Here is a 57,256-nt window from a genome sequence, read left to right as displayed (position 1 = left end):
CGCTTCACCAGCGGTGGGATCAGGATGTTGCCGACGCCCATGCCGAACAGGGCGACGCACGAGAGGATCAGGAACGGCCAGACGTCGTGGACCAGCGACCGCGTCGCGATGCCGACGCCGGTCAGCACGACCGCCGCGAGGGTCACCTGCTCGATGCCGAAACGTCGACCGAGGGCGGGTGCGAAGACACCCGCCGCACCGAACATGAGCGTCGGAAGCATGCCGATCACGCCGATCGTGGACGTGCCGAAGCTGACCTCGTCGGAGATGCGCGTGAGCAGCGGCGCGATGGAGGTGACCGCGGTGCGCAGGCTCAGCGAGAAGATGATGATCGCGGCCAGCACGATGATCCGCCCGCGCCACCTGCCTGCGCGCGTCGGTCGCGGAGGGGTGATGTCGCGAACTGTCGTCGCCTCGGCCGTCATGGAACAAAATCGTAGGATGAATGGTCGTATCGGCGCAAAGTGATTTAGACTGCGGCCGTGCAAACGGTCAAACGGCAGACGCTCATCGGTCAGGTCACGCAGCAGCTGCGCGACGAGATCTCCGCGGGCCGCTGGGCGATCGGGGAGCGGATTCCGACCGAACCCGCGCTGTGCGAGATGACAGGCACCGCCCGCAACACCGTTCGCGAGGCCGTGCAGTCGCTGGTGCACGCAGGGCTGCTGGAGCGCAGGCAGGGCTCGGGCACCTACGTGATCGCCACCGATGAGCAGGAGGTGGCGCTCGGTGACTTCTTCGCCGCGGCCCGGCGGCAAGACCTCTTGGAACTGCGCGAGGCGCTGGAGGTGACTGCGGCCGGACTGGCCGCCCGCCGTCGGGACGACGATGACATCGCCGCGCTGCGTCGACTGCTGGCGCAGCGCAACGGGTTCTGGGACGGCGCCGACGCTGCCGAGTCCGTACACTCGGCAGCGGTCGAGGCCGATGCGCACCTGCACCGCGCCATCGTCGCCGCCAGCCACAACGAGGTGTATCTCGAGTTCTACGACTCGTTGGTGCCGGCGCTGCGAGAGTCGATCGCCGAACACGGTGTCGGCGCGCACCGGTCGTACGAGGCGCTCCACGTCGAGGTCGTCGAGGCGGTGATCGGCGGGGATGTGGACGGCGCCCGGGCGGCCGCTCGGCAGTTGCTCACCCGCGTCGGCGAATCCGGATGATCGGCGCCGGTAGTGAACTGTTTCGGTGCGGTTCGCGCAGCGGTGTCAATCATTTTGACCGTGGTAAATCCGGGCGGTAAAGTATTTCGTCGGCGCCTTGCCAAGCTGGGTGCTGCTCACCTTCCGGCGTCCGAGCGGGCGCCGAGAGGGCGGAGTCGTGGATCGGCGTAGGGCGTGCGACACGCCCGACAACGGGTGCACGATTCGAACCTGACCTGCATAAACGTGCAGGTGGGGCGAGTTGCGGAAGTATCTGTCCACGCGTGAGCGTGGCGGACCGCTTGCCCGGAGCACCAACCGCAACGAATACAAACAAGGCCCGGCGGGAGCCGGTCCTCAAGGAGAAAGAACTCAGTGCCAACCATTAACCAGCTGGTCCGCAAGGGCCGCAAGGACAAGACGTCCGCCAAGAAGACGGCTGCTCTGAAGGGCAGCCCGCAGCGCCGGGGCGTTTGCACCCGCGTGTACACCACCACCCCGAAGAAGCCGAACTCCGCTCTGCGAAAGGTCGCCCGTGTGCGCCTGACCAGTGGCGTCGAGGTCACCGCCTACATCCCCGGTGAGGGCCACAACCTGCAGGAGCACTCGATGGTGCTCGTCCGCGGCGGTCGTGTGAAGGACCTCCCGGGTGTTCGTTACCGCATCATCCGCGGCTCGCTCGACACCCAGGGTGTCAAGGACCGCAAGCAGGCTCGCAGCCGTTACGGCGCCAAGAAGGGGAACTGATCTAAATGCCACGTAAAGGACCCGCTCCCAAGCGCCCCCTGATCAGCGACCCCGTCTACGGTTCGCCGCTCGTCACCCAGCTCGTCAACAAGATCCTGCTGGACGGCAAGAAGTCGACCGCCGAGCGCATCGTGTACGAAGCCCTCGAGCAGGCCCGTGAGAAGACCGGCACCGATCCGGTCGTCACCCTCAAGCGTGCGCTCGACAACGTCAAGCCCACCCTCGAGGTCAAGAGCCGTCGCGTCGGTGGCGCCACCTACCAGGTTCCGGTCGAGGTGAAGCCGGGCCGCGCCAACACCCTCGCGTTGCGCTGGCTGGTCACCTTCAGCCGTCAGCGTCGCGAGAAGACCATGGTGGAGCGTCTGGCCAACGAGCTGCTCGACGCCTCGAACGGTCTCGGTGCATCGGTGAAGCGTCGCGAGGACACTCACAAGATGGCCGAAGCCAACCGCGCCTTCGCTCACTACCGCTGGTGAGGCTGCCGCATCGGACCGGGGGATGCGCACGCGAGCCCGGTCCGATGCGCTCGCACACTGACAGACTCAGTTCCAAAAACTTCCCGAAGGGAACCTAATGGCACAGGAAGTGCTCAACGACCTCACCAAGGTCCGCAACATCGGCATCATGGCGCACATCGATGCCGGCAAGACCACGACCACCGAGCGCATCCTCTACTACACCGGTGTGAACTACAAGATCGGTGAGACCCACGACGGCGCGTCGACCACCGACTGGATGGAGCAGGAGAAGGAGCGTGGTATCACCATCACCTCCGCCGCCGTGACCTGTTTCTGGAACAACAACCAGATCAACGTCATCGACACCCCCGGTCACGTCGACTTCACCGTCGAGGTCGAGCGCGCACTCCGCGTGCTCGACGGCGCCGTCGCCGTCTTCGACGGCAAGGAAGGCGTCGAGCCGCAGTCCGAGCAGGTCTGGCGCCAGGCCACCAAGTACGACGTCCCCCGCATCTGCTTCGTCAACAAGATGGACAAGATGGGTGCGGACTTCTACTTCACCGTGCAGACGATCATCGATCGCCTGGGCGCGAAGCCGCTGGTCATGCAGCTCCCGATCGGTGCCGAGGATGCCTTCGACGGCGTCGTCGACCTGCTCGAGATGAAGGCCATCACCTGGCGCGGAACCGTCGAGATCGGCGCCGAGCCGACCATCGAGGAGATCCCCGCGGATCTGGCCGACAAGGCCGCCGAGTACCGCGAGAAGCTGCTCGAGACGGTCGCCGAGTCGGACGAAGCCCTCATGGAGAAGTACTTCGCCGGCGAGGAGCTCACGATCGACGAGATCAAGGGCGCCATCCGCAAGATGACGATCAACTCCGAGATCTACCCCGTGCTGTGCGGCTCGGCGTTCAAGAACAAGGGCGTGCAGCCCATGCTCGACGCCGTCATCGACTACCTCCCGAACCCGCTGGACATCGGCGAGATCGAGGGCCACGTCGTGGGCAACGAGGAAGAGATCATCTCCCGCAAGCCCAGCAAGGACGAGCCGTTCTCGGCACTGGCGTTCAAGATCGCCGCGCACCCGTTCTTCGGCAAGCTCACCTTCGTCCGCGTGTACTCGGGCCGTGTGGAGCCGGGCACCCAGGTCATGAACGCGACCAAGGGCAAGAAGGAGCGCATCGGCAAGCTCTTCCAGATGCACGCCAACAAGGAGAACCCGGTCGACGACGCGGTGGCCGGCCACATCTACGCGATGATCGGCCTCAAGGACACCACGACCGGTGACACCCTGTGCGATCCGGCGAACCCCATCGTCCTCGAGTCGATGACCTTCCCGGACCCGGTCATCAACGTCTCGATCGAGCCGAAGACCAAGTCCGACCAGGAGAAGCTGGGCACCGCGATCCAGAAGCTCGCCGAAGAGGATCCGACCTTCTCGGTGAACCTGGACGAGGAGACCGGCCAGACCGTCATCGGCGGCATGGGCGAGCTCCACCTCGACATCCTGGTCGACCGCATGAAGCGCGAGTTCAAGGTCGAGGCCAACGTCGGCAAGCCGCAGGTCGCCTACCGTGAGACGATCCGCAAGACCGTCGAGAAGCACGAGTTCACCCACAAGAAGCAGACGGGTGGCTCGGGTCAGTTCGCGAAGGTCATCATCAAGCTCGAGCCGCTGGTCGACGCCGAGGACGGCGCGACCTACGAGTTCGCGAACGCCGTCACCGGCGGTCGTGTCCCGCGCGAGTACATCCCCTCGGTGGATGCCGGTGCGCAGGACGCGATGCAGTACGGCGTTCTGGCCGGCTACCCGCTGGTCAACCTGAAGGTCACCCTCCTCGACGGTCAGTACCATGACGTCGACTCGTCGGAGATGGCCTTCAAGATCGCCGGTTCGCAGGCCCTCAAGGAGGCTGCGAAGATGGCTCAGCCCGTCATCCTGGAGCCGATCATGGCCGTCGAGGTCACGACTCCGGAGGACTACATGGGCGACGTCATCGGCGACCTGAACTCCCGCCGTGGCCAGATCCAGGCCATGGAGGAGCGCAGCGGTGCACGAGTCGTCAAGGCTCAGGTGCCGCTGTCGGAGATGTTCGGCTACATCGGAGACCTGCGGTCGAAGACTCAGGGCCGGGCTAACTACTCCATGGTTTTCGACTCGTACGCTGAAGTTCCGGCGAACGTGTCGAAGGAGATCATCGCGAAGGCAACGGGCGAGTGATCTCGCCCTCCGCCTTGGCGGAGCTCGCGCCGGGGTCGGCTATCGAATCCGCGCGCACAAACGAATAAGGTGGACGGCCAGGTCCCGGCACGACGCCGGGCCGGCCGGACACCGGTTCAGCAAGACCGCTCCTGCCGACGGCAGGAAGTAAGAAACCCACTGCTGGGAACCACCCGGCAGCAACAGTCCAGGAGGACACAAGTGGCGAAGGCGAAGTTCGAGCGGACCAAGCCGCACGTGAACATCGGCACCATCGGTCACGTCGACCACGGCAAGACCACCACCACGGCGGCCATCACCAAGGTGCTCGCCGACCAGTACCCGGACCTGAACGAGAGCTTCGCTTTCGATCAGATCGACAAGGCGCCTGAGGAGAAGGCTCGTGGTATCACGATCAACATCTCCCACGTCGAGTACCAGACGGAGAAGCGTCACTACGCTCACGTCGACGCTCCGGGTCACGCCGACTACATCAAGAACATGATCACCGGCGCCGCGCAGATGGACGGCGCGATCCTGGTCGTGGCTGCCACCGACGGCCCGATGCCGCAGACCCGCGAGCACGTGCTGCTGGCTCGCCAGGTCGGCGTCCCCTACATCCTCGTCGCACTGAACAAGGCCGACATGGTCGACGACGAGGAGATCATGGAGCTCGTCGAGATGGAGGTCCGCGAACTGCTGGCCGCCCAGGAGTTCGACGAGGACGCTCCGGTGGTCCCGATCTCGGCGCTGAAGGCGCTCGAGGGCGAGGAGAAGTGGGTCAAGTCCATCCAGGACCTGATGGCCGCTGTCGACGAGTCGATCCCGGACCCGGTCCGTGAGACCGACAAGCCGTTCCTGATGCCCGTCGAGGACGTCTTCACCATCACCGGTCGCGGCACCGTCGTCACCGGTCGCGTGGAGCGCGGCGAGGTCAACGTGAACGAGGAAGTCGAGATCGTCGGCATCCGCGAGAAGAGCACCAAGACCACCGTCACCGGTATCGAGATGTTCCACAAGCTGCTCGATTCGGCTCAGGCCGGCGACAACGCGGGTCTGCTGCTCCGCGGCCTCAAGCGTGAGGACGTCGAGCGCGGTCAGGTCATCGTCAAGCCGGGCACCACGACTCCGCACACCGAGTTCGAGGGCCAGGCGTACATCCTGTCGAAGGACGAGGGCGGCCGTCACACCCCGTTCTTCAACAACTACCGTCCGCAGTTCTACTTCCGCACCACGGACGTGACCGGCGTCGTGACCCTCCCCGAGGGCACCGAGATGGTCATGCCGGGCGACAACACCGAGATGACTGTCAAGCTCATCCAGCCGGTCGCCATGGACGAGGGCCTGCGCTTCGCTATCCGCGAGGGTGGCCGCACCGTCGGTGCCGGCCGCGTCACCAAGATCATCAAGTGATCTAGTCTGACGACTCAGGACGCCCGTCCCGCTGATGCGGGGCGGGCGTTCTGCTGTTCCGGGGGCTCCAGGCGTCCGTCGAGTTCGTCGGCGAACCCGAACCGGCGTCGGCGCCGCCTCAGGCTCGGTGGAGCTCGGCGTGCAGGTGGTGCGAGACGGGGACGTCGGCGTAGGCCATCCACAGGTCGTACGTGAGGGTGTCGCCGGCGAGTTCGAAACGGCGTTTCACCGCGTGCACCTGTTTCGCGTCGGGGGAGACGCCCAGGGTGTGCTGGGCGAACTCGAGAACGGCGTGGTGAGCGGGGGCGCGCTGGAGTTCCACGAAGCCGGTCGGCTGCGCCACCAACAGTTCCACGTGCTGCTTGCCCGCCAGACGCAGGAAGCCGGTCTCGGTGTGCATCGGGCGGCCGCCGCCCGGTGCGCGCGTGCGCGATCGATAGAACAGGAAGGGCCGTCCGCTCGGCGACAGCTCGATCTCCTCGTCGTAGGTGAAGCTGTCGATCGTCGCATAGTGTCCGGCGCCGGTACCTCGCCAGAGACCGGCGAAGGCAGCGAGCGGGCCGAGGGGGTTGCGCTGTGAATCGGACATGCTGCCAGGTTAGACCCCGACCGGGGTCAGTCCGGGTGCAGTTCGCGCAGCCAGGACGACGACGGTGCGTCGGACGGCGACCGCCAGTCGCCGCGCGGCGAGAGCGATCCACCCGACCCGATCTTCGGGCCGTTCGGCATCGCGGTGCGCTTGAACTGGCTCGACATGAACCGCTTCAAGAAGACCGTCAGCCACTTGTCGATGGTGGCCTCGTCGTACTCGTTGCGTTCGTCGTCGCGCATCAGATCCGACCACGCGCCGCGGCTCCGGTCGCCCCACGCCTGCCGGGCGAGGTAGGCGATCTTGCTGGGCCGGTAGCCGAACCGCGTGAGGTAGTAGAGGAAGAAGTCGTGCAGCTCGTACGGGCCGACGTGGTCCTCGGTGCTCTGGATGTTGCCCTCGGCGTCGGCGGGCACGAGCTCCGGTGAGATCACGTCGGAGAGGATCTCCTGCAGGGTGCTGACGGTCTCGGGTCCGTAGCGGGCGGTGCTGATCTTCCAGCGGATGAGATGCTGGATCAGCGTCTTGGGGACGCTGCCGTTGACGTTGTAATGCGACATCTGGTCGCCGACCCCGTAGGTGCACCAGCCTAGCGCCAGCTCCGACAGGTCGCCGGTGCCCAGCACGATCCCGCCGAGGTGGTTGGCCAGCCGGAAGAGGTGGGAGGTGCGCTCTCCTGCTTGGACGTTCTCGAAGGTGACGTCGTAGACCGGTTCCCCGTCGGCGAACGGATGCTTCAGGTCGGCGAGCATCTGCATGCATGACGGCCGGATGTCGAGTTCGTTGCCGGTGACGCCGAGCGAGTCCATGAGGACGTGGCTGCGCGCCAGGGTGGCGCCGCCGGTGGCGAAGCCGGGCATCGTGTACGCGTGGATGTTGGTGCGCGGCAATCCCATCGCGTCGAAGGCCTGGATGGCGACGAGCAACGCGAGGGTGGAGTCGAGACCGCCGGAGACGCCGATGACCACCTTGTCGATTCCGGTGGAGCGCAGCCGCGCGACGAGCCCCTGCACCTGGATGTTCAGCACGTCGTGGCACCGCTCGTCTCGGTCGGCGGCGTCGGCGGGAACGAACGGGAAACGCGCGACCGTCCTGCGCAGAGCCCCGGTGGTCTCGGGGACGTCGAGGTCGAACGAGATGCGGCGCATCGCCCGCGAGCGTTCGGCGAAATCGCCCACCTGGTCGCGCAGGGAGATCATCCGGGACCGCTCCTGCCGCAGCCGGTCGAGGTCCACATCGCTGACTATCAGCTGCGGTTCCATCGAGAAGCCCGCGGTGCGCGCCAGCAGGGTGCCGTTCTCGGCGATCAGTGCGTCGCCGTCCCAGGCCAGGTCCGTGGTCGACTCGCCGAAGCCGGCCGAGACGTAGACCTGCGCGGCGATGCAGCGCGCCGAGTGGCCGGTCACCAGCGACCGCCGGTACGCCTGCTTGCCCACCGTGACCGGGCTGCCCGAGAGGTTGACCAGTACGGTGGCCCCGGCGAACGAGGCCCAGGTGCTCGGTGGGATCGGCACCCATCCGTCCTCGCACACCTCCACGTGGATTCGCAGGCCGGGCAGGTCGTCTGCTTCGAAGATCAGGTCGGCGCCGAACGGCACGCGCTGTCCGCCGATGACGGCGGTGTCGCGGACCGCGTCGCGTGCGGCGGCGAAGTAGCGCTGCTCGTAGAACTCGCGGTAGTTGGGCAGGTACGACTTCGGTGCGACGCCGAGCACGCGGCCGCCGTGGATCACGATCGCGCAGTTGTACAGGGCGTCGTCCACCCGCAGCGGAGCGCCGACGATCACCACGGGCGTCGTCTCAGCGGTCGCGGCCACCACGGCGGCCAGCGCGGCCTCCACCTCGTCGAGCAATGCATCCTGCTGGACGAGGTCGTCGACGCTGTAGCCGCTGAGGCCCAGCTCGGGGAAGGCGACGACGGCCACCGACTCCCGATGGGCCTGCTGGATCAGTTCGACGGTGCGCGAGGCGTTCTGACGCGGGTCGGCCAGGGCGACCTGCGGGACGGCAGCGGCGAGACGGGCGAAACCGTGTGAGTAGACCGACACTCCTTCAGGCTAATGCGTCGCTGCGTGCCACGATGGAGGGGAGTCGGCGCGGTCCGCCTCGTCTGTGTCCGTAACGTCTTCAAGGTCAGGTGTTCTGCGCATGTCCAGGTTCCTCGCACGTTCTTCTGTCTTCGCGGTCCTCGCGGCCACCGCCGCTCTCCTGGTGGGGCTGGTGGCGGGCCCGGCGTCGGCGCATTCGGCGCTGGTCGGCTCCGACCCCGAGCAGGGGGCCAAGGTCGCGACGGCTCCCGAACGGGTGACGCTGACCTTCAACGAGAACCTGAAGTCCTCCTACGCGGTGCTCAAGGTGGTCGGCCCCGACGGACACTTCTGGCAGCAGGGCGAGCCCACGGTCGACGGTCGCGACATATCCGTTGCCCTGCACGGACTGGGGCCGGCCGGTGAGTACAAGGTCAACTACCGCGTGACGTCGGCCGACGGCCACCCGGTGGAGGGCCAGGTGACCTTCGAATTGACGGCTGCGGGCAACGGCACCCCCGGCGCCGTCGCCGACGACTGGCAGCCGGAGACCGATAACGGTGTGAAGGTGTGGCCGTTCATCGTCGGCGGTGTGGTCGTGGTGATCGTCGTGGCCGGTGTGCTGGCGCTGCTGCTGGCCCGTCGCCGACGCTGACCCGCATGCCCGGAGCCGAGACGGTGCGACTGCGCGCCGGATTCGCCATCGCCGCGGCGGCTCTGGCGGTGGTGGGCGTGGCGATCTGCCAGGCGCTGGCCGCACCCGAGCCGGCGGCGTGGGCCGGCGCGGTGACGATCGGTTCGCTCTCGCTGCTGCTCGGCCTCGGTGCACTGCCGTTGATCGGCGCGGAGCCCTCGGTCCGGGTGATCGTCGGCGCCGGGGCGATGTGGGGAGTCGCCAGCGTCATCGGCGGATGGCTGCAGCTGGCCGACCGCATCGGGGTCTCGCCGTTCGAGGTGGGTGTCGGTGATCTGACGACCGGCGTGCAGACCGGCTTGCCGGTGCTGGTCGGCGCCGTGGGATCGCTGGCCGTCCTGGGCTGGGGTTATGCCGCACTCCGGGCGGAGCCGCCGGTGCTCTTGGTCTCCGTGATCGCGGGCCTCGGCGTGCTGGCGGTCTCGGTCACCGGCCACGGCGGTGAGTCGGTCTGGACCCCGGTGTTCCTCGCCGTGCATTCGATCTGTGCGGCCTGGTGGGCCGGCACGCTCGCCGCGCTGGTCGTCACGGTGCGCGGGAAAGGCGGCTGGGCCCGGACGCTTCCGGAGTTCTCCCGATGGGCGATGCCCGCGGTAGGCGCGTTGACCGTCACCGGGGTGGTCGCCGCGGCGGTGCAACTCGGTGTGGGTCCGCAGCTGTGGGAGACCGGCTACGGCCGGATCCTCGTGGCGAAGGCGGTTCTGCTGGCGGTGGCGCTGGCGCTGGCGTGGTGGCACCGGCGGTCGTGGCTGCCGCGCGCACGACGGCACGGAGTGAGCGAGCGGGAGTCCATCGTCCGGGCCGGCACCGAAGTGCTGGTGCTGGCACTGATTCTGGGTCTGGCTGCCGGGTTGGCGACCACCGGGACCGGTTAGCGGCCGGCGTCGCCGCTTCCCGCCGCCGGCCGATCCCAGGCGGCGAGCAGGATGTCGAGCATCTCGATGCTGTGGCCGAGGCCGCTGATGTGGCTCTGGCCGGCCAGCGGATGGAGTTCGGCGTGCGGGAGCAGCTTCACCATGTGCTCGCCGTGGGCGAACGGGATGATGTTGTCGGCGTCGCCGTGCCACCAGTGCACATAGGCGTCCACGTCGGAGATCCGGAATCCCCAGTCGCGGACGAATAATTGCAGGTCGGCGAACGGAGCCTCCATGCGGCGGCTGCCGCCGTGCAGCAGGTCGTCGAGGAACATCGCCCGGAACTCCGGGCGTGAGAGCAGTTCCCGGTCGGCCTCGGGGGAGAGGCGGCCGTAGAGGCTGATCGCCGGGTCGGCGATGGGCCGCGCGAAGCCCAGGACCGTGCTCAGCACCGACCCGATCGGTCGGCCGGCCACATTGAGCAACGGAACGGCGAACTGTGCGAGGTCCACGGCGCCGCCGCGGATCCCGTCGGGTCCGTTGACCGGAGCCACACCGCCGACGATTCCGGTGGACACCACGCGGTCGGGCAGGAAGCGCGACACGGCGAGTGAGTACGGGCCGCCGCCGGAGAGTCCGATCACCGAGAAGCGGTCGACGCCGAGGGTGTTCAGGACGGTCTGGAAGTCGAGCGTGAAGTCGGCGATCGACTCGTACCGGTGAGGCGTCGACGACCCGACGCCCGGCCGGTCGAGCCCGATCAGGCGGAAGCCGCGCGTCTCGGCGTATTCGCGCGCCTCGGTCGGGATCTGCCGTCGGGCTCCGGGGGTGCCGTGCAGCCACACGACGGCCGGGCCGCCGGGGGAGCCGAACTCGGAGAAGCCGATGCGTCGGCGTCGCTTGTCGCCGACGGCGATGGAGCCCTCGAGCTTCGGTCGGTCAATCGGAATCACGTCGCGGAGTATGTCAGATGCGCGCTGCCCGCACGAGATGGATTCTCATATTTGTCTAAGAGGAACCTGTGAGCAGGGACGACCCTCTCGGGCGGGTGTATTTTGGAGGGATGCCAGCACTGAGCAGTCGTCTCGCCGCCATGCGCCGCGGCATCGGTCACGCCATGCGTCCCCATCCGGTCACCGGGGTCCCGTCGGGCCGGCGGCTCGAGCTTCCGGGGCGCGGGGAGACCTTCGTCACCGACTCCGGGCGGCGCGACGGTCCGGCCGTCTTTCTGCTTCACTCGGTCAGCACCACCGGACTGCTCTGCTGGTATCCGGTGATCCCGCTCCTGGAACGCGACTTCCGCGTCATCACCATGGACCACCGTCTGCACGGTCGCGGGATCGAGTCCGACACGTTCTCACTCGACGACTGCGCGGACGACGTGGTCGCCGTCGCCGACAGCCTCGGGATCGACTCGTTCATCGCCGCGGGATTCTCCATGGGCGGAGGCATCGCACAGCTCGCCTGGCGCCGCAGCCCCGACCGGGTGGCCGGGCTCGTCCTCTGTTCGACCGGCCCGTACTTCTCCAGCATCGATCCCGCTCGGCTGGCGCTCGAGCAGCGTCTCGGCAAGGCGCTGAGCGTCGTCGAAAAGGTTCTCCCCACTCCGTCGGAACGGATCCTCGACGACCCGACCGCTCATCCGGTCAAATGGGGTCTGGCACAGGTCACCTCCACGAGACTCGGTCTGCAGGGCGTGTTCGCCGAGGCGATGGCCCGATTCGATTCGCGCGATTGGCTCGGTGAGATCGATGTGCCGACCTCGGTGGTGGTCTCGACGTTCGACAAGGTGGTGCAACCCGAACGGCAGCAACTGCTCGTCGACGGCATCCCGGGCGCTCAGCGTTTCGATGTCGCCGGTGGCCATGCGTGCTGTGTGCTGGGCGCGGAGAAGTTCATTCCGGAGTTCACGGCGGCCGTCCGTTCGGTCGAGCGCCAGTCGTTGACCGTCTGACACGAGAGGTCGTGCCGGAGCGTCGGTCGGCGGTTCGGTAGACTGCCACAAGTCGTGCACCGCACGCGACGCCCCTATAGCTCAGTTGGTAGAGCTACGGACTTTTAATCCGCAGGTCGTAGGTTCGAGCCCTACTGGGGGCACTGGTGGAAGCCAGGCCGGAGAACATCTCCGGCCTGGCTTCTTCGCTTCCGGTCTCCGACGGCTGTCGGCGCGGCGCTCGCCGATCACCCTCGATGTGCGTGTGAATAGCCGAAAAACGTCGCTGACCACACGATTTGCGTTCTGTCGACGAAGTGCCATAAAGTTTGTCTCGCTCCCAACGAGGAACACCGGCCCCCTTCGTCTAGCGGCCTAGGACGCCGCCCTTTCAAGGCGGTAGCGCGGGTTCGAATCCCGTAGGGGGTACGCGGTGAGAGTCTGATAAGGTTCTCAAGGCAACAAATTGAATATGGCCCTGTGGCGCAGTTGGTTAGCGCGCCGCCCTGTCACGGCGGAGGTCGCGGGTTCGAGTCCCGTCAGGGTCGCTTTTTGGTTTCGGTTTTTCACCGGCACCGTCCGGCCAGGTAGCTCAGTTGGTACGAGCGTCCGCCTGAAAAGCGGAAGGTCGTCGGTTCGATCCCGACTCTGGCCACATTCGATCAGAGGCCCACCGGCAACGGTGGGCCTCTGATCCTTTTCGTCTGAACATCTCTCGTCGTCTGAACATCTCCGGCAGGCCCGCGGATGGTGCGAACCGGATCGAGTTCACTGTGTGTCCATGTCATTCGGCTGCCGCGTAACCTTAGGGTCCAGCTAGGAAGTTTCTGCCGCCCTGTGGAAGGGTTTCGGTGATAGCAGCGCGCACAAGGAGGGGCGATGGCCAACGGCGGGACGCCGCAGGAGAACGATCCGGCGTTGAACATTGTCGACAACGTCGTCGACCGCGAGTACACCGTCGAGCGGTTGGTGGAGAACCCGGTAGAGAAGGTCATCGATAAGCCGGTCACGCTCGAGCGGATCGTGGAACGGCTGGTGGTCAACACCGTCGACACCATCATCGACAAGCCGGCGACGGTCTCGCGGCTGATCGAGAAACCCGTTGTGACGGTGGTCGACGAGATCGTCGACAAGCCCGTGAGCGTCAGCCGCGCCGTGGAACGCCCGGTGGTGACGATCGAGGACGAGGTCGTCGACAAGCCCGTCAACATCCATCGCCGGGTCGAGAAGCCGGTGGTGACGGTGGTCGACAACATCATCGAGATGCCGGTCGAACTCCAGCGACTCGTGCAGCAGCCGGTGGTGACGGTGGTCGATGAGATCGCTGAGAAGCCGGTGGAGCTGTCGCGGTTGGTGGAGAAGCCGGTGGTGACGGTGGTCGATGAGATCGCTGAGAAGCCGGTGGAGTTGCCGCGGTTGGTGGAGAAGCCGGTGGTGACGGTGGTCGATGAGATCGCTGAGAAGCCGGTGGAGTTGCCGCGGTTGGTGGAGAAGCCGGTGGTGACGGTGGTCGATGAGATCGCTGAGAAGCCGGTGGAGTTGCCGCGGTTGGTGGAGAAGCCGGTGGTGACGGTGGTCGATGAGATCGCTGAGAAGCCGGTGGAGTTGCCGCGGTTGGTGGAGAAGCCGGTGGTGACGGTGGTCGATGAGATCGCTGAGAAGCCGGTGGAGTTGCCGCGGTTGGTGGAGAAGCCGGTGGTGACGGTGGTCGATGAGATCGCTGAGAAGCCGGTGGAGCTGTCGCGGTTGGTGGAGAAGCCCGTCGTCACCTTCGTCGACGAGATCGTCGACACCCCCGTCGACGTGCCGCGCGTCATCGAGAAGCCGATCGTGACGGTGAAGGACGAGATCGTCGACAACGAGATCGACATCCCGCGGTTGGTGGAGAAGCCGATCGTCACGATCCTCGACGAGATCGTCGACAAACCGATCGAGATCCAGCGGCTCGTGGAGAAGCTGCTCGTGACTGTGGTGGACGAGATCGTGGAGCGGCCCACCGAGGTCTCGCGCATGGTGGAGAAGCTGCTGGTCGAGATCACCGACGACGTCGTCGAGAAGCCCATCAGCGTCGAGCGGATGGTGGAGAAGCCGATCGTCACCATCGTCGACAAGGTGGTGGAGGTCCCGGTCGAGTCGGTCGTCGAGAAGGTGATCGAGAAGCCCGTCGAGAAGATCGTCGAGGTGATCCGCGAAGTTCCCGTCGAGAAGATCGTCGAGAAGGAGATCGAGGTCCCGGTCGAGAAGATCGTCTACAAGCCCGTCGAGAAGGTCGTCGAGAAGCACGTCGACGCGACCGAGGAATCGGCGGCGGAGACGACGGTCGAGAAGGAGATCGAGGTCCCGGTCGAGAAGATCGTCTACAAGACGGTCGAGAAGGTCGTCGAGAAGGAGATCGAACTCGTCGTAGAGAAGGCGGAGATCAAGACCGTCGAGGTGCCGCGCGAGGTGATCGTGGAGCAGATCGTCGACAAGCCGATCGAGAAGCCGGTCGACCATGTGGTCGAGCGGATCGTCGAGAAGCCGAACGTGGTCGAGAAGGTGATCGAGAAGCCCGTCGACCGTGAGGTGGAACGGATCGTCGAGATCCCCAACGTCACCGAGAAACTGGTCGAGAAGCCGGTGGACCATGTGGTCGAGCGGGTGGTCGAGAAGCCGAACGTGGTCGAGAAGATCGTCGAGAACCCCGTCGAACACGCCGTGGAGCGCGTGGTCGAGAAGCCCGAACTGGTCGAGAAGATCATCGAGAAGCCCGTCGAGCACGTGGTGGAACGGGTTGTGGAAGTGCCCAACGTCGTCGAGAACGTGGTGGAGAAGCCCGTCGACCGTGTCGTCGACAAGGTGGTCGAGATCCCCAACGTCATCGAGCAGGTGGTGGAGCGGCCCGTCGACCGCGTGGTGGAGCGGGTGGTGGAGCGGCCGAATGTGGTCGAGAAGATCGTCGAGCAGCCGGTGGACCATGTGGTCGAGCGGGTGGTGGAGCGACCGAATGTGGTCGAGAAGATCGTCGAGCAGCCGGTGGACCATGTGGTCGAGCGGGTGGTGGAGCGACCGAACGTGGTCGAGAAGGTCATCGAGCAGCCGGTCGACCGCGTGGTGGAACGCGTCGTCGAAGTGCCCAACGTGATCGACAAGGTCGTCGAGCGCCCCGTTGACCGCGTGGTGGAGCGGGTGGTGGAGCGGCCGAATGTGGTCGAGAAGGTCATCGAGCAGCCGGTGGACCGGACCGTCGAGCGCGTGGTGGAACAGCCCAACGTGGTCGAGAAGATCGTCGACAAGCCGGTGGAGCACGTCGTGGAGAAGATCGTCGAACGGCCGGAGATCATCGAGAAGGTGGTCGAGCAGGAAGTCCGCCGCGAGTTCGACAAGAACGTGCAGACCCCCGTCCTGGTGGAGAACGTGATCGAGAAGCGGTTCGACCACGTCGTGGAGCGGATCGTCGAGAAGCCCGTCGAGCACATCGTGGAGAAGGTGGTCGAGAAGCCGGTCTACGTCGAGGTCGAGAAGGTGGTCGAGAAGCCCATCGAGCAGATCGTCGTGGTCGAGAAGCCGGTCATCGTCCGCAAGGTGGTCGAGAAGCCGGTGGAGACCTACGTCGAGGAGTCCGAGGACACCGTCCGGACCGTGACCCACGACCAGCCGGAGCCGGCGACCGGCGGCGAGACGCAGTACGTCCAGCCCGAGCCCGACACCGGCAGGCATCACTGGGTGGACGCCGGCACCGGGCAGCACCCGGACCACGGCTTCGCCGGCTCCGAATCCGAGGAGACGCGGCCGCGCGTCAAGGTGGACCCGACGTACACCGTTCGCCGGGCGCGCCACCGCAGTCCCGACTGAGATCAGTAGGCACGACGGCATCCGAGGGGAATGTTCCCTCGGATGCCGTTGTGCGTCCTGATGCCGGCACGCACCCGGCCCTACAGTGGACGCATGAAAGCTGTGGTGTGTCACGAAGGTTCGCTCGACGTGCGCGAGATGGAGGTTCCCCGCCCCGGTCCGGGCCACGTATTGATCAAAGTGCTCCGCGCCGGGATCTGCGGGTCCGACCTGCATGCGCGGGTTCACGGAGACGTCGCCGCCGACATCGGGGAGAAGGTGGGCTACGACCACTTCATGCGCCCCGCCCACGAGGTGGTGATGGGCCACGAGTTCGTCGGGGAGGTGGTCTCGTACGGTCCCAAATGCCGCAAACGGTGGAAGCCGGGCACAGCGGTGGTCGCGCTGCCGATCATCCGTCACGACGGCGAGGTCGAAATGGTGGGGCTCTCGGCGCAGGCGCCCGGGGCGTACGCCGAATACATGGTGGTCCAGGAAGATCTGGCGATGCCCGTCCCCGACGGTGTGGACGTGGAACTCGCGGCCTTGACCGAGCCGCTCGCGGTGGCGCATCACGCGGTCCGGCGCAGTGAGATCGGCCGGCGCGACGTGGCCGTTGTGGTCGGCTGCGGCCCCATCGGCCTCGCGGTGATCCTGATGCTGAAAGCGGCGGGAGTGCGCACGGTGGTCGCCGCCGACCTCTCCGAACTGCGCCGCGACCTCGCCCGTCAGTGCGGAGCAGACGTCGTGGTCGACCCCGCCGTCGACAGTCCGTGGGACGCGGCGCCGCAACAGAGGAAGCACTTCACCCGCGTCGGAGATCTGTTCTCGGTGGCGTTCGACGCCATGCACGCACTTCAGACCATTCCCCGGACGCCGTGGTGGTCGCTGATGAGCGTCGCCGACAAGCTGTCGCTCACGCCGCGCGGGCCCGTGGTCTTCGAATGCGTCGGCGTTCCCGGAATGATCGACGACCTCGTCGCGCACGTGCCCTTCCGCTCGCGGGTCGTGGTGGTCGGAGTGTGCATGGAGCCGGATGTCTTCCAGCCTGCGATGGCAGGCAACAAGGAGATCGACCTGCGCTTCGTCTTCGGCTACGACCCCGCCGAGTTCCGGGCCACGCTGCACATGATCGCGCGCGGGACGGTTCAGCCGAGGCCGCTGCTCACCGGCACAGTCGGGCTCGGCGGTGCCGCGGGGGCATTCGAGGCGCTCGCCTCGGCACGCAGTCACGCGAAGATCCTCATCGATCCGGCGAGCGACGTCGTGGACGTCTGAGCGTCCGGACGTGATCCGACGGTACTTTCCGTGATTGGCGCCACAACCGGAATTATCCGGACCACGGTCCGGTTATGCTCTGTGTGTGTGCGGCACACGCCGCCGCAGAACCACAGACGCCATCGAGATCGCTTCCGCAAGGAGAACCGTCATGACTGCAGCAACCGTCACCCCCGCTGACCTGACCCCCGGCACCTGGACCATCGACCCGGTCCACTCGACCATCGGCTTCTCGGTCCGCCACCTGATGGTCTCGAAGGTCCGCGGCACCTTCGACGCCTTCACCGGCACCATCACCATCGCCGAGGACGGCACGCCGTCGGTTCAGGCCGAGATCGACGTCACCTCGATCAACACCCGCAACGAACAGCGCGACGGCCACATCAAGTCGGCCGACTTCTTCGACGCCGAGAAGTTCCCGACCGCCACTTTCACCTCCACCTCCGTCGTGGAGAAGGGCGGGGACTACGAGCTCACCGGCGACTTCACGCTCAAGGGCGTCACCAAGCCGGTTACCCTGAAGATGGAGTACAACGGCGTCAACGCGGGAATGGGCCAGGGCCCGGTCGCGGGCTTTGAGGCCTCGACCGTGATCAACCGCAAGGATTTCGGCATCGACATCGAGATGCCGCTGGAGACCGGTGGAACCGTGGTCGGTGACAAGATCACCATCACGCTCGAGATCGAGGCGACGCACACCGCCTGATCGCTCCACCCCGACATCACCTCCCGGTCTTCGGTAATCTCAGTGAGATTCCATTGGGCCGGGAGGTGATTGCTTGTGCGTGGCGAGACTCGCACTGAGCTGCACCGTTTTGCCGAATGGGTGGACCGCAGGCTGAAACTGGCCTACTTCGGCGGGCGGCTCGTGGAAGGCGGAAGCGAACGCGTCGCCACCGAGTGGCGGGCGATGGACGTGGCGACCCGCCGCGGAATCGTCGCCCGGGCCATGGTGCTCGGAAGCGCGATTCTCGGCGGGGCCAAGATCCTGATCAGCATCGAGACCTTCATCGCGGTGTTCCTCGCGTTCAGCGGCGGCGAACTCACGCTGCACTCGGGTTCCGAGGATCCCGGCATGCTCGCGGTACTGTTCTCGACGCTGGTCGGACTGATCGTCAGTCTCGCGATCTCGCTGCTGTTCCTGAAACCGCAGTTCGCGTGGTTCGTCAGCGGCGGTCCCGCCGACGACGACCGTCGAAGACAAGTGCAGGTGATCCCGACCCGCGTGGTGTACGCCGACCTGGTCGGCTGGCTCGCCGCGTACCTGATGTACGTGGTGCTCTCCGACGCCGAGCCGGTGTTCCTGCTCGCCATGCTCGTGGCGTTCATGCTCGCCGCCATAACCTCGGCGTGCCTGAACTACATGTTCATCGAGAGCGCGGTCCGGCCGTTGACGGTGCTCGCCTTCGGCGGGCGGTCGATGCGGTTCGCGATGCACGGCGTGCGCGAGCGCATGGCGGTGATCTGGCTGGTCTCCTCGGCGGTGCCGATGGTCGGGATGGTCACGATCATCGTCGGGCGGGTACTCGGCCTGGTCCCGCAGGTGGAGGATCGTTTCGACTGGCCGATCGCGTTTCTGGCCTTCATCGCGCTCGCCTCGGGCGGGCGCGTCGTCGGACTGGTGGGCCGTGCGATCCGCGATCCCCTCAACGAGATGAGCGATGTCATCGAATCCGCTCGCGACGGCGACCTGACCAGGCGCGTCGCCGTCTACGACTCCTCCGAGATCGGTGTGCTCCAGCATGGCATCAACGGGATGCTCGACGGCCTTCAGGAACGTGACCGGATGCGCGAGATCTTCTCCCGCCACGTCGGAGTGGGGGTCGCCGACCTGGCTCTCGAACACGGCGGAGATCTGGTCGGATCGAACACCGAGGTCGCGGTGATCTTCGTCGATATCACCGGGTCGACGTCGTTCGCGGCACGGCGCGACCCGCGCGAGACCGCGGTGGTTCTCAACGCCTTCTTCTCCATCGTCGCCGAGGTGGTGGAACGGCACGGCGGCTTCATCAACAAGTTCGAGGGCGATGCGGCGCTCGCCGTATTCGGTGTGCCCGCGCCACTGGACAATCCCGCCGAATCGGCGTTGGGGGCCGCGCGCGAACTCGGTGTGGCGCTCGGTGAGAAGCTCCCGCTGGAGTGGGGGATGGCCGTGGCCTACGGTCCGGTGTTCGCCGGCAACATCGGAGCGCGGACCCGGTACGAGTACACCGTGATCGGGGACCCGGTGAACGAGTGCGCGCGGTTGTCCGACCGGGCCAAGGAGGGATACTCGCCCGTCTACGCCAGCGGCGCGGCCATCGACCGTGCCGGCGCCGACGAGGTGGCGAAGTGGCGCCGCGTGGATCGGGTGACCCTGCGCGGTCGGCCGGAGCCGACCGAGATCTTCGCGCCGCGCGAGTTGCTGATCCGCGCCGAGCCGCCGTCGCTCGGTAGTGTGCTGGCTGACCTGGTGAAGTTCGCCATACCGCGTGAGCGTTCGCCGCGTGCGGCCGCGAAGGAGCAGTGACATGAGCGATCGGCCGACAGCCGGATTACCCGACCAGAGCGGCCGCACCTGGGTGATCACCGGCGCGAACAGCGGGCTGGGTGCCGAGATCGCCAGGGCTGCCGCGGCGGCCGGCGCCGACGTGACCCTCGCCTGCCGCAACCTGGACAAAGCCGAACGTGTGGCGGGCCGGATCGGCGCGTCGGCGCGCGTCGCGCATCTCGATCTGGCCGATCTGGGCTCTGTGCGCGATTTCGCGGCCGGCGTCGAGCCGTTCGACGTCCTGGTCAACAACGCCGGAGTGATGGCACTGCCGCACAGGCGTACGGCCGACGGTTTCGAGATGCAGATGGGCACCAACCACCTGGGGCATTTCGCCCTCACCGGACTGCTGCTGCCCAGAGTGCGCGAGCGGATCGTCATCATGTCCTCGCTCGCGCAGAACTGGGGAAGGATCCACGCCGACGACCTCAACTGGGAGCGGCGGCGCTACAACCGATGGGCGGCGTACGGCGACTCCAAGCTGGCGAACACCGTGTTCGGACGAGAGCTGGCGCGCAGGCTCACCCAGTCGGGATCCCCCGTGCGGGCGGTCCTGGCTCATCCCGGCTACACCTCGACCGGTCTGATGGGGCAATCCGAGACGCCCGTGGACTACCTGATGAAGGCGGGCGCGATGCTTCGCGTGGGGCAGCCTGCGGCTCAGGGGGCGTTGCCCGCACTGTTCGCGGCGACGGCCGACGTCCCGAACGGCAGCTATTGGGGGCCCAACCGGGTGCTGCGCGGTACACCGTCGCGTGCACGTTATCGTGCGGCGGCCGACGATCAGCGGGTTCGCGACCGCCTCTGGTCGGCGTCCGAGGAACTGACGGGCGTCACTTTCGACGTCTGAGAGCGCGCGGGTCAACGCACCCCGGCGGGACGGAACTGGACGCTGATCCGCGGGCCGGCCCCGGGCGTCTTCGGGACCGCGTGATCCCATGTGCGCTGGCATGAGCCACCCATCACCAACAGATCGCCGGAACCGAGGATGAATTTCCGTGACGGTCCGCCGCCCCGCGGGCGCAGCAGAAGGGTGCGCGGAGCGCCCAGGGAGACGATCGCGACCAGGGTGTCGTCGATCCGTCCCCGACCGATCCGGTCACCGTGCCAGGCGACGCTGTCGGAGCCGTCCCGATACAATGCCAGACCCGCGGTGGCGAAGCCCTCGGGCAGTTCTCGTCGGTAGTGGTGCGTCAGTGCACCGCGGGCCCGTTCGAGGATCTCGTGCGGCAGCGCGCTGCGCTGATCGTAGAAGGCCAGCAGTCGCGGGACGTCGACCACCGACTCGTACATCTGCCGGCGTTCGGCTCGCCACGGCACATCGGCGCGTAGGGCGTCGAACAGGTGCATCGACCCGGTGACCCAGCCCGGGCGCACATCGACCCAGGCGCCGTCGGAGAGCGGGTGTCGTACGGTGCTCGCGCTCAGTGCGGCCAGGCCGACGTCCGCGTCAGCCGAGTCGAACAACGAGGCCTGAACTCCAGTGCCCATGGCTGGAGCCTACCAGGGTATCGAACGTATGTTCTAGTACGAACGGCGCGCGGTCATCGCAGACTGCCGAGTCGCTCGGCGGCCTCGGCGATGACCTCGTCGCGCTTGCAGAAGGCGAAGCGGACCAGGTGCCGCCACGGCTGATCGTCGTCGACGAATGCGCTGACCGGCACGGCGGCGACCCCGATCCGCGCCGGCATCTCGCGGCAGAACTCGAATCCGTCCGAATACCCGAGAGGGCGCGGATCGGCGCAGACGAAGTACCCGGCCTCGCTGCGGTGGACGTCGAACCCGGCCGTGCGCAGCGCGTTCGACAGGACGGTCCGTTTGCGCGCCAGGTCGGCGGCGTTGGCCCGCACCCAGTCCATCTCGGTGCGCAGCGCGTGCGCTACCGCGGGCTGGAACGGTCCGCTGCCGACGTAGGTGAGGAACTGCTTGGCCGCACGCGCCGCCGCCACCAGATCGGCGGGACCGGTGATCCAGCCGACCTTCCACCCCGTGCACGCGAAGGTCTTGGCGGCGCTCGAGATCCGCAGGGTGCGCTCGGCCATCCCGGGCAGCAACGCGAGCGGGTGCTGGCCGCGGCCGTCGAAGAGCAGGTGCTCGTACACCTCGTCGGTGATGGCGACGGCGTCGTACTCGATCGTCAACCGTGCGATCTGGGCGAGGTCGTCGTCGGTGAGTACCGTGCCCGTCGGATTGTGCGGCGAGTTGACCAGCACCGCAGCGGTATTCGGTCCGAACGCGGCGGCCAGCGCCGATCGGTCGAGCACGAATCCGTCGCCGTCGCGCACCAGCGGAACGGTGCGCCGGACACCGCCCGCAAGGGCGACGCAGGCCGCATAGGAGTCGTAGTACGGCTCGATCATCACCACCTCGCGGCCGGGCTCGACGAGTCCGAGCAGGGCACCGGCGATGGCCTCGGTGGCGCCGACGGTCACCAGGACCTGCGAATCAGGGTCGCGGTCGATGCCGTAGTGATCGCGCTCATGTGCGGCGATCGCGTGGCGCAGCGACGGCACACCGATCCCGGGCGGGTACTGATTGCCGCCTGATTCGATCGCGTCGACGGCCGCCGCCAGCATCGATGCCGGCCCGTCGGAGTCGGGGAACCCCTGACCCAGGTTGATCGCGTCGTGCTTCACCGCGAGGGCCGACATCTCCGCGAAGACGGTGGACGTGAACGGGCGCATGCGGTCGACCAATGGCATGGCTCCAGGTTGGCACACACCCGACCCATGCGGTCAGCGGACGTGCGCCACTCCCGTGCACGTCGGCGCGGCCAGGGTGAGGAAGGGCCCTCGGTTCATCGCTCGCGTGGTGATCCGGACCGGTCCCGGACCCGTGGCGATCTCCGCCGAGAACCCGGCGCCCTCGGCGTCGTGGGTGAAGTGGGCATTGCTCTGGCCGCTCCGGCCGGTGCGCAGGTTTTTCCAGGTCAGGGTGCCGTCGGTGCGGTAGCCCCAGATGCTGGGATTGCCCCAGGTGACGCTGATGCGCCCATTGCCGTCGGGGTAGACGGTGACGCCGCCGTAGTAGGGATTATCGATGATGTTCGGTGACAGGCCGATGCAGTTCTGCGCGACGTACTCGCTGGTCTCGATGTCGGCGCCGGCCGCGCCGGCCCCGGCCGCGGTTCCCGCGACGACGGCTCCCGCTGCGAGAGCGACGACAGTTCCGGTGACGAGACGGTTCACGGTTCCCCCTTGGAATCGACGATGGTGTTCGAACCCCCGACAACCGGTATGTCGCACGAACAGACGACGAGTGTTACGTGCGTCTCACGGCAGCGGCGGTCCGACGATGTCGTCGGCGTCGACGATCCGGTACGCGTAGCCCTGCTCGGCGAGGAATCGCTGGCGGTGCGCGGCGTAGTCGGCGTCGAGGCTGTCGCGCGAGACGACCGAGTAGAAGTGCGCTTGACCGCCGTCGGCCTTGGGCCGCAGCAGACGGCCGAGGCGCTGGGCCTCCTCCTGGCGAGAACCGAACGTACCCGAGACCTGAACCGCCACCGAGGCCTCGGGGAGATCGATGGAGAAGTTCGCGACTTTCGAGACCACCAGGGTCTGCAACTCTCCCCGGCGGAAGGCGTCGAAGAGCTTCTCGCGTTCGGCGTTCCGGGTGGAGCCCTGGATCACCGGGGCGTCGAGTTCCCGGCCCAACTCCTCGAGCTGGTCGATGTAGGCGCCGATGACGAGGGTCTGGGAGTCCCGGTGGCGTTCGAGGATCGACCGGACCACGCGGATCTTGGAGTGGGCGGTGGAGCAGAGCTTGTACTTCTCCTCTGGTTCGGCGACGGCGTACTGCAGCCGCTCCGAATCGGTCATCGTCACCCGGACCTCGATGCACTCGGCCGGAGCGATCCAGCCCTGCGCCTCGATGTCCTTCCACGGGGCGTCGTAGCGTTTGGGGCCGATGAGGCTGAAGACGTCGCCCTCGCGTCCGTCCTCGCGGACCAGCGTGGCGGTGAGGCCGAGGCGCCGTCGCGACTGGAGGTCGGCGGTCATGCGGAACACCGGGGCCGGAAGCAGATGCACCTCGTCGTAGATGATCAGACCCCAGTCGCGCGAGTCGAACAGGTCGAGGTTCTTGTACTCGCCCTTCGACTTGCGGGTCATCACCTGGTAGGTGGCGATGGTGACGGGGCGGATCTCCTTGCGCTCGCCCGAGTACTCGCCGATCTCGTCCTCGGTCAGGGAGGTCCGGGCCACCAACTCGCGCTTCCACTGGCGGCCGGCGACCGTGTTCGTCACGAGGATCAGCGTGGTGGCGCCGGCCTTGGCCATCGCCGCGGCGCCGACCATGGTCTTTCCCGCACCGCACGGCAGGACCACGACGCCCGAACCGCCCGCCCAGAACGAGTCGGCCGCCAACTCCTGATAGTCGCGCAGATGCCAGTCGGTCTGCTCCAATTCGATCGGGTGCGCCTCGCCGTCGACGTAACCGGCGAGGTCTTCCGCGGGCCAGCCGACCTTCAGCAGGATCTGCTTGAGGCGCCCGCGCTCGGACGGGTGGACCACGACGGTGTCGTCGTCGATCCGCGCGCCGAGCATGGGCGCGACCTTCTTGTTCCGCAGGATCTCCTCCAGCACGGCGCGATCCAGACTCACGAGGGTGAGCCCGTGCGCGGGGTTCTTCATCAGCTGGAGCCGCCCGAAGCGGCCCATCGTGTCGACGATGTCGACCAGCAGCGGCTGCGGAACCGGGAAACGCGAGTGCGTGACGAGGGCGTCGACCACCTGCTCGGCGTCGTGGCCGGCGGCCCGCGCGTTCCACAGTGCCAGCGGAGTGACCCGGTAGGTGTGGACGTGCTCGGGAGCGCGCTCGAGTTCGGCGAAGGGTGCGATCGCGGCCCGCGCGGCGGCCGCCCCCGGATGGTCGACCTCCAGCAGGAGGGTCTTGTCCGATTGCACGATGAGAGGTCCGTCGGTCACCGGTCCATTGTCCAGGTTCGGGCGCGGTGCGGCCACCTGCCGTCGGGAGTCAGAGCACCTCGACCCGGGTGATCCGGTGCAGCGCGAACCGGAGGTCGGGCTCGCCGCCCTCCTCGTCGGCCACCAATTGTCCGGCGGCCAGCGAACGGGCGTGCACCACATGCCGACTCGCCGCGCCCTGCGCGTCCACATAACCGATGCGCAGGCGCCTCCCGGTGCGCAGGGCCAGTTGGATCAGCGTGGACACGGTCTCGCCGGCGGCACCCGACGCCGAGGCCGCGGCGACCGGTCCGGCGGCGCGGTCGGCGGTCCGCATCCGGGAGACGACGGCGTGCGCCTGACCGGGACCGAGAGCGGCGCGTCGATGCGGTGGGGACGACGCCGCACCGCGGGCCGGGACGCGGACGCCTCGGCTGCGCAGGTCGATCAGCGCTCCGGAGGAGTCCTCGCCCGCGGGGCTGAACCCCGATGCGCGCAGCCGGTCGATCACATCGCGCAGCGGTGCCGCCGACACCGCGACCGTCGGGGCCAGGGCGCGCAGGGCCAGCTCGGTCGCGGCCTCGCTGCGCAGCACCTCGGTGAGCGTCGCGGTGTCGTCGCAGCGGATGAACGACGCCGCCACGCCCACGCGCAGCCGGCCGTGTCTGCGGGCGACGTCGTCGATCAGATATGTCAGCGACTGCGGCACGGGCGTCCGTGAGTGCTCGTGGAGGAACGTGGCGATCTCGGCGCTGGTGCGGCCGGTGTCGAGCGTGCGCCGCACACTGTCTTCGGTGATCCGGTACATCGAGGCGGCACCGCCCGATTCGAGGTCGGCGATCAACCGGAGCCGGTCGGCCACGTCCGGATCGAGCGGCCCGGGCACCACGACTGTCAGGTCGGCCTGGACCAGAAAGTAGTCGATGAGGTCGGGCAGGGACGCGTCCATCGCCGCGAGCACGTCGGCCGCCGACTCGGCGTCGGCGGGAACGTCGAGGAGCAGCCGCCCGGCGGTCGTGAGCGAGCCGTGCGCCACGAGTCCGAGTTCGGTCGCCTCGCGCAGGGTCTCGGACACCACGTGCACGTTGAGCCGGCGGAGACGGCGCGGATGACGCCATCCGAGTACCGCGGTCAGCGCTTCGGGGGACACCGGGTGGGCGGGCTCGGCGTCGGCGAGCGGAGCCAGCACCGCGCGGCGCGAGGCCGCGGCGGTGGCGTCGAACAGTTCGGACGACAGCGCCGCGAGGGTGTTCCCCTCGCGGTCGGTGTCGCCGATCTGCCAGGGCTGCCGCGGCAGATCGAGCCACGCCCGCGCCATGCCGAGCCATCGTCGCCCGGAACTCAGATGCGCCCAGGCGTCGACGGCGCCGGTGGGCGCGAAGACGTCGTCGGCGAGGTGGTCGCCCGCGTCGGAGTCGGGCGCACCCGCGTCGAGCAGCCGCTGCCTGGCCAGCAGCTCGACGAGCAGGCCGACGCGGCTCACGGTCAGGGCGGTGGTCTTGGCGAGGCGCCGGAGTTCGCGGATGCCCAGGCCGCCGGACCGCAGCAGGGCCGCCGGCGCGGTGCCGAGCGCCTCGATCAGATCGCCGGAGTGACGGAGCAGTTCGAGCGCCTCGCCCGCACCCGCGGCGTCGACGGCCTTCGCGTCGAACCGCCCGGGGCCGTCCGCACCGGTGAGTGGCGGTTCCCGCAGGACCGCGGTCTCGAGCGGCGGCTGACCGCGAAGCAGTTGTCCCACCTGGGGCGGAAGCTCCACGGTCTGCTCATCGATCCGTGCGAGCAGACCGAGGGAGATGAGGGTGGGCACCGGCGCGCTCGGATCGGCATCCGGTGCGGCGTCGCGACTGCGCCCGAGAGACGACCCCTGGGCGAGTGTGGTGAGCAGTTCCCTGGGCCGCTCGGCGGCCGATTCGATGCGCTCGCGGATCTGCGCGGGAGTCGACTCCGCGATGGGGCCGAGCAGATTGTGAGCCCGCCACGGCAGGGCGTCGGGCAGATGCGCCCCGGCGATCCAGTCGGTGTGCCTGCCGCGTCGACGCGGCCCGGTGCCCCACAGCAGTGCACGGGTGACCATCTGGTCGAGACGCGCGTCGACGTCGCCGCGCCGCGCCCGCCGACCGAGACGGGCGACGATCGCGTCCCGGCTCACCGGCCCGAGGAGTTCCTTGCGTTCGCCGATCGCACTTGACGCGTCGAGAAAGGCCTCGATCACCGCGACCGCCAGAAGGTCGAGCCCTTCGCCCGCCAGGGAGATCGACGCCGCCGACAGCGCGCGCTGGGCGAGGACACCGGTGCCGCGGGGCGGGGGAGAGGCGAGGTCGGGCCGGGCGATCAGCAACTCGACGAGCGCATCGTCGGACCGCTCGGCGAGATCGTCGGCCAACCCGCGCAGCGGCAGGTCGGGACTCATTCGGACAACTGTACCGCCGGTTCAGCGGGCATGGCACAATGAGGCCGTGGCTAAGAAGAGTGGATACGTGGACAACGGTTGGCCGACGGATATCGGTGAGCAGCACGCGGTGACGGAGTTCACCTCTCACCTGGCGGGTGCGCTCTCGCCGTTCGGCGATTACTACGAGCTGCCGCAGCCCGTCGACAGCCTGCCGTACATCCAGTCGAAGACCGTCGTCAACCGCTGACCTGACCTGAGCTCTGCCGAGACCGGCCGGACCGTGTGGTCCGGCCGGTTTTCGTGCGCCATGTGTCACGTCGGTGCGGGGGCGGTCGCGAAATGCGAGAAGACCCCCGCCGAAGCGGAGGTCTTCTCGGATGAACTTCTCGGGTGATCAGGGGAGGTTGATCAGGCCCTTGTTCTGGTTGTACAGCTTCAGCTGGTCCGGGGTGAGCTGGTAGCCGGAGTCCTTGGCGGCCTTCCAGGCGCTGCGCACCTCGGGGCTCACCTTGGAGTCGTTGACGACCTTGTCGATCTGCTGCTTGGCCTCTTCGGTGTTCTTGGCGTCGGCAGGCTTGGCCAGGCCGGTCTTCGGGGCGTCCTGCTGCTTCGGTGCGAGCGGGTTGGCCGGCTTGGGGGTGGCCGGGGCGCTGCGCTGGGTGGGGCCCGAGAGGGGACCGCCGCAGGTGGGCCATGCGCCCTTGCCCTGGGTGGCGAGAACGCGCTCGCCGACGGCGATCTGCTGCTCGCGGGTGGCCTGGTCGGCGCTCGGTGCGTACTGGGTGCCGCCGTGGGCCGCCCAGGTGCTCGGGCTGAACTGCAGGCCGCCCTGGTAGCCGTTTCCGGTGTTGATGGCCCAGTTGCCGCCGGACTCGCACTGTGCGACCTGATCCCACTCGGAATCGGTCGCTGCCGAGGCGTGACCGCCGCCCATCAGGGCCGCGCCGCCGCCGATGATGGCCGACGTGAGGGCGATCTTCGCGAAAGTCTTGGTATTGGTCGTCTGCTTCGAGTGACGTCCGGACATATGTCTTCGTTTCCTCTCTCCACGCGCCTACGAGGTGAGCTGTCGGGTTCGGGCTGAGAGGTGCCCGGTCCGGCTCGCGTCACTGGGTGCGACGTCTGCCGGGCTTAACCCCAAGGCCGACCACCGAGGTGATCGACCGCTTCCCGGAGGATTGTGGGTCCCCCGTCCTCGCTCCTGAAACTGCATCAGCGGGTGTCCTGCCGGCGGAGCGAGGTTGGGCGCGACCGGCGGAACGGGCGTTCGGGTGGTCGCCTGGGTGGCGGCCGTCATGAACACTACGTCGTCGGGCCCGCGAGAACATCTGATGCGAAGAGGTGCTCTGAGGTGGCGTGAAGCGGCCGATCGGGCGTCGTGGCACGTCCGTGCTGCTCACGGCACTGATACCCGTCTCGTATCCCGTTTGTTATCGGGTTGTTATGTGACAAAGGTCACATCCTGTTTGAGAGTTCCGACACGCCGGTATGTCAGGATTGCGCGCGTCGAGCTTCGAGTGCGCGGAAGCTGCTGGCGTGGAAGACAAGTGGTTCGACGTTCGGGTCGCAGCGCAGGGCGTCGATGGTCAGAAGCACCACGAGGTGGTCGCCCGCGGGGATCTCTGAGAACACCGTGCATGCCAGGTGGGCGGCGGCGCCGGGGATGAAGACCGCGCCCGAGTCGTCGGCGATGGGGCGTACCCCGGTGAACCGGTCCTCCGGCGGCCCCGCGAGCCTGCGGCAGACGTCGCCCTGGTGCGCGGCGAAGACACTCACGCCGACGGTGCCGCCCCTCAGTGCGGGCCAGGTGGTGGAGCCGTTGCGGACGCACACCGACACCAGCGGCGGATCGAGCGAGACGGTGGTGAAGGCGCTGGCGGACATCCCGATCGGGTCGCCCCCGGGATCGTCGCCTGTGCGACACACGGCCACCACGCCGGATGGGAAGCAACTGAAAGCTCGTTTGAGTTCGGTCTCGTCGCTGACGGGCCGCAGCGGCCGGTCCGGGTCGATGCGGTTCACCGGCTGCGCCGGCCGGACAGCAGGGCGAACACGATCCCGAGCAGCAATCCCAGCGGTGCGCCCATGGCCAGAACGTAGACGGTCGTGACGACGGCCGTCCCGGTGTCCCGGACCGCCGGGAACAGCAGGGCGATGCTCGCGATCATCCCGATGCCGAACATGACGACGGCGACCCCGAGCAGGCGTGAGGACTTCTGGGTCTGCATGGCGTCAACGGTAGCCCGAACGCTAGAATCTGTTGCAGCGCGCCTCCGCTCGGACTGCCATCGGGCCAAGGCGCTTTTGTCTGTGGCAGACCAGATCAGTTGTGAAGGTGAGCACTGTGCCGACCGGCCGGGTGAAGTGGTACGACTCCGCGAAGGGCTTCGGGTTCCTGTCGCAGACCGACGGCGAGGATGTGTACGTCCGGGCCAACGCGCTGCCCTCGGACGTCTCGGAGCTGAAGGTCGGACAGAAGGTGGAGTTCGACATGGCGGCGGGACGCCGCGGCCCGCAGGCGCTGCGCGTCACGGTCCTCGAACCGGCGCCCAGTGTGGCGCGCAACACGCGCGAGGCGGCACGCCGCGAGCGGGACGCGAAGCGTCTCTCGCCCGACGAACTGCACGGGCTCATCGCCGATCTCATCACCTTGCTCGAAGGCAAGGTGCAGCCGGATCTGCGCAACGGCCGCTATCCCGACCGGAAGACCGCCCAGCGGATCTCGGAGGTCGTCCGCGGCGTCACACGCGAACTCGACCGCTGACGCGGGCCTCCGTCCGGCCGAGCTAGCCGCGCTGGTCGGGCAGCGTCGCGGTGTTCGGAATGCGGAAGTCGACCGGCAGAGTCCGGATCGAGAAGGTGCCGCGGATCGACAGGTCGACGTCGAGCGAGTCGTTGTCCTGGCCGGGGGTCTTCTCCCGGTACGCCGAGATCGACGACACCTCCACGCCCATCAGCACCCGATCGGGTTCGCTGTGCAGAATCTGCGTGAAAGTGGTGCCCGGCAGGTGCAGCCACATCACGCGTGCGATGCCCCGTGGTGTCGCGTATTCGGCGATGAGCGTCCACGGCCCGTCTGAGATCTCCTTCGGAACGCTCAGGGTCACCCGCTCGCCGATGGCGACCGGGTGGTCGTAGGTGCGGAGCTTGAACTTGCCGTTCCGGTCGACGAGTCGGCAGTCGTCCATCTTCACCGAGCACCAGTACGACGGTTCGGCCCGGGTCAGGTGGTCGCCGGCCTGGAACGAGATGGTCGGCAGCGGCTTCTCGTGTCCCCGGACGAGCAGCGTGGTGGCGCCGGCGATGATCACCAGGGCCGCGACCACCACGGCTCCGATGATCGCGAGGGCCTTCTTGTCTCCCGGTTGCATCACGTCGAATACGTCCTTCGGTTAGGGGGCGGGGGCTGGGGGATGTGCGGGCTCGATCAGGGGCGTGTCGGCCGCGGCTCAGCGCGGTGCGCGCAGATGGTCGGGCACTTCGATCGGCATCGTCGGGGCCGCGTGATCGGGGCGGCGGCCGCCGAAGCCCGGCACCATCGTGGAACCGCGGCTGGTCAGGAAGGTCTGGACGAGACCGATTCCGACGAACACGGTGACCACGGTGAAGCCGATCCACAGCTCGGTGGGCAGGAGCACACCCAGGGTGGCGCCGAAGACCCAGCAGAGTTGGAGCACCGTCTCCGACCGGCCGAATGCGGACGCCCGGGACTCCTCCGGTAGATCGTCCTGGATGCTCGAGTCCATGCAGACCTTCGCGATGGCGCTGGTCGCCGAGCCGATGAAGCCTGCGACGACGACGAAGATCAGCGAGTTGAAGATCGCGGCCAGCAGACATCCGACGAATGTGGCCGCGGTGGACCACACGACGATCGCGGTGGGATTGCGCAGCTCGATCCGCGTGCCGAGGCCGTTTCCGGCGGCGTTGCCGACGCCGGCGGCGGCACCCACCGCACCCAGCATCATCAGCTGCGCCCAGCCGGAACCCAGGTGGTCCTGCGCCTTGGCGTAGAAGGCGATGTACAGGGTGAGAAACCCGGTCAGGATGCGGATGGTTCCGTTGCCCCACAGTCCGGTCACCACCGAACGGCCCAGCGGCTGGCGCATCTTGGCCGCCAACCGCTTCGAGAGGCTCGGCTTGTGGGCCCGCTCGGTGGGGGCCTCGGCGTCCGGACTGCCGCGGTAGGTGATCGTCGTCGGGACCTCGCCCTCGGTCACCTCCACCCACGACGGGATCTTCATGCAGTAGTAGCCGCCCATCGCGGCGACCAGCACCAGCCAGATCATCGCGCCCGGAACGTGGAAGGGGAGGAACTTGCCGAGCACCATCTCGAGCGCGCCCGCGATGCCGCCGCCGACGATGGTGCCGCCGATCAGACCGAACGTGGTGAGCCGGGAGTTGACGCGGGGCAGATCGATCGAGGGCGGCAGCACGCGCGGTGCCACGGCCGATTTGAGCACCCCGAACGATTTCGACAGGACCATGAGCCCGAGGGCGCACGGATAGAGCACCCACGGCTTGTACGTGAGCTGCCCGGATGAGGAGTCCCACGAGGAGTTCACGATGATGAGCAACCCGAGGACCGCGCGGAGGCCGAAGGTCGCGGCCATCGCGATTCGCCGCCCGTTCTGCAGCCGGTCCAGAAGCGGCCCGATCAGCGGTGCGATGAGCGCGAACGGTGCGATCGTCAAAGCCAGGTACAGGCCGACGTTGACCTTCGATTCGCCGGTGGCCGCGGCGAAGAACAGCGTGTTCGCCAGCGCGACCGCCATCGCGGCGTCGACGGCGCTGTTGGCGATCACCGGCAGCGTGAGCGCGGTGAGTCCGGACCGGTCGGCGCCGTCGGCCGTCGCCGCGCGATGCACCATGTTCACGCCGCGGGCGGTGAAGTACTTCGACCGCCGCGCGAAGACCCGGACCACCGTGACCTTCTCGGGTGGAACGTATTCGGTGCCGCGGCGACGGTCCTGCGCGCCGGCCTCCGGCTTGATCCGGGTGGTCGGCTGGTCGACGGGTTCGGTCTGCGGGTCGAGCGGGGGCAGATGCGGGTTGCGGGTGCGCGGAGGCAGATAGCCCTCGCTGGCCGGACGTTCGCGGGACTCGAACGGTCGGGTGGGCACGCGCGGTCGCGGGTCGGCCGGGTAGTTCGCCTGGCCGGGATGCGGCGCCGGCCGCCGCGGAGACCGCGGAGACTGCTGCCGGTCACCGCCGTGGGGGCGGTTGTCACCGGGTTGACGAGGATTCACGTCATCAATTGTTCCCTATGACGCGGACAAGGCTGGGAACAGGCGGCGCCCGATGCTTCGTGCGTGCCTCGCCGATCCCGCGAATCGTCTGCGAAAGGTGCCTGACGTGCATTACCCCGGGCCGCTATTGCACACTGGAAGGGTGAGTGTTGCATTCGAGAACGGCGCCCTGGTGGATGCTGTCGCCTTCGCGCGCGAAGCATTGATCGCCGACGGCGAAACGCCTGGTGAGCATCTGGGGGCGCGCTCGGAGGGCGAGTACGCCGCCACCCACTACTTCGCCGCCGAAGTCCCCGGCTACCGGGGTTGGCAGTGGTGCGTCGTCGTCGCGGGTGCGCCCGAGTCGAGGGAACTGACGGTCAGCGAGACCGTCCTGCTCCCCGGCGACGGCGCTCTGCTCGCCCCCGAATGGGTTCCCTGGGTGGATCGCGTCGCGCCGGGCGATCTCGGTCCCGGCGATCTGCTGGCCGCGCCCGCCGACGATCCGCGGCTGGTCCCCGGGCAGATCGACACCCTCGACGTCGATCCCATCGACCGGGATCAGGTGGGGCAGGTCTCGGCGGAGATCGGCCTCGGACGCAAGCGCCTGCTCTCCTTCGAGGGCCGCGCCGACGCCGCCCAGCGCTGGTACGACGGCGAATTCGGTCCCGATTCGGCGATGGCCCGCAACGCCCGGCACTCGTGCGGGACCTGTGGTTTCTACCTGCCCCTCGCCGGAGCGCTCCACGGCGCCTTCGGCGTCTGCGCCAACGAGCTGTCCGCCGACGGCCGCGCGGTCTCCGCGGAGTACGGTTGCGGCGCGCATTCGGACGTACGGCCCGCACCGGGCAATGGCAGCCCGGCCTACGACGCCTTCGACGACGGTGCCGTCGAGGTCGTGACGCTGCCGGCCGTTCCGGCGAGCGATGCCCCGGCCGGAGACTGATCCCGCGGATCCGTTCGGGACCGCGGACCTGCGCCGGAGCACCCTGCAGGGCTGGCTGTCGTCGCCCACCCGTCTGGCCGAGGACGCTGCGGCCGAGGCGGAACTTCTCGAGATCGGTTACCGCGACCGCCTCTTCACCGAGCTCGCGGCCAATGCGGCCGACGCGGCGAGCCTGGCCGGCATCGACGGCCGAGTGGCGGTGTGGGCCGACGGCGCCACCGTCCACGTCGCGAACACCGGTGCGCCGCTGACGGCCGCCGGAGTCCGGTCGCTCACGGCGCTGCGCGTGTCGCCGAAGAGCCCGCTGATCCACGGCGGGACCACCGTCGGCCGCTTCGGCATGGGTTTCCGTGCCACGTCGCTCGCCGCGCGCGTCACCCTCGCCTCACGCAGCGGATCGATCGAGTTCGACGCCGATCGGACTCGCGGACAGATCCGCGCGCTGATCGACGATCCCGATTCGGAGCTGGATCTTGATCGGGTCCCCGCGCAGCGACTGGCCTGGCCCTCGGCGGCCCAGCCCGCTGCGGGATTCGACACCGAGGTGGTGCTGGAGACGGCCGACGAGGAGGCCGCGGCCGCGATCGTGTCGGCGGCGCAGCACCAGGCGCCCGACCTCCTGCTCGAACTGGAGGCGCTCGCGCGGATCGACGTCGCCGGGCGGAGTTACGAGCGTCTGGCCGACGGCGACACCGTCGTCATCACCCGCGACGGCACCGAGCACCGGCGCTGGCTGATCGCGCGAGCCGCCACCGCCCGATGGCTGGTGCCGATCCGGGACGGACGGATACGGCCGCTGTCGGGCGACGCGCTGCGCAGCCCCAACGCCACGGATATCGAACTGACCCTTCCCGCGCGCGTGATCGCCGACCTGCCGTTGACGCCCGATCGCCGGGAACTGCATCCCGACGCCGACGTCGAGGCGGCGGCCGCGGGTTATCCCGAACTCGCGGCACTGGTTCCCGACGACCAGAAGCAAGCGGTGATTCCCCCGCCGGCGCTCGCATCGGGCCGGGTGGACGCGGTGCTCCGGGAGGCGGTCCGGGACCGGCTGCGCACTGCCCGGTGGCTGCCGTCTGCCACCGGGGAGGCGCTCTCGCCCGAACGGGCGTGGGTGCTCCCGGGCCTGACGGCCGACCTCGCGGCGCTGCTCGGCGACCTTCTCGAACCGTTGGCGCATCCGGATGTCAGTGACCGGGTGACGGCGTCGCTGCTGGTGGGGTTGGGCGCTCGGCGCCTCGGCCTGGCCGATCTGGCCGAGCTGCTGTCCGGTGCCGGCGGCGAGGACACCGCATGGTGGTCGCGGCTCTACGCGGCGCTGGCGCCGATGGTCCCGGACGCACGGACCGCCGAGGAACTGGGAACGCTGCCGGTTCCGCGCGCCGACGGCCGCATGAACGTCGGGTGCCGCGGGCTCTTTCTCATCGACGGGCTGGACGGGCTCGACGATCCGCCCGTCCCGAGCTGGGTGCCGACCGTCGATCCCGCCGCCTACGACCCGCTCCTGGACCGCCTCGGACTCACGCGCATCTCGCCCGCGGCGGCTCTGGCGCTGCCCGAGCTGATCGCGGAGCTCGACGCCGGCCCCGATTCCGACGACCGCGCTGCCGACCCGGACGCCGTGACCGACGTGGTGCTCAGGATCCTCGGACTGCCCGACGCCGGTCGCGCGCCGGCCGAACTCGGCGGTCTGGAACTGCTCGGAGCCGACGGCGAGCGGTGGCCGGCGGACGAACTCCTGCTGCCCGACAGCCCGCTGGCGCAGGTGCTGGTCGACGACTCTCCGTTCGGAACCGTCGCCGATTCGGTGGTCGAGACGTACGGGCCGACGGCTCTGCGCCGACTCGGCGTCGGATGGGGATTCACGCTCGTGCGCGACGACGCGCCCGTCGCGCCGGATCACGACCTGCCCGACGAGGAGCGATGGTGGGAGGAGCACGAGGTGCCGCCCGAAGAACTGATCGCCGTTCGCGACCTGGACCTCGTCGACCCTCGGCAGTGGCCGGCCGCTCTCGCGCTGCTGGCCGACGACCCCGACACCGCGTCCGCGCTGACCGGCGGGTACACGCGGTGGTGGCTGCGCCGATACGCCGAGATCGACGGCACGGCGCTACGGGGTCTCCGATCGGTCGACGAGACGTCGCTGCGCGGGCTGTTCGACCCCGTCGAGGTGCCCGTGGCGGCCGCCGGACTCCTCGCCGCCGGTGAGCCGGACGACGCCGACGACGCGGCCGACTGGCTGGCAAGGCTCGCCGATCCGGCACGGACGGTCGCACCCGGCGTCGCAGTCCGTGCCCATGCCGCGCTGATCAGTGCCGTGCGTTCCGGGGCGTTCGCGGTCGACGACGTCGAACCGCCCCGAGGCGCCCGGACGGTCTCCGGCGAAGTCTCCGACGATCCCGTGGTGGTCGGGGCGCCGTGGTGGATGAGCGTGGTGCCCGCCGGTCGCGCCGTCCTGCCTGCGATCCCGCCCGACGCCGATTCAGCCGCTCTGCTGGCCGATCTCCTCGATGCACCTACCGCGGCCGAGGTCTACCGGGTGATCCCGGACCAGGGCGGCGAGTCCGTCGACCCCGACTCCGCCGACGCCGTCCGGCTGTCCGCGGCGGCCGGACTGCCCGCGCCCCACCGCGTGCGGCTCCACGACGATCTCCATGTCACGGTGACCGGTGAGACCGACGACCGGCGGCGCGTGCCCCTGTGGGTGGACGACGACGGGACGGTGCATCTGAGCCGATGTCGGGGGCGGGCGGACGATGAGCCAGTACCGTGAGCGGCGAGCCGCGAACGACGAGTTCCCTCCAGAGACACCAGCGAGGCAGTAGTGCAGCAGTTCCCGATCGACGAACGCATCACCGACTGGGTGGTGCACTCCCGGCACGAACCGCTGACCTCGGTTATGCAGTTCCTGACCGTCCTCGGTGACACCCTGACGGTGGTCCTGGTGGTCATCGGGGTGCTGGTGCTCGCGTGGGTGGGCAACCGCATCGACCTCTCGGCACTCATCGTGGTCGGCAGCCTGAGCGGCTACGTGCTGATGGTGCTGCTCAAGCTCTTGTTCGCCAGACCCAGACCACCGGTCACCGACCGGCTCATCGACGTCGGGGGAGCGTCGTTCCCCTCTGGGCACGCGATGCTCAGCACCGTCGTGTACGGGCTCTCCGCCGTCATCCTGTACCGGCTGTATCCGCGCGTGCGGGCGCGACCGCTGATCCTGCTGTGGATTCCCGCGCTGATCGCGGTGATCGGTCTCAGCCGGGTGTACCTCGGCGTCCACTGGACCTCCGACGTCGTCTTCGGCTGGTTGTTCGGACTGATATGGCTGCTCGTCTGTCTCGTGGCCCATGCGCAACTGGTCCGGCGACCCGCCCTGCTGCGGGTGGGAACCAAGCGGGTGACGAATTCGGTGGCCCAACAGGCCCAGCACGATCAGCAGGTGAAGAACGCCAGGGATCAGCGCACGTCGAGCCCTTCCTGAGCGCCGCGGGAACCGCGCCGCACGGCGGCCTTCTGGAGGAGTACCACGCCGGTGCCGAGCACACCGACGCCGAGCCCGACCAGGCACACCGGCAGCGCGCTGTCGGGACCAACACCGCCGAGCCACACCACCAACGTGGCCACCGTCCAGATCAGCATCCCGGCCACGATGACCGGTTCGGGTGCCCTGAGCCTGGCCGGGAGTTGCGGGATCTCGGACTCGTCTGACATGGGTTCAGACTAGCTTTCCCGCCCGTGGTGGTTCGCGCGCGGCGCATGCGCAACAATTATCCGGTCCATTGAATGCCCGACACTGAGAGGCCCGCCGATGACCGATCCGGCCGACAACGAACCGCAGGAGGCGAACGGCACCGACACGGCGAAGACGTCGCAGTCCGTGCTGGATCGGTACTTCAAGATCCGCGAGCGCGGTTCGACGGTGGCCCGGGAAGTGCGCGGCGGACTGGTCACGTTCTTCACGATGGCGTACATCGTCGTCCTGACGCCGATCATCATCGGCGGTGTCCCCGGGAAACCGATCAACGCCGACTCCCTCGGCAACGTGCTCCCGATGCTTCAGGTGGCCGCCGTGGTGGCACTGGCCGCGGGTGTGATGTCCATCGTCTTCGGCCTGGTCGCCAACTATCCGTTCGGCCTGGCGGCCGGCATCGGGATCAGCAGCCTGCTGGCGGTGACGATCGCGCCGCAGATGAGTTGGCCGGCGGCGATGGGCCTGGTGGTGATCGACGGTGTCATCATCGTGCTGCTCGGCCTCACCGGTGTCCGGACCGCCGTCTTCAACGCCGTGCCGGCCGAACTCAAATCGGCGATCGCTGCGGGCATCGGCGCGTTCATCGCCTTCATCGGTTTCATCAACGCCGGCTTCGTGACCCGGCCGGAGGCTGCCGGCGCCCCGCCGGTCCAGCTGGGGCACGACGGGTCGATCGGCACCGTGCCGACGGTCGTCTTCGTCGTCGGCGTCCTGCTGATGGCGGTCCTGGTGGTGCGGAAGGTGCCCGGCGGACTGCTGCTCGGGATCATCGTGATGACCGTGGTCTCGATCATCGTCGAGGCCGTGATGCATCTCGGACCGGCGTCCGAAGGCCACGGGGGCTGGGCGATGAACGTTCCCAAACTCCCGAGCGGCATCGGCGGACTGCCGGACCTGTCCCTCGTGGGCGATGTGGACCTGTTCGGCGCGTTCACCGGACAGTTCGACGATGTCAGCGTTCTGATCGCCTGCGTCTTCCTGTTCACCCTGCTGCTGTCGAACTTCTTCGACGCTATGGGCACGATGACCGGTCTCGGCAAGGAGGGCGGTCTCGCGGACAAGGACGGCAATCTCCCGGGCATCGGACGGGCGCTGATGATCGAGGGTACGGGCGCCATCGTCGGCGGCGCGTCGTCCGCGTCGTCGAACACCGTGCTGGTCGAGTCGTCGGCGGGCATCGCCGAGGGCGCGCGCACGGGATTCGCGAACATCGTGACCGGTGTGCTCTTCCTGGCGGCGATGTTCTTCACCCCGCTGTACAGCGTGGTGCCGATGGAAGCTGTCGCACCCGTGCTGGTGGTCGTCGGCGCGATGATGATGGGCCAGATCAGGGACATCGATTTCACCCGGTTCGAGCTCGCGCTCCCGGCCTTTCTGACCATCGTCACCATGCCGTTCACCTACTCGATCGCCAACGGCATCGGCGTCGGCTTCATCAGCTGGGTGGTGCTCGGAGCGGCGCGGGGACAGTGGCGCCGGATGCATCCGCTGCTGTACGTGGTGGCGGTCCTGTTCCTGCTCTACTTCGCGAGAGGGCCGATCTCCGATCTGATCTCGGGCTGACGCGTCAGAAGAACGTGCCCGCGAACGGCGCCTCGTCGACGGCGAACATCGCCGCCAGCTGCGCTACGACCTCCGGATCCGCGTCGATCCGTCCGGCGGCGGCCATCTCGCGGACGCCGACACCCCCGAGGTAGACGCTCGAGAGCGTGGCGATGTCGATGCCGGCCTGCGGGGCGTCGTCGGTGCGCGTCACCGTCGCACGGGCATCGGCGACCGTCAGCCGGTAGCGTCCCGCACGGTCGCCGAAACCGTCGGTCACGTCCAGGACCAGGTCGCCGTCTGCGCCGTAGGTGCGCAGTTCCAGGGCGGCGACGACGTCGAGGATCGACACCCACAGCTCGTCCGCCCGTCCCTGCACCTCGAGGGCTCGCGCGTTCACCAGCTTGTGCGGCAGCGGGTCGTCGACCGGGATGGACGCCGTCACGGCCGAGACCAGGTCCAGGCTCGACAGGACGCGCCACAGGTCGGTGTGTGCCTCCGGCGTGGCGGCGACGAAGTCCTCGACGATCGCGGTCTTGTCGCGGGCATCGATCCGGTAGGCCGCATAGCCGTCGGCGTGCAGTAGATAGTGCAGGCCGCTGGTCTGCGAGTTCCGGCGGAAGGCACGGTCGGCGATGATCGACGGCCACCAGGTCTCCGGGCGGGTGATCGCGCCGTTGCGCCCTGCGGCCCAGCGGCGATGGACCTCGGGGACGTGCCGGACCACCTGCTCGCTGTTGCCGTAGCGGACCCGGGAATCGGCCGGCGGGGGAGTGCGGAACTGCGCGGACGCGGGAGTCACGCGGACGCGATGAGAGAAGATCGCGGGCCCGAAACCGAAGCGTTCGTAGATGCCGCCCTCCGACGCGGTGAGCGTGGCGAGGGGGAACTCGCGTTCGCGCCAGGTCCGGTACTGCTCGGTGATCATCCGCCGCAGCAGACCGCGGCGCCGATGGGTGGCCGACACCGAGACCCACGACAGTCCGGCCGTGGTGGCCGACTCGCCGCCGGGGACGGTGAGCGGCACGGGGAAGTACAACGAGACGGCGACGATCGGACGTCCGTCGGAGCCGGTGTCGCGGATGATGACGGTGTCGCCCTCACCCGCCCGGTTGCGGAACTCGATCATCTCGTCGGCGGGCAGCGGCTTCGGCAGGGCGAACGCACGGGCGTCGATCTCGAGGATCTCCGGCCAGTCGGTGCCCCTGGGGCGTTCGAGCGAGAGCGGATCGGCAGCGTCAGACGACGAATTGTTCACCCGTCCAGTGTGCCAAAGCTCACCGACGCCGGTGCAGAGCACCGCTGACCGGCCACGATGTGGCACCGTTGACTGGTGACCTCGACAGACGCAGTCCGGCCGACCGACCACCTCGCCGTGGACGTCATCGACATCGTCGACCCGTCCGATCCGCGGATCGACGACTTCCGGGACCTCAACTCGGTGGACCGCCGCCCGGATGTACCCGCGCTGCCCGGCGGCCGGGTGGGGAAGGGGCTTGTGATCGCGGAGGGAGTGCTGGTGGCGCAGCGGATGATCGCCTCGAGGTTTTCACCGCATGCCTTCTTGGGCGTCGACCGCCGGCTCGACGAACTGGCCTCGGACCTCGAAAACCCGGCGCTGGCCGGGGTGCCGTTCTACCGTGCGAGCGCCGAGGTGATGGCCGAGGTGATCGGCTTCCACCTCAATCGCGGCGTCCTCGCCGCAGCCCGGCGGCCCGTCGAACTCTCGGTGCCCGAGGTGATCGAGAACGCGCGCACCGTCGCCGTCCTGGAGGGCGTCAACGATCACGAGAACATCGGCAGCATCTTCCGCAACGCCGCGGGCCTCGGCGTGGACGGGGTGATCTTCGGGACCGGGTGCGCCGACCCCCTGTACCGACGGTGCGTGCGCGTGTCGATGGGGCATGCGCTTCTCGTGCCCTTCGCTCGCTCGCAGGCGTGGCCGGCCGACCTGGACCTGCTGCGGTCGGCCGGATTCACCACGGTGGCACTGACTCCCGGCGAGGGCAGCGTCCCCCTCGCCGAGGCGGTCACCGACGACAGGGTGGCCTTCCTGGTCGGGGCCGAGGGCCCCGGCCTGGCCGAACACACGATGCGACGCTGCGACGTCCGCGCGCGGATCCCGATGAGCCGGGGCACCGATTCGCTGAACGTCGCGACCGCGGCGGCGGTGGCCTTCTACGAGCGCGCCCGCTGACCTGTGCCGATGGTGTTCCCGCCCGCTGGCTGAGCGAGCCGCAGCGAGTCGAAACCCTCCCAGGCTGGTTGAGCGAGCGTAGCGAGTCGAAGCCGACGTGTGCCTGTTCCCTCCCGCCCGCTGGTTGAGCGAGCGTAGCGAGTCGAAACCAAACGCACCAAACGCGTGTCGGTTCCCTCCCAGGCTGGTTGAGCGAGCGCAGCGAGTCGAAACCAAACGCGAGCCGGTTTCGACTCGCTTCGCTCGCTCAACCAGCGGCGGGGGCGGCGCTCGCTCAACCAGCGGCGGGGGCTGCGCTCGCTCAACCAGCCTGGGAGGGCCGGTATTCGCTCAACCGGCGTCGACGGCCGTCACAGACGACCGCGGAAGCCGAAATAGCGGGAGATCGGTCCGGGAGTGCGCGCGGGCGGGGAGTCCGGTTGCTGCTCCGACAGCGGTTCCGGGGTCGCGACCGGCGCGGGAATCCGCTGGATCGGCTCGGTCTCCTCGGTCGACCCCTCCGGAGCGGCGTGCGCGTGATGCGGCTCGGTCGGGGCGTCCGCGCGGAGGGGCACCGATGATTCGATCACGTTGTCGAATCCGTCGTCGGGCCCGACGCGGTAGACGGTGACGGGAATGCGCGCGGGGTCGACGGCCGACGATGTGTCGCCGTGGAAACTGAAGCCGAACCAGGCGCCGTGTGCGGCGTCCGCGAGTTCGCCGGGATGGAAGGGCAGCGCGAGCGGATCGTGTTCGGCGGCGGCCTGCGGGTGATCGCCCGCCCAGAACGGCCCTTCGAACGGATACGGCAGCCCCACGTCGGTGCGGATAACCGTCGGCGTGCCGACGAAGGCGCGCTGCAGTTCACCGTCCTGCCAGCGGGCCACACATCCCGTGTCGGTGTCAGGGTCGAGCGAGACGAGAGCCCAGGTCTGGCCGACACCGAGATCCTCGAGATAGGAGGTCAGCTCGTCGGGGTCGGTGGTGCGAAGGCTGGCGCCCGCGAGCACCGCCAGGCGGCCGAAGTGCGCGGCGAACACCCGGTTGTCGGCGCCGTCGACGGCAGCCGCGAGATCGGAGGTTCCGATGGGCGTGATCTCGGTGTCGGCGAAGGCCTTCTCGATGAAGTCCGCCGTCTTCTCCGGATCGATGTACACGCCGCCGGCCAACTCCGCCGCCGGATCGGGGCAGGCGATGAACCAGAGGGCAGATATGTTCGGCAGCACCGAGTCTCCAAGTCGCATCAGTCGTTCGGGTGGCTTCGGACGCCGAGCAGTACGTCCTCCCACGCCGGCACGGTGGGTGTCGCACGCTTGCCGCGGTGCCGCGGTGCCGTCGACTCCCTCTCCTCCTGCGGCGTCGATGCCTCCACTCGACGCTCGTCGTCGTACCGCAGATCGAGGACCTCTCCGAACGGGTCCCGTCGGTGACTCTGCCGTCCGGTGAGGTCGTCGGCATCCACCGTGACGTATTCGTGCCCGTCGGGCGCCACCTCGTGGGCCGGAGGCTTCGGTACCGCCTGCACTGTGGGCCTGCGGCTGCTGCGCGCCAGTTCCGGTTCGGTCAGCTCGACGGCCAGATCGTCCATCGGGTCGGTGGTCCCGCCGTGCGAACCGGGCACGAAGCGCCAGTGTGCGAAGAGGTCCGAGCCCGGTTCCGGCGACACCTGGACCACCCACTGACCCGACTCCGTGCGCCACGCGTCCCATTCGGCGTTCTGTGGTGAATGTCCGCGCAGCACAAGGCATTCGGCCACCATTTCGCCGAGTGTGCCTGCGACGGGACCGTCCACCCCCATCGGATGCGAGGCGCGCGCGAGTTCCGCGGCCCGGCTCCGTTCCAGGATCACCGGATGCGCGAACCGATTGATCTTCTCGACTCCGACCCCGGTGGCGGCGGCGAGTTCTTCGACGCTGGCACCGGACCGGACACGAGCCTGGATCTCCCGGGGCGTCAGCGACAACGTCGCCTGCGCATCGGTCGGCTGGTCGGCCACCGACTGAGCGGGCCCGGAGGGGGTCGACTCGGGCCGGGCGGCGTCGGTCGACGCGCACTCGCACTGGGCGGGGACATCCGCCTCAACCGATTCCGGCGGGTGGACGAGCGCGCGCAACGTGCTGTCGATCGGGATCTGAAACTCTTCGCCGGAGTCGAGGTCCATCACGACGATGAACGCACCGTCTGAGTCGGCGCGATCGGCGTGCAGTTCACGCATCGACTCCTCCTCCGGTCACCAGGTACGCGGATACCGCACTCAACACTAGTGAATTTCTGTGCCGGAGCGCGAGAGGACACGCGGCCCTTCTGTGAAGATCAGATCTTCGATCCGGGTCAGAGGCGCTCGACGATGTAGTCGATGCACTGGGTCAACTTGGTGACGTCCTCGGGGTCGATCGCCGGGAACATGCCGATGCGCAGCTGGTTGCGGCCGAGCTTGCGGTAGGGCTCGGTGTCGACGACCCCGTTGGCACGCAGCGTCTTGGCGACGGCCGCGGCGTCCACCGAGTCCGCGAAGTCGATGGTGCCGACCACCTGGCTGCGGTGCGCCTCGTCGGCGAACGGAGTCGCGAACTCGCTGGCCTCGGCCCAGCTGTAGAGCCGCGAGCTGGAGTCGGCGGTGCGGCCGGTGCAGAAGTCCAGACCGCCGTTGTCGTTCATCCACTCGATCTGGTTCTTCAGCAGCAACAGCGAACCGAGCGCGGGCGTGTTGTAGGTCTGGTTCTTGGAGCTGTTGTCGACCGCCGTCGGCAGAGACAGGAACTCGGGGCACCAGCGGCCCGACTCCTTGATCTCCTCGATGCGAGCCAGTGCGGCCGGGCTCATGATCGCGATCCAGAGCCCGCCGTCGGAGGCGAAGCTCTTCTGCGGCGCGAAGTAGTAGACGTCGGTCTGCGCGATGTCGACCGGCAGCCCGCCCGCACCCGAGGTGGCGTCGATGGCGATCAGCGCATCGCCTGCGGCGGCCGGGCGGACCACGGGAACCGCGACGCCGGTGGAGGTCTCGTTCTGCGCCCAGCCGATGAGGTCGACGCCTTCGACGTCGCCGGCGGTCAGCGCAGCCGGGTCGGGTGCGGTTCCGGGATCGGTCGAGACGACCTTCGGATCCTGAAGGAACGGGGCCTTCTTGGACACAGTGGCGAACTTGGAGGAGAACTCGCCGTAAGTGAGATTGAGGGCGCGCTCGCGGATCAGGCCGAATGCCGCGGCGTCCCAGAACGCGGTGGTGCCGCCGTTGGAGAGGACGACTTCGTAGCCCTCCGGCAGCGAGAACAGCTGTGCCAGACCCTCGCGGACCGCGCCGACGACGTTCTTGACCGGTGCCTGACGGTGGCTGGTGCCGAAGACCGAAGCGCCGGTGTCGACCAGCGATTGCAGCTGCTCGGGGCGGACCTTGGACGGGCCGCAGCCGAAACGGCCGTCTGCGGGAAGGAGTTCGGCGGGCAGCGTGATCGCGGTATCGGTCATGACGACGATTCTAAGACAGCCCAGCACGGCATTGCGCAGCAGCGGGCGCCGTGCAAGAGCAGGATGACTCTGGACACCGTTTCGCTGTTTCGTCGAAGGTGAGGAAATGGACACGTCGAAGGTGATCGATGTACGAGGTCTGCGGAAGAACTTCGGCAGGTTCACCGCGCTCGACGGGCTCGACCTCAGTGTCGAGACCGGCGAGATCGCCGGATTCCTGGGGCCGAACGGCGCGGGTAAATCTACTACCATCCGCATCCTGCTCGGCATGCTCCGCCACGACGGCGGGCAGGTCCGGCTTTTCGGTGCCGACCCGCATCGCGATGCGGTGTCCGTGCACCGCCGGCTGGCCTATGTGCCCGGCGACGTCACGCTGTGGCCGCAGCTCAGCGGTGGTGAGTCGATCGACCTCCTGCTGCGGCTGCGGGGTCTGGACCCGGCAGCCACGCCCGCGCGCGACGAACTGATCGAGCGGTTCGAACTCGATCCGACGAAGAAGGCGCGGTCGTACTCCAAAGGGAACCGGCAGAAAGTGGCGCTCGTCGCGGCCTTCGCGGCCGACACCGATCTGCTGGTGTTCGACGAGCCGACGTCCGGGCTCGACCCGCTGATGGCGCGCGAGTTCATGCGCTGCGCTGCCGAGCGCGCCGCACGCGGGGCGGCCGTCCTGATGTCGTCGCACCTGCTCTCCGAGGTGGAGGAGCTCTGCAACACCGTCACGATCATCCGGGCGGGAAAGACCGTGCAGGCGGGCCGGCTCGAGGATCTGCGACATCTGCGCCGGTCGCGCGTCACGGCCACCCTCCCCGGTCCGAGCGACCTGTCCGCGGTGCCGGGGGTGCACGATCTCGACACGACGGCTTCCGGGGACGTGACCTTCACCGTCGACGACGATGCACTCCCCGCCGTCACCGCGGCGCTGTCGGCCGCGGGGGTCGCCCGGCTGGCGATCGAACCGCCGAGCCTGGAGGAGCTGTTCCTGCAGAACTACCGCGATCAGGACGATCAGGACGCGGTCCGCGGCAGCCGGGAGCGGGCATGACTTCGCCGACCACGCGCTGGCCGCTGCTGGCGCGCATGGACGTGCGCCGTGAGCGGCTGATCATCCCGGTGACCGTGGTGCTGTTCGCGGCCATCAATCTGTCGACCGCCGCGATGATCCAGAATCTTGCCGGCGATCCCGCTCAGCAGCAGAGCCTGCGGACGGTCGCGGGGACCAATGCGGCGTTCCGGTTCCTCTTGGGAAGTGTTCCCGGAGACGACTCTCTGGCGGCGCTGGCGTCGTGGCGGGCGGGACTGTTCATGATCGCCGCGCTCGGCGTCTGTGCCGCGATGGCGGTGGTTCGGCTGACCCGCAAGGAGGAGGAAGAGGGACGCACCGAGTTGGTCCTGGCCGGGTCGGTCGGACCGGTGGCTCCCGCCGTCGCCGCGGTGAGCGTCGTCGTCGGTTTCGTGCTCGTCGTGTCCGCGGCGATGGCGGCGAGCCTGCTCACCGTCGACGGCGCGGACCCGGTGTCGCTGCTCGCAGTGTTCGCGCAGTACGCCTCGACCGGTCTGGCCGCCGCCGGCCTGGCGCTGGTCGCCGCCGAGGTGTTCCCCTCGGCCCATTCGGCGAATCTCGCCGCGTCCGGCGTGGTGCTCGCCGGATACGTCCTGCGCGGCGTCGCCGACACGGTGCCCGCCGCGGCCTGGTTGAGATGGACGAACCCGGTCGGCTGGGCCGAGGCGATCGAGCCCTTCGACGGCAACAGTTTCTGGCCGGCGCTGGCCTCCGTCGCGGCGTTCGTCGCAGGTCTCGCGCTGGCTCCGGTGGTCCGCAGGCGCCGCGACCTGGGGGCGGGGCTGCTCGCCGCCAGACCCGGCCCGGCGACCGGACCGCACTTGCGGTCGCCGCTGGCTCTCGCGTGGCGGCAGAGCCGTTCGACGGCGGCGGCCTGGATCGGCGGCGTCGCGGTGTACGGCGTCACGGTCGGCGTCATCACCGATCAGGTGGATCAGTTCGCGGGTACCAACAAGGCGATCACCGACTTCCTCGAGTCGTCCGGAGCGGCGGGCACACTGAAACAGGTCTTCCTGTCGACGATGACCGGGTTCCTCGCGGTAGCGGCGGTGGGTGCGGGCGTCTCGCTGCTCACCAAATGGCGGTCGGAGGAAGTGAGCGGTCGCCTCGAGGTGCTGCTCGCCACCCCGGTGTCCCGGCGACGCTACTTCTGGACCCAGGCGGGTGTCATCGGTGTCACCGTGGTGATCGTGATGGCGGCGGCGCCGGCATCGGTCCTCCTCGGCGCCGGACTCTCCGGCGCGGGATGGGGGAGCACGGCGGAGGTCGCATTCCCGATGGCGGCGGCTTCGGTCCCGGCGGCCGCGGCGACCATGTCGCTGGCCGTGCTGCTGTACGGCGCCCGGGGACGGCTCGCCGTGGTCGGCTGGCCGATCCTCATCGCCTCGTGGCTGCTGGGCCCCTTCGGCGGGATGCTCGGCCTGCCGCAGTGGGTGCGCGACGTGTCGCCGTTCACGCACGTTCCCCAGATTCCGCTGCAATCGGTCCAGGCGCTGCCGCTCGTGATCCCGGCGCTCGCCGCAGCGGCCTTCGTGGTCGCCGCCGCGGCGCTCTGGGAGCGGCGGGATCTGGGGCAATAGCGGGTTCTGAAGAATTGGGCAGACCTGCGGCAGAGGTGTGGGCCGCGTCCGTGACGCGGGTCTCGCCGGCCACCGCGCGATCGACGCGCATCAGCCGGGCGAACAGTTGGATGAGCGGACCGACTGCCACCGCGTAGAGCACGGTGCCGACCCCGAGGGTGCCGCCGAGAGCGAACCCGACCGCCACCACTGCGACTTCCAGGACGGTTCGGACCACGCGCACCGACCATCCCGTCCGCGCAACGATCCCGGTCATCAGGCCGTCGCGCGGCCCGGGGCCGAGCCGTGCGCCGATGTACAGCGCGGTGGCGAAGCCGTTGAGGACGATGCCGCCCAGCATCATGGGGACCGCGACCGCGAGCCCGGGCCGGTCGGGCAGGTAGGGGGAGACCGCGTCGAAGGTCAGGCCGAGGACCACCACGTTCGCCACGGTGCCCACGCCGGGCCGTTGTCGGAGCGGAAGCCATGCGAGCAGGACCACCGCACCGACGATGATCGACACCGTGCCGATCGAGAGGCCCACCTGGTCGGCGATTCCCTGATGCAGGACGTCCCAGGGGATGTTGCCGAGTCCGGCGTGCAGGATCATCGCCATCGAAGCGCCGTAGAGCACGAGGCCGACGGCGAGTGCGAGGAGTCTCTTGAACATGAGACCACCGTGGCCGAAACTGGCCATTGAATCCATAGCCAGTTGCGGAATACTGGACTTGTGATCACTCCTACCGGCGCAATCGGTGCGGCCGCACTGGCACGACATCTCGGGGCCTGGCGCCCGGACGGTCCGCGGCCCGGCTATCAGGCGCTTGCGGACGCGCTGCGGATGCTGGTGCTCGACGGACGTGTTCCGGTCGGCACCGCGCTGCCGAGTGAACGCACCCTCGCGCAGGCGCTGAACGTCTCGCGCACGACGGTGGCGGCGGCCTACGCGGCGCTGCGCGACGGCGGCCATCTGCAGTCGCGGCAGGGGGCGCGCAGTGTGCTCACCCTGCCGGTGCAGGTGCCGCCGGAGCCGATCGATCTCGGGGCCGAAACCGACATGATCAAGCTCAACATCGCCGCGCCGACCGCTCCCGAACAGATCGTTCACGACGGATTCCGCCATGCACTCGAATGCGCGCCGGGCTACCTCGCCGGAACCGGGCTGTATCCCAACGGCCTGCGTGCACTCGCGGAGACGATCGCCGAGAGGTACACCGCGCGCGGTCTGCCGACCACGCCTGATCAGATCCTCGTCACCTCCGGCGCTCAGCACGCGTTGCGCCTGGTGCTCGACGTCCACGTCGCGCCGGGTGATCGCGTCCTGCTCGAGCAGCCGACTCATCACGGGACCATCCTGGCCCTCGCCCGGCATCGTGCCCGGCCGGTCACGGTGGGACTGCATCCCACCTATGGCTGGGACCTCGACCAGCTCGAATCGGTGGTCCGGCTGCAGCAACCGCGCCTGATCTTCGTCATTCCCGATTTCCACAATCCCACCGGACTGCTGCTCGACGAGGCCGGGCGCCTGCGCCTCGCCGAGATCTCCGCGCGTCACCGGGTGCCGGTGATCGTCGACGAGACGATGGTGGAGTTGGGGCTCGACGTGAGTGCGCCGCCGCCGGTGGCGGCCTTCGCTCCCTCCGCACGGGGACCGAGGCACAGGTCGCAGATCATCACACTCGGTTCGGCCAGCAAGACCGTCTGGCCGGGTCTGCGCGTCGGCTGGATCCGCGTCGACGGCAGTCCGGACGCCTACGCGCTGGCTCGCTACGAATCCGATCTCGGGGGAGCGGTGGTGGAGCAGTTCGCGGCTCAGTACGCACTCGCGAATCTCGACGCCTTCCTTCCCGCACGCCGGGCGGTGCTCCGCGCCCAACGCGCGGCCGCGTTGCGGGCGATCGGCCGGCACCTGCCCGGCGCGGTGCCGGTGCGCGGTGTGGGCGGTCTCTGCCTGTGGGTGGCGCTGCCCCGCCCGGTGGCGACCGCGACGGCCGCGGCGGCGGCCGAACTCGGCGTCCGACTGATCCCCGGCGGCTCGTTCGGCCCGCTCGGCGGCTTCGACGGCCACATCAGGATCCCGTACACGCTCGATGCCCAGACGCTCGTGCGTGGGATCGAACTGGTCGGTCGGGCCTACCGGGCGGTGTCCGGAGTCGACGCGCCGGCGCCGGTGCCGGGCGGCGACGGACTGCCGGATCGGCTGGTGGTGTGATCGGAAGTAGCATGCAGGGCGTGAAGAAGCTGGTAGACCTGCCGAGTATGCGAGTCGGATACGGGTCGGGTGCGGACGGTCCGGGTGACGGGGCGGCGGGTGCCGACGGAGTGCGAGCGAACCTCGATCCGTCATGGCTGACCGGGGACCCGCCCTGGCTATCGCTCTTCGAGACATGGCTGGCCGAAGCCATCGCCGCGCGCATCCCCGAACCCAACGCCATGGTGCTGGGAACCGTCGATGCGCAGGGCCGTCCGGCGACGCGCACCGTGCTGTGCAAGGGAGTCAGCGAAGCGGGCATCGTCTTCTTCACCGGCTACGACTCGCAGAAGGGACGGGCCATCGCTGCCAATCCCCACGCGTCGGCGACGTTTCCGTGGATCGCGCTGGAGCGCCAGGTCCACTTCCGCGGCCGCGTGGTGAAGGTGGACTCGGAGGAGACCCGCCGCTACTGGGAATCGCGGCCGCGCGGATCGCAGCTGTCGGCGTTCGCATCGGCGCAGTCGCAGCCGATCGGCTCCCGTGCGGAACTGGAGGAGGCCGCGGCGGCGGTCGCGGAACGATTCGGCGGTGCGGACGAGGGGGAGCCGGTACCGGTTCCGCCGGGCTGGGGCGGATACCGCCTGGAGCCGGACGTCGTCGAGTTCTGGCAGGGGCGCGCCAACCGGTTGCACAACCGGGCCTGCGCCGTCCGGACCGCCGACGGCTGGCGGTTGGAGCGGCTCCAGCCCTGATGGCGCGTGGAATCCTGGCCGATACCCGGCCGCTGCAGAACGTCTACTTCCGCCGGCTCTGGACCGCCAACATCATCACGGTGGTCGGTGCGCAACTGACCATCGTCGCCGTGCCCGCACAGTTGTACGCGATCACCGGAAGCTCGGCGTACGTCGGACTCAGCGGTGTCTTCGGCCTCGTCCCCCTGGTGGTCTTCGGGTTGTGGGGCGGGGCGCTCGCCGACACCTTCGACAGGCGCCGGATCCTGATGGTCACCACTGTCGGCCTGATCGTCACCTCCGCGGCCTTCTGGGCACAGGCGGCGGCCGGAGTCGGCAATGTCTGGCTCCTGCTGGTGATCTTCGCGCTCCAGCAGGCCTTCTTCGCGGTCAATCAGCCCACTCGCACAGCTGTTCTGCCTCGTATCCTGCCGCTCGAACGACTGCCCGCCGCGAACTCGCTGAACATGACCGTGATGCAGGCCGGTGCCATCGCCGGACCCCTGGTCGGCGGTGCGCTGATCCCGGTTCTGGGCTTCTCGACCCTGTACTTCGTCGACGCCGTCTGTCTGTTCGCGACCCTGTGGGCGGTGGTGAGCCTGCCCCCGCTGCCGCCGGAGCACGGCGTCCCCGACGCGGGCGACGGCGGTACGCCGCCCGCGCGGCCCACCGCCGGCTTCCGGTCGGTGGTCGACGGCCTGGTGTACCTGAAGGGCCACCCGGTGCTCCTGATGTCGTTCGTCATCGACCTGATCGCCATGATCTTCGGGATGCCGCGCGCGCTGTTCCCGCAGATCGCACACGAGAGCTTCGGTGGACCGTCCGACGGCGGCGTGGCCTTCGCGCTGCTGTTCATCGCCATCCCGCTCGGCGCGGTGGTCGGCGGCGTCCTGTCTGGCTGGGTGTCGCGGGTGCAGCGGCAGGGACGCGCGGTGGTGGTGTGCGTGCTGATCTGGGGTGTCTCGATCGCGGTGGCGGGCGGGGTGTTGGTGTTCGCCCACGGCTCGATGCTTCCCGTCCTCCCGATCGTGGTGCTGGCCCTGATGATCGGCGGTGCCGCGGACATGGCGTCGGCGGCCTTCCGCCAGACGATGCTGCAGTCGGCGGCCAGCGACGACGTCCGCGGCCGACTGCAGGGCGTCTTCATCGTGGTGGTCGCGGGCGGCCCGCGCATCGCAGACGTGACCCACGGCGCCGCGGCAGCCGCGGCCGGGACCGCTGCGACCTTCGCCGGAGGCGGTGTGCTGGTGGTGATCTTCACGGTCGTCGCGACGCTGGCCGCGCCGGTGTTCTATCGGTACCGGGTATCGACGGGTCAGCTGTGATGTCCGGGGACGTTCAGTCGAGCGATCGCAGGAACTCGATCATCGCCGCGCTGGCCCGGTGAGCGGGAGGCGACGACTACCGACGCGGGGCCGCGTCGTTGCTCTGCCACGGCAAGTTGGCCCTGCGCGAGGCGTGCACCGGACAGTAGTGGATGGGATTGCCCCGTTCTGATTCCGGCGGAAGGTTGCGAAGCGGGCTCTCCAGCAGCGGCGCGTCGGCCGCGACACGGCCCGACAGTCGGTCGACGGCGTCCCGGCGGCGGGGATGACTCTCGTAGCGCGGCGGCAGCAGCCCCATCACCGCGTTCACCGCCTTCCCGAAGAGCCGGAACCGGCGCTCGTCGGTGGGGGTCCACGTCAACTCCATCATCTCGCGGACCGGTTCGTCGTACAGACCGGTGGTGATCCACATGAAGAACCGCCCAATGACTCGGATCTGCTTGCGCCACAACCACATAGGCATCCACGCGCGCATCCAGGGCGGAGGCGGCAGCTGCGAGATGTCCAAGACGGTGCGCACTGCGGCATGGTCGCGGAGCACATGCCGGCACATGTGGTCCCAGTACTCGAGGAATTCCTCGTAGGTGTCGGGGCACGGACGCATGCTGACGCAGTACTGGGCGTACCAGCCACGAGACTCCTCGAACAACGCTCGCTTGTCCGCCTCGGAGATCGGTGGGCCGAAGGCCTCCGCGCACCGGATGTTCCCGTACCAGAACGTCGCGTGCGCCCAGTAGAAGACGTCGGGATCGAGTGCGTGATAGCGCTCGCCGTTGTCCATGGTGCCTTTGATTGTGAGGTGGTAGTCGCGCACGCTGCGGCCCGTCTCCGGGGTCTGGTCGAAGACGACGCCGCTGATCGGGTAGAGCGAGCGCATGAGGCGTTCCCAGCGCTCGCCGAAGAAGTCGGAGTGATCCCAGACTCCGGCGGCGAGCTTGGGGTGCATGTTCTGCATCGAGCCCGACCACAGGCCCATCAGCATCCCCCGCCAGCTTCCGAAGTAGCGCCAGGTGACCGAGCCGGGTCCCGGAGCCGGAATGTCGGATGAGGATCGAGCGCCCGGGACGCGGCCGTTGTCGTCGAATCGCTCACTGCCGGACGGGGCTGCCACCTGGGTCATGAGACAAACGTTAATATCCGTCTCACCGCTAGTCAACGATACTGCTAGTCAACGATCTCGACAGCCAACGATCTCGACAGTCAGTGGCCCGGGGTGCGGGACTCATCGCAGGACGAACCGAACCTCGTCGCCCGCCGTCAGCTGCGCTGCCCGCCAGACCGACTCCGGGTTCAGGACGGCCACCACCGGGTATCCGCCGGTCACCGGGTGGTCGGCGAGGAAGATCACCGGCTGGCCGCTCGGCGGGATCTGCACACCGCCGAGCGGGACGCCCTCGCTGCGCATCTCCGGCAGGTCGGAGCGGTGTTCGAGCGGCGGGGCGGAGTGGGCTCGGTCCAGGCGGACTCCGACGCGGTTGCTCGCCGGCGCCACCCGCCAGCGTCCGGTCCCGAGAACTCCGACGTCGACGAGCCGGTCGTCGCGCGGTCCGGGGGCGGCGACCAGTTCGACGATGTCCGCGATGCTGCCGACGGGTGCGAGCGAGGTTGCGGGCCAGTCGTCCTCGCAAGTTCCGACGGTCAGCACGTCGCCGGCGCGCAGGGGGGCCGGGCCCAGTCCGGAGAGGGTGTCGGTGGATCGGGAACCGAGTTCCGCCGGTACATCGAACCCGCCGCGCACCGCGAGATAGTTCCGGCAGCCGCGAGACGGGGTGTGGATGCGGATCATGCCGCCGTCGTGGACCGCGACGACGCTGTGGCTGCCGACTTCGATGCCGTCGACGGTGAGGCTGACCGCCGGGCCGGTGACCGCGATCAGCATCCGGCCCGTCGCCCGCGCCGCCCATCCGCCGAGCGTCACCTCGATTGCCGCGGCGTCCTCGGGGTTCCCGACGAGTCTGTTCGCCTGCGCGAGGGACGGGAGGTCGGCGGCGCCGGATCGTGGTACGCCGAGATGCGCGAGGCCGGGGCGACCGAAGTCCTGAACGGTGGCGAGCGGGCCCGGAGCCTCGATGCTCAGGCGCGCCTGAGGTTGCTGTGCCGGAGTGGCCGGAGTGGGATGTGTCACGATGGCGCCTCGGTCGGCTCGAAGCGGACCGTCATTCCCGCGGTCAGCAGTGACGGCGGACGGGCCTCGCTGTCCCACATCGGCAGATCGGTGCGGCCGAGCAGGAACCAGCCGCCCGGACTGCTGCGCGGGTAGACGGCGCTGTAGCCGGCGGCGACGGCGACCGATCCCGTCGGCACGGCGGTCCGCGATTGGCCGCGGCGAGTGATTCGAGCGAGGGCGTCGGCGTCCCGAGCGCTGGTCTCGGGGCCGGGTACGAGATAGCCGAACCCGGGCGCGAACCCCATGAACTGCACGGTCCACAGCACTCTCGAATGCGTTGCGATCAGCTGTTTCTCGGTCATTCCGGCGAGTGCTGCGGCGTCGGCGAGATCGTCGCCGTCGTACACAACCGGGATCACCAGATCCGGCGGTGAAGGAGTCGGGGAGTGCTCGTCCGGGGGAGTGAAGGACCGCCGTGCGTCGTGGACCACCCGCAGTACCGACAACTCGTCCAAGCCGGAACCGGGTCGGGTCTCCACGAGGATCGTGTGTGCGCCGGGCACGATGTCGCACGGCATCAGGCGACCCTCGTCGAGGGCCTCGCGAAGGGCACGCGCGGTGTGTGCGGCTTCGGCTTCGGGGGCCCGGCCGGTGCTGAAGTCCAGGAGGACGGCGTCGCTTCCCGCTCGGAGCTCTCGCATTCCAACACGGTACCGACATGTGAGTAAGCTGAGCACGCGACAAGCGTCGCGGGCGCCGAGGTGACCCTCATGCGGCGTCTCAGTCGAACCACGACTAGGTTGTTACCCAGCAACTGCTCACCCGCGAGTCAAAGGGGTTTGTGTGTCCGTTGACAATGACGTGACCGAACAGGCGACAGGAAAGTTCACCTACCCGGGTGGCGAGATCGACCTGCCGATCCTCAAGGCCACCGAGGGCAGCGATTCCGTCGCTCTGGGCCCGTTCCTCGCCCAGACCGGGTTGACGACCTTCGACGGGGGCTTCGTCAACACCGCGTCGACGAAGTCCGCGATCACCTATATCGACGGTGATGCGGGCATCCTGCGGTACCGCGGTATCCCGATCGAGCAGCTGGCGGAGAAGTCCACCTTCATCGAGGTGAGCTACCTGCTGATCTACGGTGAGCTGCCGACTGCCGCGCAGTTGGAGGAGTTCGCCACCAAGATCCAGCGGCACACCCTCCTGCACGAGGACCTCAAGCGGTTCTTCGACGGCTTCCCGCGCAACGCGCACCCGATGCCGGTGGTCTCGAGTGCGGTCAACGCGCTGAGCGCCTACTACCAGGACTCGCTCGATCCGAAGGATCCCGAGCAGGTGGAGCTGGCCACGATCCGGCTCCTCGCCAAGCTGCCGACCATCGCGGCCTACGCGTACAAGAAGTCCCAGGGGCAGCCGTTCCTGTACCCGGACAACTCGCTGAGCCTGGTCGAGAACTTCCTCCGGATGACCTTCGGCTTCCCGGCCGAGCCCTACGAGGTCGATCCCGAGGTCGCCAAGGCCCTCGACATGCTGTTCATCCTGCACGCCGACCACGAGCAGAACTGCTCGACGTCGACGGTGCGTCTGGTGGGCTCGTCGCAGGCCAACCTCTTCACCTCCATCTCGGGCGGCATCAACGCGCTCTGGGGCCCGCTGCACGGCGGCGCCAACCAGGCGGTGCTGGAGATGCTCGACGAGATCCGCGCTTCCGGCGGCGACACCAAGGCCTTCATGACCAAGGTGAAGAACAAGGAAGACGGCGTGAAGCTCATGGGCTTCGGTCACCGCGTGTACAAGAACTACGACCCGCGTGCGGCGATCGTGAAGAAGACCGCCGATCAGATCCTCACCTCGCTGGGTGTGGAGGACGAGCTGCTCGACATCGCGAAGGGCCTGGAAGAGGTCGCGCTGCACGACGACTACTTCGTCGAGCGCAAGCTCTACCCGAACGTGGACTTCTACACCGGCGTCATCTACCGGGCGATGGGCTTCCCGACCCGCATGTTCACCGTGCTGTTCGCTCTCGGCCGGCTGCCCGGCTGGATCGCTCACTGGCGTGAGATGCACAACGATCCGACCACCAAGATCGGCCGTCCGCGTCAGCTGTACACCGGTTACACCGAACGTGATTACGTCCAGATGGGGGACCGCTGACCATGAGCAAGCCCGAAGTCGACTTTCCGGAGGGCCCGGCCCCGACGTCGCTGGAGATCACCGACCTGGTGATCGGTGACGGTCCCGAAGCGCAGCACGGCGGCACCGTCGACGTGCACTACGTCGGCGTGGAGTTCGACTCCGGCGAGGAGTTCGACTCGTCGTGGGACCGCGGGCAGTCCGCCCGATTCCCCCTCGACGCGTTGATCCCCGGTTGGCAGGAGGGCATTCCCGGAATGAAGGTCGGCGGTCGACGCCGACTGGTGGTTCCGCCGGAGCTGGCCTACGGTCCGGCGGGCGCCGGACACCGGCTCTCGGGCAAGACCCTGATCTTCGTGATCGATCTGCTCGGCGTCTGACCTCGGACATGACAGACAAGGCCGCGTCGCTTCCCTGCGACGCGGCCTTCGTCGTCCCCGGACGGACCGGTCGGCGAGGCAGGCCGGAGCGGTCCGCTGGTTTGAGCGAGTCTCGTAGTCCCGCAGAGTCGAGCGAGCCTCGTAGTCCCGCAGGTTTGAGCGTTCTTATAGTTACCGCTGGTTGGGCGAGTCTCGTAGTTCCGCTGGTTGAGCGAGCTTCGTAGTCCCGCTGGTTGAGCGAGCGAAGCGAGTCGAAACCCCCACACCCCACACCCAAGGAGCGAAGATGACATTCACCGCGATGGTGGCACGCGAGAGCGCTGACGGCATCAGCCTGGCCGCGGAGACGGTCGACGACACCTTCCTCCCTCCGGGCGAAGTGACCATCAAGGTCGAGCACTCGAGCATCAACTACAAGGACGCTTTGGCCGTCACGCCACGCGGAGGCGTGGTCCGCGAGTACCCGATCGTTCCGGGCATCGACATCGCCGGAGCGGTGAGTGAATCGACCTCACCGGAGTTCGCGCCGGGCGACCCCGTGGTCGCTCACGGCTACGACATCGGTACCGCCCGTCACGGGGGCTACGCCGAGTACGCGCGGGTCCCTGCCGACCAGGTGGTTCGTCTCGAATCTCTCTCGACTCGGGAGGCCGCCGCGATCGGCACTGCGGGATTCACCGCGGCGATGAGTGTGAAAGCGATCTTGGACGGCGGCTATCGTCCCTCCGACGGGCCGATCCTGGTCACCGGCGCCAGCGGCGGTGTCGGTTCGGTGAGTGTGGATCTGCTCTCGAAGTTCGGTTTCGAGGTCGTCGCATCGTCGGGCAAACCCGATGCTGTGGACCTGCTCACCCGGTTGGGGGCGTCGTCGGTGATCGGCCGGCTCCCGGAGGACCCCGAGGCGAAGATCCGTCCGCTCGACAAACAGCGGTGGTCGTCGGCCGTGGACTGTGTGGGCGGAAGGACGCTCGCCTACGTTCTCAGTACTGTCCGTTACGGCGGTACTGTCGCCGCGAGCGGTCTGACCGGCGGGGCGGACCTGCCGACCACGGTGATGCCCTTCATTCTGCGCGGGGTGACCCTGGCCGGCATCGACTCGGTCCAGCTCGGCATCACCGCCCGGCGTGCCCTGTGGCAGCGACTCGAGACCGACCTGCGCCCGCAGCATCTGGATCTGCTGACCTACGAGGTGGGGCTCGACGAGTTGCCGCAGGCACTCGACCGCATTCTCGCCGGCGGAGCGACCGGTCGAGGAGTCGTCACGATCTGACAGCCGGCTCAGTTGGCCGTGAGGTCGGCCCCGAACTCGAGGAACTGAACTGATCGCGCGGGATCGGTGTTCTGCTGGTTGGCGCGCAGTGCTTCGAGTTCGGTGGCGAAGACCCGCTCCACGCGCGGGCCGCCGTCGTCGCGCACGATGGCCCATACGCCCGGCTCCGCGTCGATGATCCCGGCATCCTGTTCAGGCTCCGGCGACGTGCGCGGGCGAGTGGCAGAGGCCGCGATGTCGGCCCAGGTGAGCGTGGTCCGAGGATTGTCGAGGGCTTGACGGAGCAGCTTCCGCAAGCCTTCTCCGGCTTCGCGGGCGAAGCGGTCGAAGTCGTCGGGACCGAAGTCGTTCGATGCAGCCATGCTGTCCATCGTCCCCACGATCCGGCGCCGGCGCCAGCGGTGTGTCCGGTCAGGCGGCCAGG

At 68.5% G+C, this 57,256-nt stretch carries 51 protein-coding genes, 4 tRNA genes and 1 riboswitch (1 of these 56 cut by a window edge); of the genes, 31 read left to right on the top strand and 24 right to left on the bottom strand.

Going from position 1 to position 57,256, the window contains the following annotated elements; translation table 11 throughout:
• Positions 1 to 425 carry the 5' end (the start) of a CynX/NimT family MFS transporter gene (locus Y710_RS09700; protein WP_062367392.1) on the bottom strand. It extends 838 nt beyond the left edge of the window, so 425 of the gene's 1,263 nt are visible here — the first part of the coding sequence; its start codon is at positions 423 to 425; the stop codon falls past the left edge of the window.
• 57 nt (positions 426 to 482) lie between these two features.
• Here Y710_RS09700 and Y710_RS09695 point away from each other — a divergent pair, with 57 nt between their 5' ends.
• The 5 genes from Y710_RS09695 (at position 483) to tuf (ending at position 5,957) form a co-directional block, all read left to right on the top strand.
• Positions 483 to 1,160, top strand: a complete 678-nt coding sequence (locus tag Y710_RS09695; protein WP_062367391.1) for a FadR/GntR family transcriptional regulator — start codon at positions 483 to 485, stop codon at positions 1,158 to 1,160.
• Between the two features lie 354 nt (positions 1,161 to 1,514).
• Positions 1,515 to 1,886, top strand: a complete 372-nt coding sequence (rpsL, locus tag Y710_RS09690; RefSeq protein ID WP_006894477.1) for a 30S ribosomal protein S12 — start codon at positions 1,515 to 1,517, stop codon at positions 1,884 to 1,886.
• 5 nt (positions 1,887 to 1,891) lie between these two features.
• Positions 1,892 to 2,362, top strand: coding sequence for a 30S ribosomal protein S7 (gene rpsG, locus Y710_RS09685; protein ID WP_006894478.1), 471 nt, complete (start codon positions 1,892 to 1,894; stop codon positions 2,360 to 2,362).
• Positions 2,363 to 2,459: 97 nt separating this feature from the next.
• The gene (gene fusA / locus Y710_RS09680) at positions 2,460 to 4,565 is read left to right on the top strand and encodes an elongation factor G (protein ID WP_006894479.1); all 2,106 of its coding nucleotides are present in this window, start codon (positions 2,460 to 2,462) and stop codon (positions 4,563 to 4,565) included.
• Between the two features lie 201 nt (positions 4,566 to 4,766).
• Positions 4,767 to 5,957 (top strand): elongation factor Tu, encoded by a 1,191-nt coding sequence (gene tuf / locus Y710_RS09675; RefSeq protein WP_006894480.1) that lies wholly within the window; start codon positions 4,767 to 4,769, stop codon positions 5,955 to 5,957.
• 118 nt (positions 5,958 to 6,075) lie between these two features.
• Here tuf and Y710_RS09670 read toward each other — a convergent pair whose 3' ends face one another.
• Positions 6,076 to 6,546 (bottom strand): heme-binding beta-barrel domain-containing protein, encoded by a 471-nt coding sequence (locus tag Y710_RS09670; protein ID WP_045537597.1) that lies wholly within the window; start codon positions 6,544 to 6,546, stop codon positions 6,076 to 6,078.
• Between the two features lie 26 nt (positions 6,547 to 6,572).
• Positions 6,573 to 8,594, bottom strand: a complete 2,022-nt coding sequence (locus Y710_RS09665; RefSeq protein ID WP_062367390.1) for an NAD(+) synthase — start codon at positions 8,592 to 8,594, stop codon at positions 6,573 to 6,575.
• 100 nt (positions 8,595 to 8,694) lie between these two features.
• Between Y710_RS09665 and Y710_RS09660 the strand changes: the two genes are divergently transcribed.
• On the top strand, positions 8,695 to 9,228 hold the full coding sequence (locus tag Y710_RS09660; protein WP_006894484.1) for a copper resistance CopC family protein: 534 nt from the start codon (positions 8,695 to 8,697) through the stop codon (positions 9,226 to 9,228).
• Between the two features lie 5 nt (positions 9,229 to 9,233).
• A complete protein-coding gene (locus Y710_RS09655; RefSeq protein WP_062367389.1) occupies positions 9,234 to 10,142 on the top strand; it encodes a copper resistance D family protein in 909 nt (302 codons plus the stop codon).
• Here Y710_RS09655 and Y710_RS09650 read toward each other — a convergent pair.
• A complete protein-coding gene (locus Y710_RS09650; protein ID WP_045537590.1) occupies positions 10,139 to 11,074 on the bottom strand; it encodes an alpha/beta fold hydrolase in 936 nt (311 codons plus the stop codon). The two genes, Y710_RS09655 and Y710_RS09650, sit on opposite strands and share 4 nt — an antisense overlap.
• Before the next feature lie 110 nt (positions 11,075 to 11,184).
• Between Y710_RS09650 and Y710_RS09645 the strand changes: the two genes are divergently transcribed.
• The 10 genes from Y710_RS09645 to Y710_RS09600 all read left to right on the top strand — a co-directional run bounded on the left by Y710_RS09645 (position 11,185) and on the right by Y710_RS09600 (position 20,525).
• Positions 11,185 to 12,075, top strand: a complete 891-nt coding sequence (locus Y710_RS09645; protein ID WP_045537588.1) for an alpha/beta fold hydrolase — start codon at positions 11,185 to 11,187, stop codon at positions 12,073 to 12,075.
• A 70-nt stretch (positions 12,076 to 12,145) separates the two neighbouring features.
• A tRNA-Lys gene (locus tag Y710_RS09640) sits at positions 12,146 to 12,218 on the top strand.
• 192 nt (positions 12,219 to 12,410) lie between these two features.
• Positions 12,411 to 12,483 (top strand) — tRNA-Glu (locus tag Y710_RS09635).
• 45 nt (positions 12,484 to 12,528) lie between these two features.
• Positions 12,529 to 12,602, top strand: a tRNA-Asp gene (locus Y710_RS09630).
• Positions 12,603 to 12,635: 33 nt separating this feature from the next.
• A tRNA-Phe gene (locus Y710_RS09625) sits at positions 12,636 to 12,709 on the top strand.
• 224 nt (positions 12,710 to 12,933) lie between these two features.
• Entirely contained in the window at positions 12,934 to 15,888 is a 2,955-nt protein-coding gene (locus Y710_RS09620) for a hypothetical protein (protein WP_062367388.1), read from the top strand.
• Between the two features lie 93 nt (positions 15,889 to 15,981).
• Entirely contained in the window at positions 15,982 to 17,145 is a 1,164-nt protein-coding gene (locus Y710_RS09615; protein WP_062367387.1) for a zinc-binding dehydrogenase, read from the top strand.
• 151 nt (positions 17,146 to 17,296) lie between these two features.
• A complete protein-coding gene (locus Y710_RS09610; protein WP_006894554.1) occupies positions 17,297 to 17,851 on the top strand; it encodes a YceI family protein in 555 nt (184 codons plus the stop codon).
• Positions 17,852 to 17,926: 75 nt separating this feature from the next.
• Positions 17,927 to 19,654 carry an adenylate/guanylate cyclase domain-containing protein gene (locus Y710_RS09605; protein WP_101841614.1) on the top strand — a complete coding sequence of 576 codons (1,728 nt, stop codon included), beginning with the start codon at positions 17,927 to 17,929 and terminating at the stop codon, positions 19,652 to 19,654.
• Position 19,655: 1 nt separating this feature from the next.
• Positions 19,656 to 20,525, top strand: coding sequence for an oxidoreductase (locus Y710_RS09600; protein ID WP_006894557.1), 870 nt, complete (start codon positions 19,656 to 19,658; stop codon positions 20,523 to 20,525).
• Between the two features lie 11 nt (positions 20,526 to 20,536).
• On the opposite strand, the gene Y710_RS09595 is transcribed toward Y710_RS09600, so the two are convergent.
• The 5 genes from Y710_RS09595 to Y710_RS09575 form a co-directional block, all read right to left on the bottom strand.
• A complete protein-coding gene (locus Y710_RS09595) occupies positions 20,537 to 21,166 on the bottom strand; it encodes an alpha-ketoglutarate-dependent dioxygenase AlkB (protein ID WP_006894559.1) in 630 nt (209 codons plus the stop codon).
• Between the two features lie 53 nt (positions 21,167 to 21,219).
• Positions 21,220 to 22,377, bottom strand: a complete 1,158-nt coding sequence (locus Y710_RS09590) for a pyridoxal phosphate-dependent aminotransferase (protein ID WP_039866699.1) — start codon at positions 22,375 to 22,377, stop codon at positions 21,220 to 21,222.
• 33 nt (positions 22,378 to 22,410) lie between these two features.
• Complete coding sequence (locus Y710_RS09585; RefSeq protein WP_006894563.1) at positions 22,411 to 22,863, bottom strand: hypothetical protein; 453 nt, start codon at positions 22,861 to 22,863, stop codon at positions 22,411 to 22,413.
• Between the two features lie 84 nt (positions 22,864 to 22,947).
• Positions 22,948 to 24,600 carry a DNA repair helicase XPB gene (locus Y710_RS09580; protein ID WP_006894564.1) on the bottom strand — a complete coding sequence of 551 codons (1,653 nt, stop codon included), beginning with the start codon at positions 24,598 to 24,600 and terminating at the stop codon, positions 22,948 to 22,950.
• 49 nt (positions 24,601 to 24,649) lie between these two features.
• Positions 24,650 to 26,989 (bottom strand): helicase-associated domain-containing protein, encoded by a 2,340-nt coding sequence (locus tag Y710_RS09575; protein WP_006894565.1) that lies wholly within the window; start codon positions 26,987 to 26,989, stop codon positions 24,650 to 24,652.
• A gap of 46 nt (positions 26,990 to 27,035) precedes the next feature.
• Here Y710_RS09575 and Y710_RS09570 point away from each other — a divergent pair, with 46 nt between their 5' ends.
• Positions 27,036 to 27,218 (top strand): hypothetical protein, encoded by a 183-nt coding sequence (locus tag Y710_RS09570; protein WP_006894566.1) that lies wholly within the window; start codon positions 27,036 to 27,038, stop codon positions 27,216 to 27,218.
• Between the two features lie 147 nt (positions 27,219 to 27,365).
• On the opposite strand, the gene Y710_RS09565 is transcribed toward Y710_RS09570, so the two are convergent.
• From Y710_RS09565 to Y710_RS09555, 3 genes are all read right to left on the bottom strand, one after another.
• A complete protein-coding gene (locus Y710_RS09565) occupies positions 27,366 to 27,998 on the bottom strand; it encodes a transglycosylase family protein (RefSeq protein WP_062367386.1) in 633 nt (210 codons plus the stop codon).
• An 8-nt stretch (positions 27,999 to 28,006) separates the two neighbouring features.
• A riboswitch (cyclic di-AMP (ydaO/yuaA leader) is annotated at positions 28,007 to 28,199 on the bottom strand.
• A gap of 263 nt (positions 28,200 to 28,462) precedes the next feature.
• The gene (locus Y710_RS09560; RefSeq protein ID WP_006894569.1) at positions 28,463 to 28,993 is read right to left on the bottom strand and encodes a flavin reductase family protein; all 531 of its coding nucleotides are present in this window, start codon (positions 28,991 to 28,993) and stop codon (positions 28,463 to 28,465) included.
• Entirely contained in the window at positions 28,990 to 29,199 is a 210-nt protein-coding gene (locus Y710_RS09555; RefSeq protein WP_006894572.1) for a hypothetical protein, read from the bottom strand. Before Y710_RS09555 ends, Y710_RS09560 begins: the two co-directional genes overlap by 4 nt.
• 116 nt (positions 29,200 to 29,315) lie before the next feature.
• On the opposite strand from Y710_RS09555, the gene Y710_RS09550 reads away from it, so the two are divergent.
• Positions 29,316 to 29,735: a cold-shock protein gene (locus Y710_RS09550; protein ID WP_006894574.1), complete on the top strand. Its 420-nt coding sequence runs from the start codon at positions 29,316 to 29,318 to the stop codon at positions 29,733 to 29,735.
• 22 nt (positions 29,736 to 29,757) lie between these two features.
• Here the strand turns inward: Y710_RS09550 and Y710_RS09545 are convergent, their stop codons facing one another.
• Positions 29,758 to 30,342 (bottom strand): DUF2771 family protein, encoded by a 585-nt coding sequence (locus tag Y710_RS09545; protein ID WP_039866702.1) that lies wholly within the window; start codon positions 30,340 to 30,342, stop codon positions 29,758 to 29,760.
• Between the two features lie 78 nt (positions 30,343 to 30,420).
• Positions 30,421 to 32,217: an MFS transporter gene (locus Y710_RS09540; protein WP_062367385.1), complete on the bottom strand. Its 1,797-nt coding sequence runs from the start codon at positions 32,215 to 32,217 to the stop codon at positions 30,421 to 30,423.
• 142 nt (positions 32,218 to 32,359) lie between these two features.
• Between Y710_RS09540 and Y710_RS09535 the strand changes: the two genes are divergently transcribed.
• From Y710_RS09535 to Y710_RS09525, 3 genes are read left to right on the top strand one after another with little or no spacing between them, the layout of a single operon-like run.
• Entirely contained in the window at positions 32,360 to 33,142 is a 783-nt protein-coding gene (locus Y710_RS09535) for a DUF3027 domain-containing protein (RefSeq protein WP_039866704.1), read from the top strand.
• Positions 33,123 to 35,915 carry a sacsin N-terminal ATP-binding-like domain-containing protein gene (locus Y710_RS09530; protein ID WP_006894580.1) on the top strand — a complete coding sequence of 931 codons (2,793 nt, stop codon included), beginning with the start codon at positions 33,123 to 33,125 and terminating at the stop codon, positions 35,913 to 35,915. Before Y710_RS09535 ends, Y710_RS09530 begins: the two co-directional genes overlap by 20 nt.
• Before the next feature lie 51 nt (positions 35,916 to 35,966).
• Positions 35,967 to 36,620, top strand: coding sequence for a phosphatase PAP2 family protein (locus Y710_RS09525; RefSeq protein ID WP_006894582.1), 654 nt, complete (start codon positions 35,967 to 35,969; stop codon positions 36,618 to 36,620).
• Here Y710_RS09525 and Y710_RS09520 read toward each other — a convergent pair.
• Positions 36,596 to 36,850 (bottom strand): DUF2530 domain-containing protein, encoded by a 255-nt coding sequence (locus tag Y710_RS09520; protein WP_006894584.1) that lies wholly within the window; start codon positions 36,848 to 36,850, stop codon positions 36,596 to 36,598. The genes Y710_RS09525 and Y710_RS09520 overlap by 25 nt on opposite strands.
• Before the next feature lie 97 nt (positions 36,851 to 36,947).
• Between Y710_RS09520 and Y710_RS09515 the strand changes: the two genes are divergently transcribed.
• On the top strand, positions 36,948 to 38,453 hold the full coding sequence (locus Y710_RS09515) for an NCS2 family permease (RefSeq protein ID WP_006894586.1): 1,506 nt from the start codon (positions 36,948 to 36,950) through the stop codon (positions 38,451 to 38,453).
• Between the two features lie 4 nt (positions 38,454 to 38,457).
• On the opposite strand, the gene Y710_RS09510 is transcribed toward Y710_RS09515, so the two are convergent.
• On the bottom strand, positions 38,458 to 39,690 hold the full coding sequence (locus tag Y710_RS09510; protein WP_006894587.1) for a GNAT family N-acetyltransferase: 1,233 nt from the start codon (positions 39,688 to 39,690) through the stop codon (positions 38,458 to 38,460).
• A 75-nt stretch (positions 39,691 to 39,765) separates the two neighbouring features.
• On the opposite strand from Y710_RS09510, the gene Y710_RS09505 reads away from it, so the two are divergent.
• Complete coding sequence (locus Y710_RS09505; protein ID WP_062367384.1) at positions 39,766 to 40,629, top strand: TrmH family RNA methyltransferase; 864 nt, start codon at positions 39,766 to 39,768, stop codon at positions 40,627 to 40,629.
• 350 nt (positions 40,630 to 40,979) lie between these two features.
• Here the strand turns inward: Y710_RS09505 and Y710_RS09500 are convergent, their stop codons facing one another.
• From Y710_RS09500 to serC, 3 genes are all read right to left on the bottom strand, one after another.
• Positions 40,980 to 41,852, bottom strand: coding sequence for a DUF6928 family protein (locus tag Y710_RS09500; RefSeq protein WP_231650283.1), 873 nt, complete (start codon positions 41,850 to 41,852; stop codon positions 40,980 to 40,982).
• A complete protein-coding gene (gene sepH, locus Y710_RS09495; RefSeq protein WP_006894592.1) occupies positions 41,852 to 42,823 on the bottom strand; it encodes a septation protein SepH in 972 nt (323 codons plus the stop codon). Before sepH ends, Y710_RS09500 begins: the two co-directional genes overlap by 1 nt.
• Before the next feature lie 116 nt (positions 42,824 to 42,939).
• Positions 42,940 to 44,073 (bottom strand): phosphoserine transaminase, encoded by a 1,134-nt coding sequence (gene serC, locus Y710_RS09490; protein WP_006894593.1) that lies wholly within the window; start codon positions 44,071 to 44,073, stop codon positions 42,940 to 42,942.
• A gap of 106 nt (positions 44,074 to 44,179) precedes the next feature.
• Between serC and Y710_RS09485 the strand changes: the two genes are divergently transcribed.
• Positions 44,180 to 45,115 (top strand): ABC transporter ATP-binding protein, encoded by a 936-nt coding sequence (locus Y710_RS09485; RefSeq protein WP_062367383.1) that lies wholly within the window; start codon positions 44,180 to 44,182, stop codon positions 45,113 to 45,115.
• A gap of 1,470 nt (positions 45,116 to 46,585) precedes the next feature.
• Here Y710_RS09485 and Y710_RS18475 read toward each other — a convergent pair.
• Positions 46,586 to 47,362 carry a membrane protein YczE gene (locus Y710_RS18475; protein WP_231875717.1) on the bottom strand — a complete coding sequence of 259 codons (777 nt, stop codon included), beginning with the start codon at positions 47,360 to 47,362 and terminating at the stop codon, positions 46,586 to 46,588.
• Positions 47,363 to 47,422: 60 nt separating this feature from the next.
• On the opposite strand from Y710_RS18475, the gene Y710_RS09475 reads away from it, so the two are divergent.
• Genes Y710_RS09475 through Y710_RS09465 form a run of 3 tightly spaced genes read left to right on the top strand, consistent with a single transcriptional unit; the run spans position 47,423 to position 50,942 of the window.
• Complete coding sequence (locus tag Y710_RS09475) at positions 47,423 to 48,904, top strand: MocR-like transcription factor YczR (RefSeq protein WP_062367382.1); 1,482 nt, start codon at positions 47,423 to 47,425, stop codon at positions 48,902 to 48,904.
• A gap of 47 nt (positions 48,905 to 48,951) precedes the next feature.
• Entirely contained in the window at positions 48,952 to 49,638 is a 687-nt protein-coding gene (gene pdxH, locus Y710_RS09470) for a pyridoxamine 5'-phosphate oxidase (protein ID WP_174302273.1), read from the top strand.
• Positions 49,638 to 50,942 carry an MFS transporter gene (locus Y710_RS09465; RefSeq protein ID WP_062367381.1) on the top strand — a complete coding sequence of 435 codons (1,305 nt, stop codon included), beginning with the start codon at positions 49,638 to 49,640 and terminating at the stop codon, positions 50,940 to 50,942. Before pdxH ends, Y710_RS09465 begins: the two co-directional genes overlap by 1 nt.
• Before the next feature lie 76 nt (positions 50,943 to 51,018).
• On the opposite strand, the gene Y710_RS09460 is transcribed toward Y710_RS09465, so the two are convergent.
• The 3 genes from Y710_RS09460 to Y710_RS09450 all read right to left on the bottom strand — a co-directional run bounded on the left by Y710_RS09460 (position 51,019) and on the right by Y710_RS09450 (position 53,750).
• Positions 51,019 to 52,062 (bottom strand): oxygenase MpaB family protein, encoded by a 1,044-nt coding sequence (locus Y710_RS09460; protein ID WP_062367380.1) that lies wholly within the window; start codon positions 52,060 to 52,062, stop codon positions 51,019 to 51,021.
• A 102-nt stretch (positions 52,063 to 52,164) separates the two neighbouring features.
• A complete protein-coding gene (locus Y710_RS09455) occupies positions 52,165 to 53,067 on the bottom strand; it encodes a 5-oxoprolinase subunit C family protein (protein WP_045540145.1) in 903 nt (300 codons plus the stop codon).
• The gene (locus Y710_RS09450) at positions 53,064 to 53,750 is read right to left on the bottom strand and encodes a 5-oxoprolinase subunit B family protein (RefSeq protein ID WP_045540147.1); all 687 of its coding nucleotides are present in this window, start codon (positions 53,748 to 53,750) and stop codon (positions 53,064 to 53,066) included. Before Y710_RS09450 ends, Y710_RS09455 begins: the two co-directional genes overlap by 4 nt.
• 142 nt (positions 53,751 to 53,892) lie before the next feature.
• On the opposite strand from Y710_RS09450, the gene Y710_RS09445 reads away from it, so the two are divergent.
• The 3 genes from Y710_RS09445 to Y710_RS09435 all read left to right on the top strand — a co-directional run bounded on the left by Y710_RS09445 (position 53,893) and on the right by Y710_RS09435 (position 56,832).
• Positions 53,893 to 55,203 (top strand): citrate synthase, encoded by a 1,311-nt coding sequence (locus Y710_RS09445; protein ID WP_006894603.1) that lies wholly within the window; start codon positions 53,893 to 53,895, stop codon positions 55,201 to 55,203.
• A gap of 2 nt (positions 55,204 to 55,205) precedes the next feature.
• Entirely contained in the window at positions 55,206 to 55,562 is a 357-nt protein-coding gene (locus Y710_RS09440) for an FKBP-type peptidyl-prolyl cis-trans isomerase (protein ID WP_006894604.1), read from the top strand.
• Between the two features lie 286 nt (positions 55,563 to 55,848).
• Positions 55,849 to 56,832 carry an oxidoreductase gene (locus Y710_RS09435; protein ID WP_062367379.1) on the top strand — a complete coding sequence of 328 codons (984 nt, stop codon included), beginning with the start codon at positions 55,849 to 55,851 and terminating at the stop codon, positions 56,830 to 56,832.
• 8 nt (positions 56,833 to 56,840) lie between these two features.
• On the opposite strand, the gene Y710_RS09430 is transcribed toward Y710_RS09435, so the two are convergent.
• Positions 56,841 to 57,194, bottom strand: coding sequence for a hypothetical protein (locus Y710_RS09430; RefSeq protein WP_045540153.1), 354 nt, complete (start codon positions 57,192 to 57,194; stop codon positions 56,841 to 56,843).
• Positions 57,195 to 57,256: the final 62 nt, after the last annotated feature.

The sequence above is a fragment of the Gordonia sp. QH-12 genome, assembly GCF_001578675.1.
Classification (GTDB): domain Bacteria; phylum Actinomycetota; class Actinomycetes; order Mycobacteriales; family Mycobacteriaceae; genus Gordonia; species Gordonia sihwensis.
This window is presented reverse-complemented; position numbering and strand designations above follow the sequence as displayed.

Excerpts from the sequence above, each read along its gene's own strand:
- rpsG (WP_006894478.1), top strand. The coding sequence starts at position 1,892 with ATGCCACGTAAAGGACCCGCTCCCAAGCGCCCCCTGATCAGCGACCCC.
- fusA (WP_006894479.1), top strand. The coding sequence starts at position 2,460 with ATGGCACAGGAAGTGCTCAACGACCTCACCAAGGTCCGCAACATCGGC.
- Y710_RS09670 (WP_045537597.1), bottom strand. The coding sequence starts at position 6,546 with ATGTCCGATTCACAGCGCAACCCCCTCGGCCCGCTCGCTGCCTTCGCC.
- Y710_RS09660 (WP_006894484.1), top strand. The coding sequence starts at position 8,695 with ATGTCCAGGTTCCTCGCACGTTCTTCTGTCTTCGCGGTCCTCGCGGCC.
- Y710_RS09655 (WP_062367389.1), top strand. The coding sequence starts at position 9,234 with ATGCCCGGAGCCGAGACGGTGCGACTGCGCGCCGGATTCGCCATCGCC.
- Y710_RS09645 (WP_045537588.1), top strand. The coding sequence starts at position 11,185 with ATGCCAGCACTGAGCAGTCGTCTCGCCGCCATGCGCCGCGGCATCGGT.
- Y710_RS09620 (WP_062367388.1), top strand. The coding sequence starts at position 12,934 with ATGGCCAACGGCGGGACGCCGCAGGAGAACGATCCGGCGTTGAACATT.
- Y710_RS09615 (WP_062367387.1), top strand. The coding sequence starts at position 15,982 with ATGAAAGCTGTGGTGTGTCACGAAGGTTCGCTCGACGTGCGCGAGATG.
- Y710_RS09610 (WP_006894554.1), top strand. The coding sequence starts at position 17,297 with ATGACTGCAGCAACCGTCACCCCCGCTGACCTGACCCCCGGCACCTGG.
- Y710_RS09600 (WP_006894557.1), top strand. The coding sequence starts at position 19,656 with ATGAGCGATCGGCCGACAGCCGGATTACCCGACCAGAGCGGCCGCACC.
- Y710_RS09595 (WP_006894559.1), bottom strand. The coding sequence starts at position 21,166 with ATGGGCACTGGAGTTCAGGCCTCGTTGTTCGACTCGGCTGACGCGGAC.
- Y710_RS09590 (WP_039866699.1), bottom strand. The coding sequence starts at position 22,377 with ATGCCATTGGTCGACCGCATGCGCCCGTTCACGTCCACCGTCTTCGCG.
- Y710_RS09575 (WP_006894565.1), bottom strand. The coding sequence starts at position 26,989 with ATGAGTCCCGACCTGCCGCTGCGCGGGTTGGCCGACGATCTCGCCGAG.
- Y710_RS09565 (WP_062367386.1), bottom strand. The coding sequence starts at position 27,998 with ATGTCCGGACGTCACTCGAAGCAGACGACCAATACCAAGACTTTCGCG.
- Y710_RS09555 (WP_006894572.1), bottom strand. The coding sequence starts at position 29,199 with ATGCAGACCCAGAAGTCCTCACGCCTGCTCGGGGTCGCCGTCGTCATG.
- Y710_RS09545 (WP_039866702.1), bottom strand. The coding sequence starts at position 30,342 with ATGCAACCGGGAGACAAGAAGGCCCTCGCGATCATCGGAGCCGTGGTG.
- Y710_RS09530 (WP_006894580.1), top strand. The coding sequence starts at position 33,123 with ATGCCCCGGCCGGAGACTGATCCCGCGGATCCGTTCGGGACCGCGGAC.
- Y710_RS09520 (WP_006894584.1), bottom strand. The coding sequence starts at position 36,850 with ATGTCAGACGAGTCCGAGATCCCGCAACTCCCGGCCAGGCTCAGGGCA.
- Y710_RS09515 (WP_006894586.1), top strand. The coding sequence starts at position 36,948 with ATGACCGATCCGGCCGACAACGAACCGCAGGAGGCGAACGGCACCGAC.
- Y710_RS09500 (WP_231650283.1), bottom strand. The coding sequence starts at position 41,852 with ATGCGACTTGGAGACTCGGTGCTGCCGAACATATCTGCCCTCTGGTTC.
- sepH (WP_006894592.1), bottom strand. The coding sequence starts at position 42,823 with ATGCGTGAACTGCACGCCGATCGCGCCGACTCAGACGGTGCGTTCATC.
- serC (WP_006894593.1), bottom strand. The coding sequence starts at position 44,073 with ATGACCGATACCGCGATCACGCTGCCCGCCGAACTCCTTCCCGCAGAC.
- Y710_RS09485 (WP_062367383.1), top strand. The coding sequence starts at position 44,180 with ATGGACACGTCGAAGGTGATCGATGTACGAGGTCTGCGGAAGAACTTC.
- Y710_RS18475 (WP_231875717.1), bottom strand. The coding sequence starts at position 47,362 with ATGTTCAAGAGACTCCTCGCACTCGCCGTCGGCCTCGTGCTCTACGGC.
- pdxH (WP_174302273.1), top strand. The coding sequence starts at position 48,952 with ATGCGAGTCGGATACGGGTCGGGTGCGGACGGTCCGGGTGACGGGGCG.
- Y710_RS09465 (WP_062367381.1), top strand. The coding sequence starts at position 49,638 with ATGGCGCGTGGAATCCTGGCCGATACCCGGCCGCTGCAGAACGTCTAC.
- Y710_RS09460 (WP_062367380.1), bottom strand. The coding sequence starts at position 52,062 with ATGACCCAGGTGGCAGCCCCGTCCGGCAGTGAGCGATTCGACGACAAC.
- Y710_RS09450 (WP_045540147.1), bottom strand. The coding sequence starts at position 53,750 with ATGCGAGAGCTCCGAGCGGGAAGCGACGCCGTCCTCCTGGACTTCAGC.
- Y710_RS09440 (WP_006894604.1), top strand. The coding sequence starts at position 55,206 with ATGAGCAAGCCCGAAGTCGACTTTCCGGAGGGCCCGGCCCCGACGTCG.
- Y710_RS09435 (WP_062367379.1), top strand. The coding sequence starts at position 55,849 with ATGACATTCACCGCGATGGTGGCACGCGAGAGCGCTGACGGCATCAGC.
- Y710_RS09430 (WP_045540153.1), bottom strand. The coding sequence starts at position 57,194 with ATGGCTGCATCGAACGACTTCGGTCCCGACGACTTCGACCGCTTCGCC.